This is a genomic window from Streptomyces sp. NPDC007856, from assembly GCF_042868225.1.
GTDB lineage: Bacteria > Actinomycetota > Actinomycetes > Streptomycetales > Streptomycetaceae > Streptomyces.
In genome coordinates this window covers 54,384-111,058 of record NZ_JBIAEC010000020.1, presented here as the reverse complement: position 1 = coordinate 111,058, position 56,675 = coordinate 54,384, and the positions used below count along the sequence as shown (strand labels likewise).

General features: G+C 72.1%; 51 protein-coding genes, 3 pseudogenes and 1 riboswitch (1 of these 55 only partly in view). Of the genes and pseudogenes, 23 read left to right on the top strand and 31 right to left on the bottom strand.

Annotation, left to right across the window (positions count from 1 at the left end; translation table 11 throughout):
* Positions 1-251 precede the first annotated feature (251 nt).
* The 7 genes and pseudogenes from ACFYOH_RS36740 (at position 252) to ACFYOH_RS36710 (ending at position 6,496) form a co-directional block, all read left to right on the top strand.
* Positions 252-1,004 (top strand): MBL fold metallo-hydrolase, encoded by a 753-nt coding sequence (locus tag ACFYOH_RS36740; RefSeq protein WP_388634968.1) that lies wholly within the window; start codon positions 252-254, stop codon positions 1,002-1,004.
* Positions 1,005-1,124: 120 nt separating this feature from the next.
* Positions 1,125-1,772 (top strand): GntR family transcriptional regulator, encoded by a 648-nt coding sequence (locus tag ACFYOH_RS36735; protein WP_388634966.1) that lies wholly within the window; start codon positions 1,125-1,127, stop codon positions 1,770-1,772.
* Positions 1,769-2,680, top strand: a complete 912-nt coding sequence (locus ACFYOH_RS36730; RefSeq protein ID WP_388634964.1) for a dihydrodipicolinate synthase family protein — start codon at positions 1,769-1,771, stop codon at positions 2,678-2,680. Before ACFYOH_RS36735 ends, ACFYOH_RS36730 begins: the two co-directional genes overlap by 4 nt.
* Entirely contained in the window at positions 2,677-4,410 is a 1,734-nt protein-coding gene (araD, locus tag ACFYOH_RS36725) for an L-arabinonate dehydratase (RefSeq protein ID WP_388634962.1), read from the top strand. Before ACFYOH_RS36730 ends, araD begins: the two co-directional genes overlap by 4 nt.
* Before the next feature lie 140 nt (positions 4,411-4,550).
* A pseudogene (locus ACFYOH_RS36720) lies at positions 4,551-5,179 on the top strand (carbohydrate ABC transporter permease); the annotation flags it as partial.
* A pseudogene (locus tag ACFYOH_RS36715) lies at positions 5,167-5,533 on the top strand (glycoside hydrolase); the annotation flags it as partial. The pseudogenes ACFYOH_RS36720 and ACFYOH_RS36715, both read left to right, overlap by 13 nt.
* A gap of 165 nt (positions 5,534-5,698) precedes the next feature.
* On the top strand, positions 5,699-6,496 hold the full coding sequence (locus ACFYOH_RS36710; protein ID WP_388634960.1) for an HAD family acid phosphatase: 798 nt from the start codon (positions 5,699-5,701) through the stop codon (positions 6,494-6,496).
* A gap of 106 nt (positions 6,497-6,602) precedes the next feature.
* Here the strand turns inward: ACFYOH_RS36710 and ACFYOH_RS36705 are convergent, their stop codons facing one another.
* Both ACFYOH_RS36705 and ACFYOH_RS36700 read right to left on the bottom strand, forming a co-directional pair.
* Entirely contained in the window at positions 6,603-7,433 is an 831-nt protein-coding gene (locus ACFYOH_RS36705; RefSeq protein WP_388634958.1) for a hypothetical protein, read from the bottom strand.
* Positions 7,430-7,999: a SigE family RNA polymerase sigma factor gene (locus ACFYOH_RS36700; protein WP_388634956.1), complete on the bottom strand. Its 570-nt coding sequence runs from the start codon at positions 7,997-7,999 to the stop codon at positions 7,430-7,432. The genes ACFYOH_RS36705 and ACFYOH_RS36700 overlap by 4 nt, the downstream gene beginning before the upstream one ends.
* A 169-nt stretch (positions 8,000-8,168) precedes the next feature.
* Here ACFYOH_RS36700 and ACFYOH_RS36695 point away from each other — a divergent pair, with 169 nt between their 5' ends.
* On the top strand, positions 8,169-9,566 hold the full coding sequence (locus ACFYOH_RS36695) for an NCS2 family permease (protein WP_388634954.1): 1,398 nt from the start codon (positions 8,169-8,171) through the stop codon (positions 9,564-9,566).
* Between the two features lie 22 nt (positions 9,567-9,588).
* Here the strand turns inward: ACFYOH_RS36695 and ACFYOH_RS36690 are convergent, their stop codons facing one another.
* The 6 genes from ACFYOH_RS36690 to ACFYOH_RS36665 form a co-directional block, all read right to left on the bottom strand.
* Positions 9,589-11,043, bottom strand: coding sequence for a peptidoglycan D,D-transpeptidase FtsI family protein (locus ACFYOH_RS36690; protein ID WP_388634952.1), 1,455 nt, complete (start codon positions 11,041-11,043; stop codon positions 9,589-9,591).
* Between the two features lie 54 nt (positions 11,044-11,097).
* Positions 11,098-11,757 carry a response regulator gene (locus ACFYOH_RS36685; RefSeq protein WP_388634950.1) on the bottom strand — a complete coding sequence of 220 codons (660 nt, stop codon included), beginning with the start codon at positions 11,755-11,757 and terminating at the stop codon, positions 11,098-11,100.
* Positions 11,758-11,787: 30 nt separating this feature from the next.
* Positions 11,788-13,026 carry a sensor histidine kinase gene (locus tag ACFYOH_RS36680; RefSeq protein ID WP_388634948.1) on the bottom strand — a complete coding sequence of 413 codons (1,239 nt, stop codon included), beginning with the start codon at positions 13,024-13,026 and terminating at the stop codon, positions 11,788-11,790.
* Positions 13,023-13,964, bottom strand: a complete 942-nt coding sequence (locus ACFYOH_RS36675) for a hypothetical protein (RefSeq protein WP_388634946.1) — start codon at positions 13,962-13,964, stop codon at positions 13,023-13,025. The genes ACFYOH_RS36680 and ACFYOH_RS36675 overlap by 4 nt, the downstream gene beginning before the upstream one ends.
* A 78-nt stretch (positions 13,965-14,042) precedes the next feature.
* Positions 14,043-14,513, bottom strand: coding sequence for a GNAT family N-acetyltransferase (locus ACFYOH_RS36670; protein ID WP_388634944.1), 471 nt, complete (start codon positions 14,511-14,513; stop codon positions 14,043-14,045).
* Positions 14,514-14,562: 49 nt separating this feature from the next.
* A complete protein-coding gene (locus ACFYOH_RS36665) occupies positions 14,563-15,333 on the bottom strand; it encodes an IclR family transcriptional regulator (protein ID WP_365722126.1) in 771 nt (256 codons plus the stop codon).
* Positions 15,334-15,464: 131 nt separating this feature from the next.
* Here ACFYOH_RS36665 and ACFYOH_RS36660 point away from each other — a divergent pair, with 131 nt between their 5' ends.
* The 5 genes from ACFYOH_RS36660 to ACFYOH_RS36640 all read left to right on the top strand — a co-directional run bounded on the left by ACFYOH_RS36660 (position 15,465) and on the right by ACFYOH_RS36640 (position 20,430).
* On the top strand, positions 15,465-16,994 hold the full coding sequence (locus ACFYOH_RS36660) for an aldehyde dehydrogenase (NADP(+)) (protein WP_388634942.1): 1,530 nt from the start codon (positions 15,465-15,467) through the stop codon (positions 16,992-16,994).
* 300 nt (positions 16,995-17,294) lie between these two features.
* Positions 17,295-17,903: a DUF1349 domain-containing protein gene (locus ACFYOH_RS36655; RefSeq protein ID WP_388634940.1), complete on the top strand. Its 609-nt coding sequence runs from the start codon at positions 17,295-17,297 to the stop codon at positions 17,901-17,903.
* Between the two features lie 62 nt (positions 17,904-17,965).
* A complete protein-coding gene (locus ACFYOH_RS36650) occupies positions 17,966-18,469 on the top strand; it encodes a GNAT family N-acetyltransferase (RefSeq protein ID WP_388634938.1) in 504 nt (167 codons plus the stop codon).
* Between the two features lie 75 nt (positions 18,470-18,544).
* Positions 18,545-19,273 (top strand): DsbA family oxidoreductase, encoded by a 729-nt coding sequence (locus ACFYOH_RS36645; RefSeq protein WP_388634936.1) that lies wholly within the window; start codon positions 18,545-18,547, stop codon positions 19,271-19,273.
* A gap of 95 nt (positions 19,274-19,368) precedes the next feature.
* Entirely contained in the window at positions 19,369-20,430 is a 1,062-nt protein-coding gene (locus ACFYOH_RS36640; protein WP_388634934.1) for an aminotransferase class V-fold PLP-dependent enzyme, read from the top strand.
* A gap of 228 nt (positions 20,431-20,658) precedes the next feature.
* On the opposite strand, the gene thpD is transcribed toward ACFYOH_RS36640, so the two are convergent.
* The 6 genes and pseudogenes from thpD to ACFYOH_RS36610 form a co-directional block, all read right to left on the bottom strand.
* Positions 20,659-21,552, bottom strand: coding sequence for an ectoine hydroxylase (thpD, locus tag ACFYOH_RS36635; protein WP_388634932.1), 894 nt, complete (start codon positions 21,550-21,552; stop codon positions 20,659-20,661).
* Between the two features lie 6 nt (positions 21,553-21,558).
* Positions 21,559-21,963 (bottom strand): ectoine synthase, encoded by a 405-nt coding sequence (locus ACFYOH_RS36630; protein WP_388634930.1) that lies wholly within the window; start codon positions 21,961-21,963, stop codon positions 21,559-21,561.
* 34 nt (positions 21,964-21,997) lie between these two features.
* Positions 21,998-23,269, bottom strand: coding sequence for a diaminobutyrate--2-oxoglutarate transaminase (gene ectB / locus ACFYOH_RS36625; protein WP_388634928.1), 1,272 nt, complete (start codon positions 23,267-23,269; stop codon positions 21,998-22,000).
* Positions 23,270-23,282: 13 nt separating this feature from the next.
* Positions 23,283-23,801 (bottom strand): diaminobutyrate acetyltransferase, encoded by a 519-nt coding sequence (gene ectA, locus ACFYOH_RS36620; RefSeq protein ID WP_388634926.1) that lies wholly within the window; start codon positions 23,799-23,801, stop codon positions 23,283-23,285.
* A gap of 255 nt (positions 23,802-24,056) precedes the next feature.
* Positions 24,057-24,596: a DinB family protein gene (locus ACFYOH_RS36615; protein ID WP_388634925.1), complete on the bottom strand. Its 540-nt coding sequence runs from the start codon at positions 24,594-24,596 to the stop codon at positions 24,057-24,059.
* Between the two features lie 78 nt (positions 24,597-24,674).
* Positions 24,675-25,360: pseudogene (locus ACFYOH_RS36610) on the bottom strand (aminotransferase class V-fold PLP-dependent enzyme); the annotation flags it as partial.
* 124 nt (positions 25,361-25,484) lie between these two features.
* Here ACFYOH_RS36610 and ACFYOH_RS36605 point away from each other — a divergent pair.
* From ACFYOH_RS36605 to ACFYOH_RS36585, 5 genes are all read left to right on the top strand, one after another.
* Positions 25,485-26,330 (top strand): transporter substrate-binding domain-containing protein, encoded by an 846-nt coding sequence (locus ACFYOH_RS36605; RefSeq protein ID WP_388634923.1) that lies wholly within the window; start codon positions 25,485-25,487, stop codon positions 26,328-26,330.
* Entirely contained in the window at positions 26,327-27,160 is an 834-nt protein-coding gene (locus tag ACFYOH_RS36600) for an amino acid ABC transporter permease (RefSeq protein ID WP_388634921.1), read from the top strand. Before ACFYOH_RS36605 ends, ACFYOH_RS36600 begins: the two co-directional genes overlap by 4 nt.
* Entirely contained in the window at positions 27,157-27,951 is a 795-nt protein-coding gene (locus ACFYOH_RS36595) for an amino acid ABC transporter ATP-binding protein (RefSeq protein ID WP_388634919.1), read from the top strand. Before ACFYOH_RS36600 ends, ACFYOH_RS36595 begins: the two co-directional genes overlap by 4 nt.
* 18 nt (positions 27,952-27,969) lie before the next feature.
* Positions 27,970-29,061, top strand: coding sequence for an amidohydrolase family protein (locus tag ACFYOH_RS36590; RefSeq protein WP_388634917.1), 1,092 nt, complete (start codon positions 27,970-27,972; stop codon positions 29,059-29,061).
* Positions 29,062-29,229: 168 nt separating this feature from the next.
* Positions 29,230-30,132 carry an SCO1860 family LAETG-anchored protein gene (locus ACFYOH_RS36585; RefSeq protein ID WP_388634915.1) on the top strand — a complete coding sequence of 301 codons (903 nt, stop codon included), beginning with the start codon at positions 29,230-29,232 and terminating at the stop codon, positions 30,130-30,132.
* A 100-nt stretch (positions 30,133-30,232) separates the two neighbouring features.
* Here ACFYOH_RS36585 and cobC read toward each other — a convergent pair whose 3' ends face one another.
* From cobC to cobM, 6 genes are read right to left on the bottom strand one after another with little or no spacing between them, the layout of a single operon-like run.
* Positions 30,233-31,294, bottom strand: a complete 1,062-nt coding sequence (gene cobC / locus ACFYOH_RS36580; protein WP_388634913.1) for an Rv2231c family pyridoxal phosphate-dependent protein CobC — start codon at positions 31,292-31,294, stop codon at positions 30,233-30,235.
* Entirely contained in the window at positions 31,284-32,222 is a 939-nt protein-coding gene (locus ACFYOH_RS36575; protein WP_388634911.1) for a sirohydrochlorin chelatase, read from the bottom strand. The genes cobC and ACFYOH_RS36575 overlap by 11 nt, the downstream gene beginning before the upstream one ends.
* Entirely contained in the window at positions 32,219-32,806 is a 588-nt protein-coding gene (locus ACFYOH_RS36570) for a precorrin-8X methylmutase (protein WP_388635002.1), read from the bottom strand. Before ACFYOH_RS36570 ends, ACFYOH_RS36575 begins: the two co-directional genes overlap by 4 nt.
* A gap of 5 nt (positions 32,807-32,811) precedes the next feature.
* Complete coding sequence (gene cobJ / locus ACFYOH_RS36565) at positions 32,812-34,506, bottom strand: precorrin-3B C(17)-methyltransferase (RefSeq protein ID WP_388634909.1); 1,695 nt, start codon at positions 34,504-34,506, stop codon at positions 32,812-32,814.
* Entirely contained in the window at positions 34,503-35,750 is a 1,248-nt protein-coding gene (gene cbiE, locus ACFYOH_RS36560) for a precorrin-6y C5,15-methyltransferase (decarboxylating) subunit CbiE (RefSeq protein ID WP_388634907.1), read from the bottom strand. Before cbiE ends, cobJ begins: the two co-directional genes overlap by 4 nt.
* Positions 35,747-36,565 (bottom strand): precorrin-4 C(11)-methyltransferase, encoded by an 819-nt coding sequence (gene cobM, locus ACFYOH_RS36555; protein ID WP_388634905.1) that lies wholly within the window; start codon positions 36,563-36,565, stop codon positions 35,747-35,749. Before cobM ends, cbiE begins: the two co-directional genes overlap by 4 nt.
* A 117-nt stretch (positions 36,566-36,682) precedes the next feature.
* On the opposite strand from cobM, the gene ACFYOH_RS36550 reads away from it, so the two are divergent.
* Positions 36,683-37,417: a ZIP family metal transporter gene (locus ACFYOH_RS36550; RefSeq protein WP_388634903.1), complete on the top strand. Its 735-nt coding sequence runs from the start codon at positions 36,683-36,685 to the stop codon at positions 37,415-37,417.
* Positions 37,418-37,467: 50 nt separating this feature from the next.
* Here ACFYOH_RS36550 and cobI read toward each other — a convergent pair whose 3' ends face one another.
* From cobI to ACFYOH_RS36500, 10 genes are all read right to left on the bottom strand, one after another.
* The gene (gene cobI, locus ACFYOH_RS36545) at positions 37,468-38,217 is read right to left on the bottom strand and encodes a precorrin-2 C(20)-methyltransferase (protein ID WP_388634901.1); all 750 of its coding nucleotides are present in this window, start codon (positions 38,215-38,217) and stop codon (positions 37,468-37,470) included.
* Positions 38,214-39,590, bottom strand: coding sequence for a cobyrinate a,c-diamide synthase (locus tag ACFYOH_RS36540; protein WP_388634899.1), 1,377 nt, complete (start codon positions 39,588-39,590; stop codon positions 38,214-38,216). The genes cobI and ACFYOH_RS36540 overlap by 4 nt, the downstream gene beginning before the upstream one ends.
* Positions 39,587-40,186, bottom strand: a complete 600-nt coding sequence (gene cobO / locus ACFYOH_RS36535) for a cob(I)yrinic acid a,c-diamide adenosyltransferase (protein WP_388634897.1) — start codon at positions 40,184-40,186, stop codon at positions 39,587-39,589. Before cobO ends, ACFYOH_RS36540 begins: the two co-directional genes overlap by 4 nt.
* The gene (locus ACFYOH_RS36530; protein ID WP_388634895.1) at positions 40,186-42,192 is read right to left on the bottom strand and encodes a putative cobaltochelatase; all 2,007 of its coding nucleotides are present in this window, start codon (positions 42,190-42,192) and stop codon (positions 40,186-40,188) included. The genes cobO and ACFYOH_RS36530 overlap by 1 nt, the downstream gene beginning before the upstream one ends.
* Positions 42,189-45,842, bottom strand: coding sequence for a cobaltochelatase subunit CobN (gene cobN / locus ACFYOH_RS36525; RefSeq protein WP_388634893.1), 3,654 nt, complete (start codon positions 45,840-45,842; stop codon positions 42,189-42,191). Before cobN ends, ACFYOH_RS36530 begins: the two co-directional genes overlap by 4 nt.
* A complete protein-coding gene (locus ACFYOH_RS36520) occupies positions 45,839-47,347 on the bottom strand; it encodes a cobyric acid synthase (protein ID WP_388634891.1) in 1,509 nt (502 codons plus the stop codon). The genes cobN and ACFYOH_RS36520 overlap by 4 nt, the downstream gene beginning before the upstream one ends.
* Positions 47,344-48,306: a cobalamin biosynthesis protein gene (locus ACFYOH_RS36515; protein ID WP_388634889.1), complete on the bottom strand. Its 963-nt coding sequence runs from the start codon at positions 48,304-48,306 to the stop codon at positions 47,344-47,346. The genes ACFYOH_RS36520 and ACFYOH_RS36515 overlap by 4 nt, the downstream gene beginning before the upstream one ends.
* Positions 48,307-48,405: 99 nt before the next feature.
* Positions 48,406-48,547, bottom strand: a riboswitch (cobalamin riboswitch).
* 141 nt (positions 48,548-48,688) lie between these two features.
* Positions 48,689-48,916, bottom strand: a complete 228-nt coding sequence (locus tag ACFYOH_RS36510) for a hypothetical protein (RefSeq protein ID WP_388634887.1) — start codon at positions 48,914-48,916, stop codon at positions 48,689-48,691.
* Positions 48,917-48,950: 34 nt separating this feature from the next.
* A complete protein-coding gene (locus ACFYOH_RS36505) occupies positions 48,951-50,201 on the bottom strand; it encodes an anion permease (RefSeq protein ID WP_388634885.1) in 1,251 nt (416 codons plus the stop codon).
* Positions 50,202-50,344: 143 nt separating this feature from the next.
* Entirely contained in the window at positions 50,345-51,103 is a 759-nt protein-coding gene (locus tag ACFYOH_RS36500; RefSeq protein WP_388634883.1) for a lysozyme, read from the bottom strand.
* Positions 51,104-51,293: 190 nt separating this feature from the next.
* Between ACFYOH_RS36500 and ACFYOH_RS36495 the strand changes: the two genes are divergently transcribed.
* From ACFYOH_RS36495 to ACFYOH_RS36485, 3 genes are all read left to right on the top strand, one after another.
* Positions 51,294-51,956 carry a class II aldolase/adducin family protein gene (locus ACFYOH_RS36495; protein WP_388634881.1) on the top strand — a complete coding sequence of 221 codons (663 nt, stop codon included), beginning with the start codon at positions 51,294-51,296 and terminating at the stop codon, positions 51,954-51,956.
* A 193-nt stretch (positions 51,957-52,149) separates the two neighbouring features.
* Positions 52,150-53,277 (top strand): alpha/beta hydrolase, encoded by a 1,128-nt coding sequence (locus ACFYOH_RS36490; RefSeq protein WP_388634879.1) that lies wholly within the window; start codon positions 52,150-52,152, stop codon positions 53,275-53,277.
* Positions 53,278-53,543: 266 nt separating this feature from the next.
* Entirely contained in the window at positions 53,544-55,034 is a 1,491-nt protein-coding gene (locus tag ACFYOH_RS36485) for a hypothetical protein (protein WP_388634877.1), read from the top strand.
* A gap of 16 nt (positions 55,035-55,050) precedes the next feature.
* Here the strand turns inward: ACFYOH_RS36485 and ACFYOH_RS36480 are convergent, their stop codons facing one another.
* A complete protein-coding gene (locus ACFYOH_RS36480; protein WP_388634875.1) occupies positions 55,051-55,464 on the bottom strand; it encodes a VOC family protein in 414 nt (137 codons plus the stop codon).
* 459 nt (positions 55,465-55,923) lie between these two features.
* On the opposite strand from ACFYOH_RS36480, the gene ACFYOH_RS36475 reads away from it, so the two are divergent.
* On the top strand, positions 55,924-56,675 hold the beginning of the coding sequence (locus tag ACFYOH_RS36475; RefSeq protein WP_388634873.1) for an ABC-F family ATP-binding cassette domain-containing protein. 847 nt of this gene lie beyond the right edge of the window; 752 of the gene's 1,599 nt are visible here — the first part of the coding sequence; its start codon is at positions 55,924-55,926; its stop codon lies off the right edge, out of view.

The following is a 56,675-nucleotide window of genomic DNA, read 5'->3' as shown; positions in this document are numbered from 1 at the left end:
ATCTTCGGCCTGATCTCCTACGGCGGACCGCTCTCCGCCGTGGCGCTGCTCATGGCCTGGGTGCTGCCCTGGAAGCGCCGCTGGTCGGTGCCGCAGACCTGGACGGCGGCCGTCGCGCTGATACCGCCCCTCACGGTGCTGTACCCGTGTTCACACTGCCCGCCCCGTAAGGGAGCACCATCACGAGAAGCCCGGGTTCCACTTGTCGAGGTGAGCCGGGGCAGGCGCACCCGCCGTCGTACTCTCCCCCCATGCCACTCACGCTCACCGTCCTCGGTACCGCCTCCCCGCACCCCGGCCCGGACCGGCCCTGTTCCGGATACCTGCTGTCCGGCGGGGGTGCCGAGGTGTGGGTGGACGCGGGGCCCGGCACGTTCGCCGCGTTGCAGCGGCACACGGACCCCGCGCGACTGACCGCGATCTGGATCTCCCATCTGCACGCCGACCACAGCGCCGATCTGCTGCCCGCCGCCTACGCGTTCGCCTTCGGCGGGATGACCCCGGCCGCGCCGATCCCGGTGTACGCCCCGCAGGACTGCGCCCGCCGGCTGGCCGGGTTCCTCGGGCGGGCGGACGTCGACTTCCTCAAGGGCGTCTTCGACTTCCGGGCCCTGTACGACGGCCATGACGTGCGGCACTGGAACCTCCGCCTCACCGCACGCGCCGTCGCCCACGACACCGAGGCGTACGGGCTGCGCGCCGAGTGCCAGGGGAGCGTGCTCGCCTACTCCGGGGACAGCGGACCCTGTGCCGCACTCGGTGAACTCGCGGCCCGGGCCGACCTGTTCCTGTGCGAGGCGGACATCGGTGAACGTCCCGACAGCGAACAGGTCCATCTGACGCCGGAGGACGCGGGCCGGATCGCCCTTGAGGCCCGGGTGCGCGAACTGCTCGTCACCCATGTCGGACCCACGCTCACCCGCGAGGAAGCCACCGCCCGCGCCGCCACGGTCTCCGGCCGGCCCACGCACACCGCCGTCGAGGGCGACACCCGCACCGTCTGAGGTCGCCACCCACCTGCTTTGTCATAGGCATTGACGAAACACGGCACCCCTCCTACCTTCAACGCGTCGTACTTCGTACGTCATATATGAGACGCGATATGTGAGATCCGAGAGGGCCGCATGACCTCTGTGCCCACCCCGATCCCGTCCCGCACGCAGTACGTGCTGGACGCGATCAAACACCGCATCCTGACCGGTCAGCTGACGCCAGGTCAGGCTCTGGTCGAGACGGAGCTGGCCGCGCAGTACGGGGTGTCGAAGACCCCGGTGCGGGAGGCGCTGAAGACGCTCGCCGGGACCGGGCTCGTCGTGATGAGCCAGTACAAGGGCGTCACGGTGCGCATGGTGGACGCGGACATGGCACGCGAGGTCTACGACGTGCGGCTGCTGCTGGAGCCGGAGGCGCTGCGCAGAGCCGTCCGGCGAGGTGCCTCCCTGGACGCCGCGCGCGACGCGCTGAACCGGGCCGACGCCGCCCACGACACCGCCGAACGGTCGCTCGCCAACCGGGAGTTCCACCGCGCCCTCTATCTGCCGTGCGGCAATCCGCTGCTCGGCCGGATGCTGGACGAGGTCCGCGACCAGGCCGCGCTGGTCTCCGCCGTCGCCTGGGCCGCCGACCCCTCCTGGGAGCGGGAGGCCGCCGAGCACCGGGAGATCCTCCGGATCGCGCTGGGCGGCGACGCCGACGGCGCGGCCGCCGCCCTGCACGCCCACATCGCCTCCTTCGTCCGGCGCGCGTTCCCCGCAGAGGAAGGTCGTTCATGAGCAGCGTGACGTTCGAGCCCCAACGGGCGGCCCTGGCCGACGTGGTGGCCATCCCGGTGACCCCCTTCGCCGCGGACGGCTCCGTCGACGCCGGCACCCACCGGGCCCTGCTGCGTCGCCTGCTCGACGGCGGGATCCGCACCCTCACCCCGAACGGCAACACCGGCGAGTTCTACGCCCTCACCCCCGAAGAGCGCCGCTTGGTCACCGAGTCGACCGTCGAGGAGACCGGCGACCGCGCTGCGGTCCTCGTCGGCGTCGGCCACGACCTGCCCACCGCCGTCGCCTCCGCCCGCCACGCCCGCGACCTCGGAGCCGGGATGGTCATGGTCCACCAGCCCGTCCACCCGTACGTCTCCGCGGCAGGCTGGGTCGACTACCACCGGGCCATCGCCGAGGCCGTGCCCGAGCTGGGCGTGGTGCCGTACATCCGCAACGCGCAGTTGCCCGGCGCCCGGCTCGCCGAACTCGCCGACCACTGCCCGAACGTCATCGGCGTGAAGTACGCCGTCCCGGACGCCGCCAAGTTCGCCGCCTTCGCCCGGGACGCGGGCCTCGACCGGTTCGTCTGGGTCGCCGGCCTCGCCGAGCCGTACGCCCCCTCCTACTTCTCCGCGGGCGCCACCGGCTTCACCTCCGGGCTCGTGAACGTCGCCCCGTCCGTTTCGCTGAACATGATGGAAGCGCTTCGATCCGGCGACTATCCGGCCGCCATGAAGATCTGGGAGCAGATCCGCCGTTTCGAGGAACTCCGCGCCGCCCACGCCTCCGCCAACAACGTCACGGTCGTCAAGGAAGCCCTCGCCGCGCTCGGCCTGTGCCGCCGCGACGTCCGCCCGCCGAGCAGGCCGCTGCCCGAGGACGAGCGCGCCGAGGTCGCCGCCATCGCCGAGGGGTGGTCCATGTGAACGCGCCCCGCAGGAAGCCCGAGGAACTGAGAAGCCATCAGTGGTACGGAACCGACGGACTGCGGTCGTTCAGTCATCGGGCCCGGACCCGGCAGCTCGGGTACCTGTCCGAGGAGCACCTGGGCAAGCCCGTGATCGCCGTGCTCAACACGTGGTCGGACATCAACCCGTGCCATGCGCATCTGCGGGACCGCGCCCAGGCGGTGAAGCGGGGGGTGTGGCAGGCCGGCGGGTTTCCGCTGGAGTTCCCGGTCTCGACGCTGAGCGAGACCTTCCAGAAGCCGACGCCGATGCTCTACCGGAACCTGCTGGCGATGGAGACCGAGGAACTGCTGCGGTCCTACCCGGTCGACGGGGCCGTCCTGATGGGCGGGTGCGACAAGTCCACGCCCGCGCTGCTGATGGGTGCGGCCAGCGCCGATCTGCCCGCCGTCTTCGTGCCCGCCGGGCCCATGCTGCCGGGGCACTGGCGGGGCGAGGTGCTCGGGTCCGGTACGGACATGTGGAAGTACTGGGACGACAAGCGGGCCGGCCTGATCGGCGACTGCGAGATGACCGAGCTGGAAAGCGGGCTCGCGCGCTCCCCGGGGCACTGCATGACCATGGGTACGGCGTCCACGCTGACCGCCGCCGCCGAGGCCCTCGGTGTGACCGTGCCGGGCGCGTCGAGCATTCCCGCCGTCGACTCCGGACACGAGCGGATGGCCGCCAAGGCCGGGATGACGGCCGTGGAGCTGGTACGCAACGACCGGAGGCTGTCGCGGATCCTCACACGTGAGGCGTTCGAGGACGCGGTCACGACGGTGCTCGGACTCGGCGGCTCCACCAACGCCGTGATCCATCTGATCGCCATGGCGGGCCGGGCCGGCGTGAAGCTCACCCTCGACGACTTCGACCGCATCGCCCGGACCGTGCCCGTCCTCGCCAACGTCCGCCCCGGCGGCCGGAAGTACCTGATGGAGGACTTCCACTTCGCGGGCGGCCTGCCCGGCTTCCTCTCCCGCATCACCGACCTGCTCCACCTGGACCGGCCGACGGTGTCGTACGACACCCTGCGCGAGCAGTTGCGGGGCGCCCAGGTGCACCACGACGACGTCATCCGCCCCCGCGACAACCCGGTCGCGAGCGAGGGCGGCGTCGCGGTCCTGCGCGGCAACCTCTGCCCGGACGGCGCGGTGATCAAGCACATCGCGGCCGAGCCCCGCCTGCTCAAGCACACCGGCCCTGCGGTCGTCTTCGACGACTACAGGACCATGCAGCGCACCATCAACGACCCGGCGCTCGGCATCACCGCCGACAGCGTGCTGGTGCTGCGGGGCGCAGGTCCCAAGGGCGGCCCGGGCATGCCCGAGTACGGCATGCTCCCCATCCCCGACCACCTGCTGAAGCAGGGCGTGCGGGACATGGTCCGGATCTCCGACGCCCGGATGAGCGGCACGAGTTACGGCGCCTGTGTGCTGCACGTGGCTCCGGAGTCGTACATCGGCGGCCCGCTGGCGCTCGTGCGGACCGGGGACCTCATCACCCTGGACGTCGAGGCCCGCAGCCTCCGTCTCCACGTGGACGACGCGGAACTGGAGCGCAGGCGCGCCGCGTGGACGCCGCCGCCCGCCCGTTACGAGCGCGGCTACGGCGTCCTCTACAACGGCCAGATCACCCAGGCCGACACCGGCTGCGACTTCGAGTTCCTGGCCCGGCCGGGCCAGGTGCCGGACCCGTACGCCGGCTGACCCACGCATCGAGAGAGGTGAAGCGCTTCACCCATGCGTATGCGGCAAGCGCTTCCTGTACGAGCTGTAACCGCCCCACTGCGAACGGAGAACAGTCATGGCCCAAGCCGCAGCCGTGGCGAAACCGGCGGCCCTGCTGAGGCTTCATCGCCTACCCGGTGCTCAGCGTCTTCTACTACAGCCTGCAGAACTACAACCCGACCAAGCCGTGGCGGAACGGTTTCGCGGGCCCAGGCAACTTCACGCAGATCTTCGCCCACGTCCCCCAGTTCCGGGACACGCTGACCTTCGGCGCCAAGTGGGTCGTGGCCGAGGTCGGCCTGCAGCTGCTGTTCGGTCTGGCGCTGAGCCGCGCCCTGGTCTTCTCCCCGTGGACCGTCTCCGGCGTGCTGACCTCCGCGATCTGGGTGCTGCTCTACAACTCCCAGACGGGCATCACCCGTTACACGCCGATGCGGGGATCGGGTCGTGCGGCACCAGCCGGCTCTCGGACGCCTCGGCCGTCTTCCCGGCGGCGGTCGTCGCCGATCTCTCGACGGGGCCGGCCGGGTCAAGCAGTTCTGGCACATCACTGCCCCATCTGAAGGACGCGATCGTCCTGTCCACAATGCTGCGGGCGGTGTAGGAGTTCAACAACGTCGACCTGCTCTACACCCTGACGGGCGGCGGCCCGGCAGGGCAGACCACGACCCTGCCCCTCTACATCGCCAACACCAGTGTCTACGCCCACAACTTCGGCTACGCCTCCGCCCTGACCACGGTGGCGTACCGGGGGCGTGGGACGGGCTCGTGGTGCTCGGGGACGCGTTCTGCTGGATCGGTCTGGAGCGGGCCGCCGACGGGACGGTCCGGCTCGTGCACCGGTTCGCGGAGGCGGTCGCCGACGGGTGTGCCCTGCCGCACGCCCGAGAGACGGGCCCGGCTGCGGATCGAGGTCGGCGCCGGGGCGCGCTGCCGGTTCTCGTACGACGTCGGGGACGGCCCGTAGCCGTCCGGGCCGGTCTTCACGGCCACCCCCTGGCGCTGGGTGGGCGCCCTGCTCGGCCTGTTCGCCGTCGCGTCCGATGGACCGGGACACGCGGGGGCGGCCGGCTTCACCCGGTTCCGGATCACACCCCTGTGACGGTGTAAAACCCGGGGAGCGCGACGATCGGCGCGACGACGAACTGATGTGTCCGCGACAACTGAACCTATCGATCGGATAACAGGCCTCGCACGCTGGGGTGTTATGCGCGTAGACATACTCCGACCTGGTACATCACTCTCATCCACCAGATCCGGAGAATCCATGCGGAAGTCCCACAGAGTCGTCGCCGCCGGTGCCGCCTGTGCGCTCGCCGGTGTCGCGCTGTACGGCGCGGGCGTGGCCACCGCCGGTCAGTCGACGGCGAACTCCACCCACGAGCCCTACAACATCGGGCAGTTGGTGAAGGACATCGACACCTACTACGGCACCCACGCCGACAGCAACGGCGTCTATCAGGCGTCCCCGGACAGCCCGTACGCCCAGGACCTGGCCGGCATCGACGCCGACGCCGAGCGCTACATCGACAAGGCGGCCCGCAAGGCGCACCGCCACGGCGAGAAGCCGGCCGTCATGTTCGACATCGACGACACGCTGCTGCTCAGCCTCGACTACGAGAAGCGCTACAACTACACGTACAACCCCGCCACGTGGAACGACTACGTGAACCGCGCCGACCGCCCGGCCGTCTTCGGCAGCCCCGAGCTGGTGCAGTACGCCGAGTCCAAGGGCGTCGAGGTCTTCTACAACTCCGGCCTGAGCGAGGCCCAGCGCGCCGCCGCGGTCGCGAACCTGAAGAAGGTCGGCGCCGATGTGAACCTCGACGCCGACCACATGTTCCTCAAGGACAAGGCCAACCCGCCCGCCTACCTGAGCGACTGCGCCACCCCGACCGCCTGGAACTGCACGACCGTGCAGTACAAGTCCGGGACGCGCAAGCACATCGAGGACGACCTGGGGTACGAGATCATCGCCAACTTCGGCGACCAGTACTCGGACCTCGACGGCGGCTACGCCGACCGCACGTACAAGCTGCCGAACCCGACGTACTTCGTCGGCTGAGCGTCAGCCGTACGTCCTGAGCAGCCGTTCGTACCCGGCCCCCGTCACCGGCAGCACCGTGCCGTGGCGGGGGCCGGCCGGAAGCGCGTAGTCCGTTCGGCTGTTTTCACGAGAGCGCGGCAAATCCACCGGTCACCGAGTACACACGCCCCTCGGCGGCACCCGTGATCGTGTAGCTGTCGCCCTTCGCGTCGCGCCCGCCCCGCGCATGGTCGTACTGCCCCGCGAACACCCACTGCCCCGCGGGCACCGTACGGCCCTCCTTGAGTCGCCACGTGTAGACGACGAGCCCGGCCTGCTCCTCGACCGTCTGCGTGAAGTCGCCCTCCGGCAGCGAGCGCCACGCCCCCGTCGAAAACACCCCACCGGTCTGTGCGACCTTCAACACCACCGTTAGCGAGCAGAGTTGCTTCGACGTCTTCAGCGTCAGATCGCTCTGCGCCCAGAAGTCGTTGCTGTGCGGGTCCACCGAGCCGTCCGACCGCAGGGGACCGCTCTGCTCGCCGTGCGCCACGGGCGGTTGCTGGGAGGCCGTCGGTGTCCGGGACGGCGTGATGCCCGGGGTGCGGGACGGGCGCGGGGTGCCCGGGCCCGGCACCGGACGGGCGGAATGCTCCGGTGGACGCCCGGTCACCTCCGGTGCGGAACCCGGCGTGGGGGAGACCGCGGCCGTCTGCCGGGCCGGCTGGTCGGTGCGGACCGCGGAGGCCACCGCATACCCGCCGACGGCGAGGACCCCGGCGACCGCCGCCGTCGCGCCGGCCACCCGCAGCCAGCCGAACACCGGCGGATGCGTGGCCCGGTGGCCGAAGGGGCGGGACTGCGCGGCCATGCCGCGCTCCACGCGGGCCAGGATGCGTGCGCGGTCGGGTGCGTGAGCCTCGGCCGCCTCGTGCAGCCGGGCGCGCAGCTCGTCGTGCACGTCCTGCCGCCTCATCGGTTCCTTCCTCCGCTCGCGGAGCCCCGGGCCGCCATCGCTGCGTGCACCCGCCGCGTATCGCCCTGCGGGCCGAGCAGTCGCTGGAGTTCGGCCATGCCCTTGGACGTCTGGCTCTTCACCGTACCCACCGAGACCCCGAGCGCCAGCGCGGTGTCCTTCTCCGAGAGGTCGAACGCGTGCCGGAGCACCACACACGCCCGTTTGCGGAACGGCAGTCTGCGCAGCGCCTCCTGCACGTCCACCACCCCGGCGACGTCCGGGTTCTGGGTCTTCTCCTCGCTGTGCGACCAGAACACCGCGATCCGCCGGCGCTCGCGCACCGCGCTGCGGATCCGGGTGCGGGCCAGGTTGGCGACCACGCCCCGCGCGTACGCCACCGGGTGGTCGGCCGCGCGCACCCGGTCCCAGCGGTGCCACAGCGCGAGCAGCGCGTCCGCCGCCAGATCGTCGGCGGCGTCCGGCTCACCGGTCAACAGGGAGGCGAGGCGGGAGAGTTCGGCGTAGTGCCGGTCGAAGAAGGCATGGAACTCCACGGAGGCGGCGTCGTCGACGACTGTGCCCACGGGTGACCTCTTCTCGGTGCGGCTCGGCGAGTGACCGTACGGGGAGTCGGACAACGTATGGTCCACCGAACCAGATTCCGTAACACAGGGAAAACCTGAAACAGGTTGAACGGGGGAACAATCCAGCCAGCATCCGCAAGCCGATCATCAGATGATGAGGAGTGGGACCATGTCAGTGGACCGGTACTTCAGGATCTCCGAGCGGGGATCCACCCTCAGCCGGGAGATACGCGGCGGTTTCGCCACGTTCTTCACCATGGCCTACATCCTTGTCCTGAATCCGATCATCCTGGGCAGCGCCAAGGACAAGTTCGGGCACACACTCGACACCGGGCAACTCGTCACCGCCACCGCGCTGGTGGCGTGTGTGATGACCATCGTCATGGGGGTCGGCGGCAACCTCCCGCTCGCCATCGCCGCCGGCCTCGGCCTGAACGCCGTCGTCGCCTTCCAACTGGCCCCGCTGATGAGCTGGCCGGACGCGATGGGCCTGGTGGTCCTGGAGGGCCTGATCATCTGTCTGCTGGTCCTCACCGGACTGCGGGAGGCCATCATGAACGCGATCCCGCAGCAGCTGAAGCAGGCCATCGGCGTCGGCATCGGCCTGTTCATCGCCTTCATCGGCCTCGTGGACGCCGGGTTCGTCAGCCGCATCCCGGACGCCGCGCACACCACCGTGCCCGTGCAACTGGGCGCCGTCGGACGCCTGACCGGCTGGCCCGTGCTCGTCTTCTGCCTCGGTGTGCTGCTGACCATCGCCCTGCTCGCCCGGAAGGTGAAGGGCGCGATCCTCATCAGCATCGTCACGATGACCGTCGTCGCGATCATCGTCAACGCCGTCGCCGACATCAAGAGCTGGGGCCTGACCACGCCCAAGGTCCCCGACAAGATCGTGGCCGCACCGGACTTCGGGCTCATCGGTCACTTCAGCCTGTTCGGCGGCTTCGCCAAGGCCGGCGTCCTCACCGCCGTCCTGCTGGTCTTCACCCTGATCCTGTCCGACTTCTTCGACGCCATGGGCACGATCGTCGGCATCAGCGCGGAGGCCGGACTGCTGGACGAGAAGGGGCAGGTGCCCGGCATCGGCCGGGTGCTGTTCATCGACGGCGCCGCGGCCGCCGTCGGCGGCATCGGCTCCGCCTCCTCCAACACCGCCTACATCGAGTCCGCGGCCGGCGTCGGCGAGGGCGCCCGCACCGGCCTCGCCAACCTCGTCACCGGGGGCCTGTTCGGCCTCGCCCTCTTCCTCACCCCGCTGCTCACCATCGTCCCGCTCCAGGCGGCGGCGCCCGCGCTGATCGCGGTGGGCTTCCTGATGATGACCCACGTCAAGCACATCGACTGGGACCGGTACGAGATCGCCATCCCGGCGTTCCTCACCATCGCGGCGATGCCGTTCACGTACTCCATCACCGACGGGATCGGCGCGGGGTTCGTGTCCTACGTGGTGATCAAGTCCGTGCTGGGCCGGGCGAGAGAGGTCAACTGGCTGTTGTGGGCCGTGTCGGCGCTGTTCCTCGTGTACTTCGCGATCGATCCGATCGAGCAGGTTCTCGGGGTGAAGTGAGGCACGCTCCTCACGGGGAGCCTCACTTCAACGCCGCCTGCATCATCGCCTTCGCCACCGGCGCCGCCAGACCGTTGCCGCTCACTTCCGACCGAGCCGCGTCCGACTGCTCCACCATCACGGCGACAGCCACTTCCTTGCCGTTGGTGTCGGACTTGGCGAAGGACGTGAACCAGGCGTACGGCGTCTTGCTGTTGTTCTCGCCGTGCTGGGCGGTGCCGGTCTTGCCGCCGACCGTGGCGCCGTCGATCAGGGCGTTCGTCCCGGTGCCGTCCTTGACCACCGTCTCCATCGCCGACTGGAGCTGCTCGGCGGTGGAGGAGCTGACGATCTGCTTGGTGTCCGCGCTGCCGTCGTAGTTCTGCAACACCTCACCGCCGCTGTCGGTGATCTGCGACACCATATGCGGCGACACCAGCTTGCCGCCGTTGGCTATGGCTGCGGACACCATGGCCATCTGCAGCGGGGTCGCGGTGACATCGAACTGGCCGATACCGGACAGCGCGGTCTGCGCCTGGTCCATGCCGGAGGGGTACCCGCTGGCGTAGGCCCGCACCGGCACGTCCTGCTTGTCGTCGTTGAAGCCGAACTTCTCGGCCATGGCCTTCACCTTGTCCTGGCCCAGCTGGACGGCCATGTGGCCGAAGACGTTGTTGCAGGAGTACTGCAGGGCGACGCGGATCGAGGCGTTCCCGCACGGCGCCGACTTGTTCTCGTTCTCCAGCACGTGCGTCGTGCCGGGCGGGGTGTACGGGGCGGGGCTGTCGGTCGGATCGTCCACGTTCTTGTACAGCCCGTCCTCCAATGCGGCCGCCGCCACGACCAGCTTGAACGTCGATCCCGGCGGCAGCGGCTGGCGCAGCGCGCGGTTGGTGAGCGGCTTGTCCTTGTCGGCGTTGAGCTGCTTCCAGGCGGTGCCGGCCGTGTTGGCGTCGGTGAGCGAGGAGGGGTCGTACGACGGCGTGGACACCGCCGCGAGGATCTTGCCGGTCTTCGGGTCGATCGCGACCGCGCCGCCCTTCGTGTCGCCGAGCGCGCGGTAGGCCGCCTTCTGCACGTCCGGGTCGAGCGTGGTGAGCACGTTGCCCGGGTCGGCGCGCTTGCCGGTGAGCGTGTCCAGCACGTTCTTCAGCCGGTCGTCCGTGCCGTTGAGCAGGTCCTTGTAGACGCCCTCCAGCTGGGTGGGGGCATAGGCCTGCGAGGCGTAGCCCGTCACCGCTGCGTAGAGCCTGCCGTCCGTGTACGTCCGCTTGTATACGAGGTCGCTCCCCTTGGTCCGGGTGGAGCCGGTGATCGCGTTTCCGGCCACGATGATGTTCCCGAGCGGCCGCGAGTACGTCCGGATCGCGTTCCGCCGGTTGTCGTTGTCGTCCGCGAGGGCCTTGCCGTCGTAGAACTGCACCCAGGTCGCCCTGACCAGCAGAACGAGCACGAGCAGCAGCGCGAAGACGGATGCCCGCCTGATCGTCTTGTTCATCCCGCTCCGAAGACGATCGAGAGGGGGCCGATCGTTCCCGTACGCCCCGTTTTCTCATCCTGTGCTCAGGAAACCGGCCTCGTACGCGGCGATCACCGCCTGGGTGCGGTCCCGGGTGCCCGTCTTCGCCAGCACCGCCGCGACGTGCGACTTCACGGTGGCGGGGCCGACGTCCATGCGCCGGGCGATCTCGGCGTTGGTCAGTCCGGCGGCCAGGTGCCGCAGCACCTCGCTCTCACGTCCGGTGAGCTTGCTCACCCACGCCGGCGGCGCGGGCGCCGTACGGGCGTGCTCGGCCGCGAGGGCCCGGACGGCCGACGGGAACAGCAGGCTGTCGGTGCGCGCGACCAGCCGTACCGCCTGCACCAGGGCGTCGGCGTCCGCCCGCTTGAGCAGGAACCCACAAGCTCCGGCGCGCAGCGCGTCGTACACGTAGGAGTCGTTCTCGAAGGTGGTGACGACCACGACCCGGGGCGGCTCGTCGAGCGTGGCGAGGATCTGTTCGGTGGCCCGGATGCCGTCGATCTGAGGCATGCGGACGTCCATGAGGACGACATCGGGCCGCAGCTCCCGGACGACGGACACGGCCTCGGCACCGGTCGCCGCCTCACCGACCACCTCCACATCGGGCTCGACGGAGAGGATGGCACGCAGGGCGGTGCGGACCATGCGCTCGTCGTCGGCGAGGACGATCCGGATCGCGGACTGGGGCATACGAGTCCTTTCAGCGGTCACGCCGCGGTATCAGGCAGCCTTCAACGGCAGTCGTACGGACAGGCGCCAGACGTCTCCCGACGGCCCCGCCTGAGCCGTGCCGCCGAGCAGCCGCACCCGGTCGGCGATGCCGCGCAGACCGTGGCCGCCGCCGGGGCGGGGAGCCGGGACGTCGCCCAGCGGGTTCTCGACGGTGATCTCCAGGTGCCCGGCGGCGGTGGCGATCCGGACGGCGACCGCCGTGCCGGCGTGCTTCAGCGCGTTGCTCAGGCCCTCCTGCACGATCCGGTACGCCTCGCGGGAGACCAGCGGCGGCAGTGCGGCGGGATCCGTGCCGACGGTGGCCGTCACGGGTTGCCCGGCGGCCCGGGTCCGGCGCAGCAGCCCGTCAAGGTCGGTCTCCAGGGTCGGCGCGGGCGCGGTGCCGGGCGCGTCGCCCTCACGCAACACGCCCAGTACGGCGTCCAGTTCGCCAACCGTGCGCCGGGTGGTCTCCTCGATGGCGGCGAGCGCCTCGCGGACGAACTCCGGGTCGGTGTCGAGGAGCCGGCGGGCCGCGCTCGCCTGGAGGGTGACGGCGCTCAGGGCGTGGCCGACGGAGTCGTGCAGCTCACGGGCCAGCCGGTTGCGTACGGCGAGGTCGGCGGCGCGGGCCTCGGCGGCGGCCAGCCGGTCCTGAGGGGTGGGCCCGAGCAGCGCGGGCGCCCAGCGGGCCAGCAGGGCCCCGCAGCCGGCGGCGCACGCGGCGAGCGTGAGCAGCATGGCCAGGCCGGCGACCGGTGACAGCGCCAAAGCCCAGGGGGTGCCGATGAGTTCGGGAGCGAGCGGGGAGTGGCCCAGCCCGGCGAGCACGGGTAGGACGATCAATGTCGCCGCGAACGGCGGGAAGGCCAGCGACATCCCGGCGATGATCCCGCCGAGGCCGAGGTGCAGCGTGAACCAGATGGCCGTGCGGCCCCGTTCGGCCCGCGTCCGGGCCGGGCCGTGGGCCAGCAGGTCCGCGTCGATCCCGCACAGGGCTCGTACCGCCGCCGATTCCAGCGGCCGGGTCAGCGGGAACGGCGAGGTGACGGCGGCGATCGGCAACCCGACCGCGAACGAGTCCAGTTGGAGGGGCAGGGACCGGAAGACGTCGTCCACACCGGTGAGCAGGCCGACGATCACCGAGCCGACGAGGACGTACGGCATGGCGAGCGCGCCGCCGAGGATCAGATGGATCCACCGGCGCCGCGCCCGGCCGCCGAACAGCGGCTGCAACACTCCTGTCACCGTGGCGCCTTGACGGGCCGGTCCCTGAGGAAGCGGGCGATGACGCTCGCCACGAGGAAGCCGCTGACCATCTGCCCAGCGTAGGTGAGATCGGTCAGCGCTGTCGGCCTGTCACCCGACACCAGCACCGCCAGCCACACCCATCCGGCCCAGCAGGCCACCGCCCCGGAACCGGTCCAGGCCAGCGTCAGGGGTACGGCGACCGGCAGCCCGCGGCCCCTGCGGAAGGCGAGCTGCCAGGCACCGGTGACGGCCGCGGTGAGGAAGAGGACGTAGACGCACTGCATGGACCGATGGCCGCCGCGGTCCAGGTCCGCCGCCCCACAGGCGCACAACAGCCGAACCGCGCCCGGGAACAGCGCGACGAGAGCCGCCGTCACGGCCGTCCGCCGCTGTGCCTTCGCCGGCCTGCTCCCGGCCGGCAGTTCCCCGACCCGCCCCCGCCACAGATGCCCCCAGCGCTCACGGGCGTACCCGGCGAACAGCGTGCCCAGAGCCAGTCCCTGCACGATGAACCCGCTGTAGACCACGCTGAAGACCCAGTCGGCCAGGAAGGGTCTACCGTCGCTGTGGCCGCCTTCGCCGCCGTGCAGGACCAGCTGCAGGGGGAAGCCCACCATGATGGGCGCGAGGAGTCCCACGGCGAGCCACATCGGCACCGCGAGCAGCCAGGCGGACACCCGCCGCCCCCACGGGCGTGTCAGCAGCAGCGCCAGCACGACCACGGTCGCGTCCATCAGCACCGTGAGGCCGTTGATGAGCGCCATGGTCAGCCGGTGCTCCAGCAGCGGACTGCCGTCCGGGATGCCGAGGTGACTCCCGGCGATCCAGGCGAGCTTGAGGGAGAGATACGGCAGGCAGGCGGCGATGGCGACGAGCCGGAGCGCGCGCCGCCGGGCGGAGACACCGGCGGGAACAGGGGCTGTTGAGATCGTCATGGCTCAACGCTCCCGCGCGGAGCGGGGAGTTCACCTCCTGCGGCCCGACGATCCGTCTCCGCCGCATGGGGGAGGCGCTCAGCCCTGCAGGACGAGCACGACCTCCTCGATCTCCTTCCCGCGCCCGTTCGCGTACCCCTGGGCCCGGGCCGTCTCGCGGAAGCCGCACTTCTCCAGCACGCGCAGCGACGCGGCGTTGTCGGCCGCCGCCCGCGCGTACAGCGGCCGTTCGGGCACCTCGGCGAGCAGGGCCCGCAGCGCGGCCGTCGCCACACCGCGGCCCCAGTGGGCGCGGTCGATCCAGTACGTCACCTCGCGCTCGCCGGCCACTCCGTAGACCGCCGCGTTACCGGCCACCTCGCCGTCGGCCAGGACCGTGCGCAGCACGTGGGCGGAGTCGCGCACGCGCTGCCAGTAGGCCGCGAAGGCCTCGTGGTCGTACGGGTTCTCCGGGCCGAACGCGGCCATCCGGACGGCCTCCGGGTCGGTCATCTGCCGGTGGAACACCGGCAGGTCACTGTCCTCGACGGGCCGCAGCGCGATCTCCATGGGAGCCGACCCTACGACAGCGGGGCAGCGGGCACACGACCGCCCGCGCTCAGAGCCTGCGGGTCGCCAGCGTCAGCCGGTCGCGGGCGTCGAACAGCGCGTCCCTGATCATCTGCTCGTGGGCGGGGGTCAGCCGGGCCACCGGCACCGAGCAGCTGATGGCGTCCCGGGCCGGGGTGCGGTAGGGGATCGCCACGCCGAAGCAGCGCAGGCCGAGGGTGTTCTCCTCGCGGTCGACCGCGAAGCCCTGCTCCCGCACCTGGTGCAGCTCCTCGATGAGCTTCTCCCGGTCGGTGATGGTGTTCTCGGTGAGCGCGGGCAGCGTCTCCGGCAGCAGCTTGCGCACCTGTTCGTCGGTGTACGTGGCGAGGATCGCCTTGCCGAGGGAGGTGGAGTGGGCCGGCAGCCGGCGTCCGACCCGGGTGAAGGGGCGCAGATAGTGCTGGGACTGGCGGGTGGCCAGATAGACGACGTTGGTGCCGTCGAGCCGCGCCAGGTGGATGGTCTCCGTGGTGTCGTCGGAGAGCCGGTCCAGGGTCGGCCGGGCGGCGGCCACCACCTCGTCGCCGTCGATGTACGACGTGCCGACCAGCAGCGCCCGCACTCCGATGCCGTACCGCGTGCCCGTCGCGTCGGTCTCCACCCAGCCCAGCTCCACGAGTGTGCGCAGCAGCATGTACAGGCTGGACTTGGGGTAACCCACGGCCTCCTGCACGGCCGCGAGGGAGTGCATGCCGGGCTTGCCGGCGAAGTACTCGAGCAATTCAACGGTCCGCACCGCGGACTTGACCTGGGCCCCGCCTGTCTCGCCAGCCGACATCGCCCTTGACCCCTTCAATCGCCGGGAAATAGTCTCCGAGCAGCACATTCATCATCAGAGACAGTGTTCAGTATATCGAACGCGGCTGATGGGTGACCCTAGTTCTTGCGGCCTTACTGGAGGGACCCGCGGTGGCAGCAGCACCAGTCTGGAGTGTCGACCCGCGTACCGGGAAGCAGCGTGAACAGGTTGCGGTGGAGGCCACAGCCCAGGAGGTGGACACGGCGGTCCGCGCGGCCCACGCCGCGCGCGGCGCCCTCGCCGACCGTGCGGTGCGCTCCGCCTTCCTGCGCTCGGCCGCCGCGGGTCTGGACGCGGCCAGGGACGGCCTGGTCGAGACCGCCGACGCCGAGACCGCGCTCGGCCCGGTCCGGCTGACCGGCGAACTCGCCCGCACCAGCTACCAGCTGCGGGCCTTCGCCGACATCGTCGACGAGGGCGCCTTCCTCGACGTCGTCATCAACCACCCCGACGACACCGCGACCCCACCCGTCCCGGACCTGCGCCGCTACAAGGTGTCGCTCGGTGTCGTCGCCGTCTACTCCGCCTCCAACTTCCCCTTCGCCTTCTCCGTCGCCGGCGGCGACACCGCGAGCGCGCTCGCCGCGGGCTGCCCGGTCGTGGTCAAGGCCCACCCCGACCACCCGGCCCTGTCCGAGCTGGTCGCCAAGGTGCTGCGCCGGGCCGCCGCCGAGCACGGCATCCCCGAGGGCGCCATCGGCCTGGTGCACGGCTTCGAGGCGGGCGTCGAACTGATCAAGCACCCCCTGGTCGCCGCGGCCGGCTTCACCGGCTCGGTGCGGGGCGGGCGCGCCCTCTTCGACGCGGCCGCCGCCCGGCCCGTGCCGATCCCGTTCCACGGTGAGCTGGGCTCGCTGAACCCGGTCCTGGTGACCGAGGCCGCCACGGCCGAGCGCGCCGAGGAGATCGGCACCGGGCTCGCCGGGTCGATGACGCTGGGGGTCGGGCAGTTCTGCGTCAAGCCCGGCCTGGTGCTCGTGCCGTCCGGCGCGGCGGGCGACGGCCTGGTCAAGGCCCTGACGGCAGCGGTGAGCAACACCGAGGCCGGCGTGCTGCTCGACCCCCGGATGCGGGACAACTTCATCGCCGGGGTGGCCGAGCGCGCCCAGCTCCCCGAGGTGGACTCCCCGGTCACCCCGGGCGCGGGCGGCGAGCACACGGTCAGCGCCGGGTTCCTCACGGTGCCGGCGAGCAGGCTGGTCGAGGAGGGGGCCTACGACCGGCTCCTGGAGGAGTGCTTCGGGCCGGTCACCGTGGTGGTCCGCTACGAGGACGAGGGGGAGGCGGCGGCGGTGCTGTCCCGGCTGCCGGGCAACCTGACGGCGACGGTGCAGCTGTCCGCCGAGGAGGCTGCCGGTCAGGGGCGGGGTGCGGAGCTCCTCGCCGAGCTGACCCCGCTGGCCGGGCGCGTCGTGGTCAACGCATGGCCGACGGGGGTCGCGGTGGCGCCGGCCCAGCATCACGGCGGGCCCTACCCCGCGACGACCTCCACCTCCACCTCCGTGGGCGGTACGGCCATCGAGCGGTGGCTGCGGCCGGTCGCCTACCAGAACGCGCCGTCGGCCCTGCTGCCCGCCGAGTTGCGGGACGAGAACCCGCTGGGGCTTCCCCGGCGGTTCAACGGGGTCCTGGAGCGCTAGGCCCTGTCGTCAAACTCCCTCCCCCAGCCTTCGGCCGGGCGGTGCCCCCAGCCCCGCGACGCCATGCACGCTCCCCCAAAGGGGGCACCCCCACTCGCCGCACCGGGCCCGGGCCCAAGTACGCCCAGTACGAGGGCCAGGGCCCGGCACTCCCCAAGCCTTCGGCCGGGGGGACCCCCAGAGCACGCACCTGACGCCGCGAGGCCCGCCCTCCGGGCGGACGGCGGGAGTTTGACGACAGGACCTAGCGCGGACCCGGGCCTTCGAAGCTTGCGTCGGGACGCCTGAGACAATCGGACCATGGACGTGGAACTCCCCGAACTCCCCTTCCTGCTGCGCACATACGGCCCCGACGGGCACTGGTCGTACGAGGACGGCGTGCTCACCGGCTGGGCCGGCCCCCGGCAGGACCGGTTCGTCACCCCCACCGGGGAAGCCCTGGACCCCGCTTCCGACGCGCCCCGGCTGCTGGGCGCACCGGAAGGCGACTTCCAGTTGATCGCGCGGGTCACGGTGGGGTTCAACGCGTCCTTCGACGCGGGCGTGCTCTACGTCCACGTGGGCGAACGGGCCTGGGCCAAGCTCTGCCTGGAGTACTCCCCGGACGTGCCCACCGTCTGCACGGTGGTCACCCGGGGACACTCGGACGACGCCAACTCCTTCACCGTGGAAGGGAGTTCGGTGTGGCTGCGGGTCAGCAGGACCGGGCGGGCCTTCGCCTTCCACGCCTCCCGGGACGGCGCGCACTGGACCTTCGTCCGGCTGTTCACCCTCGGCGACGAGAAGGAGACCGGTGACGCGCTGGTCGGCTTCATGACCCAGTCGCCGCTGGGGGAGGGCTGCGTGGTGACGTACGACCACCTGGAGTTCAGGAACTCCTGGCCGAGCGACCTGCGAGACGGCACCTGAACGGCCCGCTCACGTGCGGTGGGTCTCGGAACCGGGCAGCGGACGGCCGCGTCCTGTACTGCATGATCAGTGACCGTGTGACAGGGACCCGCGTCATCCGTACCGCTCTGCCCGCCGAGGCGGAGAAGATCGCCGCGCTGCACCACCGGGCCCGCGCGACGTACTACCCGGACGGCCTCCCGGACGACGGCATCGACTGGACCGCCGCCTGGCGCGGCGCCGTCGAGCGGCCCGACGGTCATGTGCTGTGCGTGGTGGAAGACGGAGCGATCATCGGCATCGCCTCCTTCCGCACCCCGGACGGCGCCCGCGCGGACACGGTCAAGCTGTTCCAGTTCCATGTCGACCCCGAGCACTGGCGCTCCGGCATCGGTACGGCCCTGCACGCGGCCTGCGTGGAGGAGTGGCAGGCGGACGGCAGGCGCACGGCCGTACTCGACGTGCACGCCGACAACCGGCGCGCCCAGGCCTTCTACGCCCGCCAGGGCTGGGTCCCGGACCCGGAGAACCCGCCGGCCGAGGGCGACCACCACCTCTTCCTGCGCCTCTCCGTGCCCCGGGAATGAACCGGGCTGCTTGAACGTTCACGTACCGGCGGGAGAGAGCCTCCGCGCCCGTACGACCTGGAGAGAGCCGAAGACATGCGCGTCGAGATCTGGAGCGACATCGCCTGCCCCTGGTGCTATGTGGGCAAGGCCCGCTTCGAGAAGGCGCTCGCTGCCTTCCCGCACCGCGAGGACGTCGAGGTCGTACACCGTTCCTTCGAGCTGGACCCGGGCCGCGCCAAGGGCGACGTCCAGCCGGTGATCACCATGCTGACCAGGAAGTACGGCATGACCGAGGCGCAGGCCCAGGCGGGCGAGGACAACCTCGGCGCCCAGGCCGCGGCCGAGGGCCTGGACTACCGCACCCGGGGCCGCGACCACGGCAACACCTTCGACATGCACCGTCTGCTGCACTTCGCCAAGGAGCAGGGCAGGCAGGACGAGCTGATCCAGATCCTCTACCGGGCGAACTTCGCCGAGGAGCGGTCCGTCTTCACCGAGGGCGACGAGCGGCTCGTCGAGCTGGCCGTGGAGTCCGGTCTCGACGCCGAGGCCGTCCGCGAGGTGCTCGCCGACCCGTCCCGCTACGCCGGCGAGGTCCGTGCCGACGAGCGCGAGGCCGCCGAGCTCGGCGCGACCGGCGTGCCCTTCTTCGTCCTGGACCGGAAGTACGGCGTCTCCGGCGCCCAGCCCGCCGAGGTCTTCACCCAGGCGCTCAGCCAGGCCTGGGGCGGGCGCTCCCCGCTGAAGCTGGTCGAGCAGGGAGACCAGGCGGACGGGGCAGCCTGTGGGCCGGACGGGTGCGCGGTGCCGCAGCGGGGCTGAAACCGCAGGTCGGGGCGGACGTATAAGAAGTCCTGAGGGGATCCACGCAAAAATTCGCAATGGACGGGGACTTCACGGGGCCACAGAGTGGACCCATGAAGAACAGGGAGACGTTCGACAGCCTCGTCCGCGCCGAGTTCGCCCCCAAGAACACCTACCTGAACACCGCGAGCAGCGGCCTGCTCCCGGCCCGCACGGTCGCCGCGCTGCACGAGGCGGTGGCCATCCGGGCCGAGGGCCGGCCGCTGGATCCGCTGTTCGACGACGTCGAGGTCGCCCGGGCCGCGTTCGCCCGGCTGGCCGCAGTGCCGGTCACCCGGGTGGCGGCGGGCCCTTCGGTCTCCGCCCAGACCGGCCTGATCGCCGCCTCGCTGCCCGCGGGCGCCGAAGTGCTCACCGCCGAGGACGACTTCACCTCCGTGCTGAACCCGTTCCACGCGCGCGGCGACCTCAAGGTGCGCGCGGTGCCGCTGGAACGGCTCGCCGAGTCGGTCCGTCCGGGCACCGCCCTGGTCGCGGTCAGCGCCGCCCAGTCCGCCGACGGCCGGATCGCCGACCTGCCCGCCCTGCGCGAGGCGACCCGGGCCCACGGTGCGCGCACCTACGTCGACTTCTCCCAGGCCGCCGGCTGGCTGTCGATGGACGCCGACGCCCACGACTTCACCGTCGCGACGACCTTCAAGTGGCTGCTGGGCCCGCACGGGGCGGCCTTCCTCGTCGTCCCCGAGGACTTCGGCGGGCTGTCCCCGCTGCTGGCGGGCTGGGTCGCGGCCGAGGAACCGTGGAACAGCTGCTACGGCCCGGTGACCGAACTCGCCCACTCCGCACGGCGCTTCGACGTCAGCCCGGCCCTGTTCACCTACACCGGGGTAGCGCGGTCGCTGGCCCTGATCGAGGAGCTGGGTGTGGCCGCCGTACAGGCGCACGACCTGGCGCTGGCCGACCGGTTCCGCACCGGACTCGCCTCGCTCGGCCACGAGCCGCTGCCCGCTCCGGGGTCGGCCATCGTCTCCGTGCCCGGACTGGGCGCCCGCCAGCCGGAGTTGAGTCGCGCGGGCATCGAGGTCTCCAACCGCGCCGGCAATCTGCGGGCGTCCTTCCACCTCTACAACACGGAAGCGGACGTGGACCGCCTGCTGGACGTGCTGTCCGGCTGACGGCATGACCGGGCCGGAGCCCCCCGTCCCACACGAGGAGGCCCCGGCCCGGAGCCGTACGTCCGGCGACTACTTCACCGGCGTGAAGTCCCGCGCCCCGATGCTGCATTCTCCGGGGGGCAACCCCCGGACCCCCGGGCGATCTCCGCTCACCGGACGGGAGTGAAATCCCTTGCTCCGATGCTGCATTCTCCGGGGGCAACCCCCGGACCCCCGGCCGATCTCCGCTCACCGGACGGGAGTGAAATCCCTTGCTCCGATGAACGTGGGCCGGCGCACCGGAGCCGCGAACGGCTCGACGGCCGCGTTGTCCACGCTGTTGAACACGATGAACACGTTGCTGCGCGGGAACGGGGTGATGTTGTCGCCCGAGCCGTGCATGCAGTTGCAGTCGAACCAGGTCGCCGAGCCGGCCTTGCCGGTGAACAGCCGGATGCCGTGCTCGCCGGCCAGCGCGGTCAGCGCCTCGTCCGAGGGCGTGCCCGCGTCCTGCATCTGCAGCGACTTCTTGTAGTTGTCCTCGGGCGTGGCGCCGGCGCAGCCCAGGAACGTCCGGTGCGAGCCCGGCATGATCATCAGGCCGCCGTTGGTGTCGAAGTTCTCGGTCAGCGCGATCGAGACGGACACCGTGCGCATGTTCGGCAGCCCGTCCTCGGCGTGCCAGGTCTCGAAGTCCGAGTGCCAGTAGAAGCCGCTCGCGCCGAAGCCGGGCTTGACGTTGATCCGGGACTGGTGGACGTACACGTCCGAGCCGAGGATCTGCCGGGCTCGCCCGACCACGCGCGGGTCGCGCACCAGGTTCGCGAACACCTCGCTGATCTTGTGCACCTCGAAGACCGAGCGGATCTCCTTGGACTTCGGCTCCACGATGGAGCGCTCGTCGGCGCGGATCGCCGGGTCGGTGACCAGCCGGTCCAGCTCGCGCTTGTAGACCTCGACCTCGTCCGGGCCGATCAGCTGGTCGATGGCGAGGAAGCCGTCACGCTCGTACCCCTGCAGCTCGGTCGCGGTGATCGGGCCGGGGGTGTCCGGGGAGCCCCAGACGACCGGGTCCTGACGCGGGACGGTCACCTCGGTGGCGCCACGGGTCGGGTAGAGATCCTTCACGGGGGCAGTGGTCATGGGTTCTCACACCTCCTCGGGCTCGGTGAGCAGCGGGTAGACGCCGTTCTCGTCGTGGTCCTCCCGTCCGGTCACCGGCGGATTGAACACGCAGATGCAGTGGAAGTCCTCCTTGACGCGCAGCGTGTGCCGCTCGTGCCCGTCGAGGAGGTACATGGTGCCGGGCGTGATGGTGTACGTCGTCCCGGCCTCGTGGTCGGTGAGTTCGGCCTCGCCCCGGGTGCAGACGACGGCCTCGATGTGGTTGGCGTACCACATCGACGTCTCGGTGCCGGCGTACAGAATGGTCTCGTGCAGGGAGAAGCCGACCCGCTCCTTGGCGAGGACGATCCGCTTGCTCTCCCAGGTGCCGGACTTCGACTTGACGTGCCGGTCGGTGCCTTCGATGTCCTTGAACGATCGGACGATCACGGTGGTGTTCTCTCTCGGTTGATCAGAGGGTGGGTCAGACGGTCTCGCGGACGGCGCGGGCCAGGATGCTCAGCCCCTCGTCCAGTTCGTCGGGGGTGATGGTGAGGGCGGGCAGCAGCTTGACGACCTCGCCCTGCGGGCCGGACGTCTCGATGAGCAGCCCGAGCTCGAAGGCCCGCCGCGCGATCCGCGAGGCCCGGTCCTTGTCGTGGAACTCCATGCCCCACACCAGCCCGCGCCCGCGGTACTCCTTCACGTCGGCGAGGTTCTCCTCGGTGATGGCGATCAGTGCCTGCTCGACCTGCTCGCCACGGGCGCGGGTCTGCTTCTCCATGGCCGAGCCGTCGGTCCAGTACGTCTCCAGCGCCGCGGTGGCGGTGACGAAAGCGGGGTTGTTGCCCCGGAAGGTGCCGTTGTGCTCGCCCGGCTCCCAGACGTCCAGCTCCGGCTTGAACAGGCACAGCGACATCGGCAGCCCGTAGCCGCTGATGGACTTGGAGACGGTGACGATGTCGGGCGTGATCCCCGCCTCCTCGAACGAGAAGAAGGCACCAGTCCGCCCGCACCCCATCTGGATGTCGTCGACGATCAGCAGCATGTCCTGCCGCTCGCACAACTCCTTGAGCGCGCGCAGCCATTCGGGCCGGGCCACATTGATGCCGCCCTCGCCCTGCACGGTCTCCACGATCACCGCGGCGGGCTTGTTGAGCCCGGAGCCCTGGTCCTCCAGCAGCCGCTCGAACCACAGGAAGTCCGGGACCGTGCCGTCGAAGTAGTTGTCGAACGGCATCGGCGTGCCGTGCACCAGCGGAATGCCCGCGCCGGCCCGCTTGAAGGCGTTGCCGGTGACCGCGAGCGAGCCCAGCGACATCCCGTGGAAGGCGTTGGTGAACGACACGATCGCCTCGCGCGACTTCACCTTGCGGGCCAGCTTCAGCGCCGACTCCACGGCGTTGGTGCCGGTCGGCCCCGGGAACATGACCTTGTACGGCAGATCGCGCGGGCGCAGCACCAGATCCTGGAAGGTCTGCAGGAAGGACCGCTTGGCCGTGGTCGACATGTCCAGCCCGTGGGTCACCCCGTCCCGGGACAGATAGTCGATCAACGCCCGTTTGAGCACGGGGTTGTTGTGGCCGTAGTTGAGTGAGCCGGCACCGGCGAAGAAGTCGAGGTAGGCATGACCGTCCTCGTCGAACATCCGGCTGCCCTGCGCGCGGTCGAAGACCGTGGGCCAGCCGCGGCAGTAGCTGCGCACCTCGGACTCGAGTGTCTCGAAGACGCTGAGGTCGGGCTGGGTGATGGTCACGGTGAATCGCTCCTCAGTGGGCGGTGATGTCGGTCAACGGGCGGATGCGGTAGAGGACTTCGGGGTCGTGCGGGCCGTCCGGGAAAAGCTCGGCGGGGAACAGCACCGCACGCTCCAGGCGCGCGCCGTGCCGGGCGGCGAACGAGGTGAACAGCCGCTCCGAGGCGGTGTTGCCCGGGGTGATGGTGGTCTCCACGTCGGTGACGCCGCGCTCGGCGACCAGGCGCGCGGTCAGCCCGTCCAGCAGTGCGGCCGCGATGCCGAGGCCCCGGTGGCCGGAGTCGACGGCCACCTGCCAGACGAGCAGGGTGCGGGGGTGCTCCGGCCGCACATAGCCGGTGACGAAACCGACCGGTTCCCCGTCCGCACCGCGCGCCACCGCCGAGGTGCCGGCGAAGTCCCGGCACCACAGCAGATAGCTGTACGACGAGTTCAGGTCGAGGGTTTTCGAGTCCTTGGCGAGACGCCAGAGCGCGGCTCCGTCAGTCACCGCCGGCTGGTCGATGAGCAGGTCTGCGGGTGCGGCAGTCATGCGGCACGAATTTAGCGAGGTGAATTAGGAAATGCACGGGCGTGGTTGCTGGGCCGCAGCGAGGGCATGGTGAAATGCCGGAATTGACCCGCATCAAATGGGGACAAAGTTACCGCACTGTGGAGTGTGTCACATGGTGGAAACCGTCAAATAATCGCTGGGAAACTTCCCTGTTTAGTCTTGCAAAAAGCGGGCAGAAGAAGACGGGAAGCTGCCACCCGGAAAAGTGGCGGGAATTGTGAAACTAAATTGAATTCAGGCTCCGGTGACCCCGTCGATTCGTTCACGCAGAATGTCGGCATGCCCGTTGTGTCGGGCGTACTCCTCGATGAGGTGGATCAGCACCCAGCGCACACTGACCTCGACGCCCGTCATCGGCTCGTCGACGATCCGCCCGGTGTCCGCCAGGTCCCGCCCGGCGAGCAGCTCCCGGCCGCGCGCGATCTCCCGCCGCCACACGCCCAGGGCCGCCTCCAGTCCCCGCCCCGGATCGAGGGCGTACCCCGTCTCCTCCCCGAACACCGGCGGCACGTCCAGCCCGGCCAGCACCCGCTGGAACCAGTTCCGTTCGACTTCGGCGAGGTGCTGCACGAGCCCGAGCAGCGTCAACGACGAAGGCTCGGCGGAGGCCTGCCGCACCTGCGCGTCGTCCAGCCCCCGGCACTTCAGCTCCAGCGTGGCCCGGTGAAAGTCCAGCCAGCCCTCCAGCATGGCGCGCTCGGACCCGGTCATCGGGGGGACGGGCCGGCCGTCGGGGAGGGTGTGCGGGGTCTGAGGCGTCTGCGGCATGGTCATACGGGGAGGATGGCACGGGCCACTGACATCGACGTGGGGGAGCGACACGCAGGGGGCCGGAGCTCCCAGGGCCCGGCGTCAGATTCCGAGCGCCGTCCCGAGCGCCGCCAGGCACCTCTGCACCGTCTCCGGCGAGGCATCCGCACCGTAATGGTCGACCCGGATCATCTCCTCGGCCAGCGCCCCACCGCCTGCGGCGATCGGCAGTGTCGGGTCGTCGGCCAGGGCGTGCGTCACCAACTCCGCGGCGAGCATGCCCGACGGCACCCGAAGCGTGGTGGCCACCGGCGCCGCGTCCTTCTCCTCGTACACATACGGCTCAAGGCCCCCGCCCAGGGCCACCGCACCGGCCCGCGTGGCCGGCGCGGCGCTCCGGTGCCGGCCATCACCGCATCGAGCCCCACCGACTCGATCCGCTCCAGGCATGCCTCCAGCGTCGGCATCTCCAACTGCGCCGGAGCGTGCGGCAGCACCTTGCGGCCCGCGTCGGTCCAGCGCTCCTTCCAGTCCAGCAGGGACAGACAGGAGCGCCGCGGCGCGTCCGGCAGCACCGGCTCCGCGCCCGCGGTGGCGACCGCGTCCAGGCAGAACAGCGCGCCCTGGGCCCGCATCGCCTCGCCGATCTCCGCGACCGGGTCGGTGTTCCCGGTCGCCGCCTCCGCGTGCACCAGCGACACGAAGTCGATCTCCGGGTGCACGGCGAACGCCTCCCGGATCCGGCCTGCGGTGACCGCCGTGTGGAAGGGAACGGAGAGGTCGTACACCGCCAGCGGGGGCAACTCCACCGATCTTAGGTCCAACCACCCCCTGACCATCGGTTTGGTTTGAGAGACTCAAACTCTTCCTTATAATCGGAACCCACAGTTCCCCCACAGAGAAGATTCCCCCATGAAAACGCTCCTCGGACGCCGGACCCGCCTCCTGGCTGCCACCACCGCGACCGCCGGGCTGGTCCTCGTCGTGGCCGGCTGCTCCTCGAGCGGGGGGAGCGGCGGTGCCACCGTCAAGGGCGTCCACGTCGTCAAGGCCGGTCAGCTGACCACCTGCACCCACCTGCCGTACCCGCCGTTCCAGTCGGAGATCAACGGCAAGGTGCAGGGCTTCGACGTCTCCCTCATCGACCTCGTCGCCAAGAACCTCGGCGTCAAGCAGCAGATCGTCGACACGCCGTTCGAGAACTTCAAGACCGGCGCCTTCCTGAACTCCGGCCAGTGCGACCTGGCCGCCGCCGGCATGACGATCACGCCCGAGCGCAAGAAGAACGTCGACTTCTCCGACCCGTACTTCGAGGCCACCCAGGCCGTCCTCGTCGCCAAGAACAGCGGCATCACCTCGCTCGCCGACGTCAAGACCAAGGGCAGGAAGCTCGGCGCCCAGGCGCAGACCACCGGCGAGGACTACGTCAAGGGCAAGGGCTACGACCCGATCTCCTTCGAATCGTCCGACGCGGTCCTCAACGGCCTGCGCACCGGCCAGGTCCAGGCCGTCGTCATCGACTACCCGGTCGTCCAGGGCTGGCTGAAGGACAAGGCCAACGCGGACAAGTTCAAGGTCGTCGACAACCTCAAGACCGGCGAGCAGTACGGCTTCACGGTCAAGAAGGGCAACACGGCGCTGCGCGAGGCCATCGACAAGGCACTGAAGGACGCCAAGGCCGACGGCACCTACAAGAAGCTCTACGAGCAGTGGATCGGCCCGTACCACGCCTCCGTGGCCTCTCCCGCCGCCTCATGACCGACGCGGACGTACAACTCCAGCCGAAGAAGCAGGGGCTGACGCGACGCCAGAAGCGCCGGCTGTCGCGCGGCGTCCAGTACGCCGTCTTCGTCGCCGCCGTGATCGCCATCGCGGTCACGGCGGACTGGGGCCGGCTGCAGAACCAGTTCGCGCAGGGCGGCATCGCGAAGCAGATGTGGCCGGACGTCATCACGCTGGCGCTGAAGAACACTGTCCTGTACACGGTGTCCGGCTTCGTCCTCGGACTGGTGCTCGGCCTGGTCATCGCGCTGATGCGGCTGTCCTCCGTGGGGCCGTACCGCTGGGTGGCCGGCATCTACATCGAGATCTTCCGCGGCCTGCCCGCCCTGCTGATCTTCGTCTTCATCGCGGTGGCCGTCCCGCTGGCCTTCCCGGGCACGGAGATCCCCGGCGGCACCTACGGCAAGGGCGCGCTCGGCCTCGGACTCATCGGTGCCGCCTACATCGCGGAGACGTTCCGCGCCGGCATCCAGGCGGTGCCCAAGGGGCAGACGGAGGCGGCGCGTTCGCTGGGCTTCTCGCCCGCCCGCGCGATGATCTCCATCATCATCCCGCAGGCTTTCCGGATCATCCTCCCGCCCCTCACCAACGAGCTGATCATGCTCTTCAAGGACTCCTCCCTGGTGCTGCTGCTGGGCGTGACCCTGGAGGAGCGCGAGCTGTCCAAGTACGGCCGGGACCTGGCGAGCACCACCGCCAACTCCACGCCGATCCTGGTCGCGGGCCTGTGCTATCTGCTGGTCACCATCCCGCTCGGCTTCGTCGCCCGCCGTCTGGAGGCCAAGGCCCAGAAGGAGATCAAGTGACCCGCCCCGAGATCCGCGTCCAGGACCTGCACAAGTCCTTCGGTGACAACCACGTCCTGCGCGGCATCGACCTGGAGATCGGCCGGGGCGAGGTCGTCTGCGTCATCGGCCCCTCCGGCTCCGGCAAGTCGACCCTCCTGCGCTGTGTGAACCTGCTGGAGGAGCCCACCAAGGGCCAGGTCTTCGTCGGCGGCACCGAACTCACCGACCCGGACGTCGACATCGACGCCGTACGCCGCCGCATCGGCATGGTCTTCCAGCAGTTCAACCTCTTCCCGCACCTCAGCGTCACCGAGAACCTCACGCTGCCCCAGCGCAGGGTCCTCAGGCGGGACAAGGCGACGGCCGTGAGGATCGCCGCCGAGAACCTCGCCCGGGTCGGCCTGGCCGAGAAGGCGGAGGCCTACCCCTCCTCCCTCTCCGGCGGCCAGCAGCAGCGCGTGGCGATCGCCCGGGCGCTGGCGATGGGCCCGGAGGTCATGCTCTTCGACGAGCCGACGTCCGCCCTCGACCCGGAACTGGTCGGCGATGTCCTCGCCGTCATGCGCATGCTCGCCCGCGAGGGCATGACGATGATGGTCGTCACCCACGAGATGAGCTTCGCCCGCGAGGTCGCCGACCGGGTCGTCTTCATGGACGGCGGCGTGATCGTCGAGGACGGCACCCCCGACCAGGTCATCGGCGACCCGCAGCACGAACGCACCCGCCACTTCCTGTCCCGGCTCCTGGACCCGGCGATGGCCGAGGTCGAGGAGGAGACCTCGGACCGGGTGGGTAAGGACCAGCCGTAGGTCGTTAAGGTGCAGAGCATGAGCGATGGCGCGGTGCTGCACGTGAAGGGGCGGGTCCTCGTCGGACCCGAGGACGTCCGCGACGAGCTGTGGGTGGTCGGGGGCCGGGTGACCTACGACCGCCCCGCCGGGGCCCGGGACGTCCGTACCGTCGAGGGCTGGGCGCTGCCCGGCCTGGCCGACGCGCACTGCCATGTGGGCCTCGGCCCGGACGGCCCGGTCGACGCGGGCACTGCCGAGAAGCAGGCGCTCACCGACCGCGATGCCGGCACCCTGCTGATCCGGGACGCCGGTTCGCCGTCCGACACACGCTGGATCGACGACCGCGAGGATCTGCCGAAGATCAAACGGGCTGGCCGGCACATCGCCCGCACCCGTCGCTACATCCGCAACTACGCCTGGGAGATCGAGCCGGACGACCTGGTCGCCTACGTCGCCCAGGAGGCCGAGCGCGGCGACGGCTGGGTGAAGCTGGTCGGCGACTGGCTCGACCGCGATCTCGGCGACCTCGCCCCCTGCTGGCCGCGCGAGGCGGTCGAGGCGGCCATCGCCGAGGCACACCGGCTCGGCGCCCGCGTCACCGCGCACTGCTTCGCGGAGAGCTCCCTGCGCGACCTGGTCGAGGCGGGCATCGACTGCGTCGAGCACGCCACCGGTCTCACGGACGACCTGATCCCGCTCTTCGCCGAGCGGGAGGTCGCGATCGTCCCCACCCTCGTGAACATCGCCACGTTCCCGCGGCTCGCGGACGGCGGCGAGAAGAAGTTCCCGCGCTGGTCGGCACACATGCGCCGGCTGCACGAGCGCCGCTACGACACCGTCCGCAACGCTTACGACGCCGGTATCCAGGTCTACGCCGGCACGGACGCCGGCGGCTCGCTGGCCCACGGACTGGTCGCGGCGGAGGTGGCGGAACTCGTCACCGCAGGCGTCCCCGCCGTGGACGCCGTCTCGGCGGCGTGCTGGGGCGCCCGCGCCTTTCTCGCCGCCCCCAACCTCGTGGAGGGCGCACCGGCCGACCTCGTGGTGTACGAGGCCGACCCGCGCGCGGACGTACGGGTGCTGGCGGCACCGCGCCGGGTGGTGCTGAACGGGATCGTGATCGAGTAGGCGCGCAGGGGCGCAAGGGACCGTCGGGAACACCTGTGCCCGCTGATTCGAATCGACGTGCGGGAGATTCACGTTTGAGTGAAGTGACGCAGGATTGCTGACCGTTCACCCACAGTGCGTACAAGGTTGACGGGTCCCAAGCATGTTCCCACTGGGGGTCCCACCGCCTTGAACAGCAACAACTTCCGCATGCCCGCACGCCGACTCGCCGCCGCGGCGACGGTCACCGCCCTCGCGGCGGCGCCCGCGGTCCTCGGCGCGGGCGCCGCGCACGCGACCGGTGACCACGGTCGCGCCTCCGCCGTCGTCCTGCGCACCGGGCTCGACGTGTCCCTGCTCAACAAGACCGTCGACGTGCCGCTCGCCGTCTCCCTCAACGAGGTCCAGGCACCGCAGAGCGCCGACCGGACCGCGCTGTCCGCCCGGCTCGACGGCGTGGCCGACGGCAGGCCGTTCACGGTCCTCGGCGCGGACGTCGCCTCGGCGAAGGCCACCGTGACCGCCCGGCGCGCCGAGGGCTCGGTCCGGCTCGTCGACGCCAAGCTGCACGTCCCCGGCCTGCCCCTGCTGTCCCTGATCGAGGTCGGCACGGTCACCGCCAGGGCGACCTGCGAGGCGGGCAAGGCGCCCGTGGCCGCCGCGAACGTCCTCGGCTCCGTCACCGTCCTCGGCAAGCGCGTCACCCTGACCGCCGGCGGCCCGAGCGAGGTCAAGGTGCCCGGCGTCGGCGAGGTCCGCCTCGACCTCGCCCAGCGGCGCACCACGACCCGCACGGCCGCCGCCACCGCCCTCGAACTCAAGGTCTCCGTCAACCCCTTGAAGCTCAACGTGGCCGACGTCGAAGGCACGGTCACTCTGGCGAAGGCCACCTGCGAGTCCCCGACGGTCTCGCCGAGCGGGCACCCGGTGCCGAGCCACGACCCGGCCGCCGGCGTGAAGCCCCAGGGAGCCCGACAGGACCTCGCGGAGACCGGCGGCAGCTCCGCGACCCCGTACATCGCGGGCGGCGCGCTGGCGCTGGTGCTGCTCGGCGGGGGAGCGGTGACGGTGGCCCGGCGCCGCAAGGGCTGAGCCACCTGCCGGTGCCGCTCCCCGCTCGGCGGGGGCTCGGCCGTCACGCCGGGTAGGGAGCGGCCTCCCGGCCCGAGCGGGTGGGCGAGGCGGAGCCCGGCTACCGGAGCGCGACGGACAGCGCCGACAGAAACCCGCTCACCGTGACCCGGTCCCGCACCGCCACCCGCACCCATTCCGCACCGAGCCCCGGAAACGTGTCCCCCCGCCGCACCGCATAGCCAAGCTCACGCAACCGGTGCCGTACCGCCGCGGCCCCCGGCATACGGACCAGCACGAACGGCCCCTCCGCAGGCCCCACCACCCGTACTCCCAGGGAGGCGAACTCCGACAGCCCCGCCACCAGATGGACCCGGTCCGCAGCGATGCGATGCGCCGCATGCCCCGCCTCCGCCAGCGCCCGCGGCGTCACACACGCCCGAGCGGCGGCCAGCGCGGGCGTGGACACCGGCCACAACGGCTGAGCCCGCTCCAGTTCGGCGATGATCTCCACAGGAGCCATCACATACCCGATCCGCAGCCCGGCCAGCCCCCAGGTCTTGGTCAGACTACGCAGCACGACCAGCCCCGGCACATCGGTCCGCCCGGCCAGTGCCTCCCGCTCACCCGGCACCGCGTCCATGAACGCCTCGTCGACCACCAGCACCCGCCCGGGCCGGGCGAGTCGGGCGATCGCCTCCGCCGGATGCAGCACCGACGTCGGGTTGGTCGGATTCCCGATGACCACCAGGTCCGCCTCCTCCGGCACCGCCGCCGGATCCAGCCGGAACCCGTCCTCCGCCCGCAGCAGCACCCGGTCCACGCTGTGCCCCGCGTCCCGGAGCGCCGCCTCCGGCTCGGTGAACTGCGGATGCACCACGACCGGTCGCCGTACCTTCAGCGCACGGGCGAGCAGCACGAACGCCTCTGCCGCGCCCGCCGTCAGCAGCACCCGCTCCACCGGCAGCCCGTGCCGCGCCGCCACCGCCGCCCGCGCGGCCCGCCCGTCCGGATAGGCCGCGAGGGACGACAGCGAGCCGGCGATCTCCTCCCGCAGCCACGGCGGGGGCGTGTCCGCACGGACGTTGACGGCGAGGTCGGTCAACGCCGCCCCGTCGTCGCGCACTTCGGCGTCCCCGTGATGCCGCAGATCGTGCCCGGACCCAGTCCCGTCAGTGCGCATGGCTGTGCGAGTGCCCCCCGTGATGGTGATGTCCGTGACCGTGCCCGGAGCCGTGGTGGCCGTGGTCGTCCGGGTGGAAGTGCGGCTGCTGCGGCAGCCCCACCTTGTCCTCGAAGCCCGGCAGCGCGATCCGGTAGACGCACGAGTCGCAGTTCATGCGCAGATCGCCCTTGACGGCCTCCTCGTACCGCTCCTTCACCAGGTCCAGCAGCTCCGGCTCGGGCCCGATGACATCCGCCGACCGCACCTCGATCTCCGGGTGCGCGGCCGCCCATCCCTCGGTCTGCTGCCGCACCCGGTCCGGCAGAATCCCGGTGAACAGGAAGTAGGGGAGTACGACGATCCGCCGTGCCCCCAGCGCCGCGCACCGGTCCAGCCCGCTGGGCACGTCCGGCGCCGCCAGCGACACGAACGCCGTCTCCACCCCGGCGTACCCGCGCCCCTCCCACAGCAGCCGCGCCGCCTTGTACACCTCGGCGTTGGCGTCGGGGTCGGTGGAGCCGCGCCCCACCAGCAGCACGGTCACATCGGCCCGGTCCTCGGGGCTCCTCGCGGCGGAGCCCAGCGCCTCGTCCAGCCGCCGCTCCAGCACGCTCAGCAGCGCCGGGTGCGGGCCCAGCGGACGGCCGTAGGTGTACGAGATGCCCGGGTGCCGTTCCTTCTCGCGGGCCAGCGCGGCCGGGATGTCGCCCTTGGCGTGCCCGGCGGACACCAGCATCAGCGGCACGGTGGCGAACCGGCGTACGCCCCGCGCCACCAGTCCGGCGACGACCTCGCCCAGCGGCGGCGCGGACAGCTCGATGAAGCCGCCCGCGACCGGCATGTCGGAGCGGAGCTGCAACTGCCGCACGAAGTCGCGGAACGCCTCGGCTCCGGCGTCGTCACGGGTGCCGTGTCCGGCGATGAGCAGGGCGGGCGGGGTGGTCACGAGGTCTCCTCAGGCGAAACGGGGTGGTACAGCAGGGCGTTGAGCGCGGCGGCGGCGACCGCCGACCCGCCCTTCTCGGACACGTTGCTCACGGCGGGCAGCCCGCTCGCGCGCAGCGCGGCCTTGGACTCGGCCGCGCCGACGAATCCGACGGGCAGGCCGATGACGAGCGCGGGGGAGGCGTCCAGGGTGAGCAGCTCCTCCAGGGCGGTCGGCGCGCAGCCGATCACCCACAGCGCGCCGGGTCCGACCTGCTCGTAGGCGAGCCGGACGGCATGGGCCGAACGGGTCAGCCCGGGGCCGGACGCGGCCTCCTTCAGCCGGCAGACCGTCTCCCGGCGGGTGATGCCGGCCGCGACCATCTCCACGTCCACGACGACCGGCGCCCCGGCGTGCAGCGCCGCGTGCGCCTTGACCAGGTCGTCCTCGGCCATGACGAGATCGGTCGCGTACTCCGGGTCGGCGGCGGAGTGGATGACCCGCTCCACCACCGCCCGGGTGAGCGGCGGGAAGTGCGAGGTGTCCAGGCGGGCGCGCAGCCGGCGGAAGGACTCCTGCTCGATGGGGTGGACCACACGGGCCACAGGGTTCACTGGGCGCCCTCCTGGGTGCGTTCCTGCCAGCGGTAGCCGCGCGGTGTCACCATGCGTCCCGCGATGATCCGGGTGGCCGTGTTGCCCACGGTGACGACCGTCATCATGTCGACCGACGCCGGATCCAGTTCGGCGAGGGTCGTGACCCGGCTCGACTCGTCCGGCCGGGACGCGTTGCGCACGACACCCACCGGCGTCGTCGGCTCCCGGTGCCCGGCGAGGATCGCGAGCGCCTTCGGCAGCTGCCAGTCGCGGCCCCGGGAGCGCGGGTTGTAGAAGGTGACGACGATGTCCGCCTCGGCCGCCGCCCGCACCCGCCGCTCGATGACCTCCCACGGCGTGTGCAGGTCGGACAGGCTGATGGACACGTGGTCGTGGCCCAGCGGCGCGCCCAGGACCGCCGCGGCGGCCAGCGCGGCCGTCACCCCGGGCACCCCGACCACGTCGATGTCGTCGGAGGCCTCGGCGAGCGCCGGGGACGCCATGGCGTACACGCCCGCGTCCCCGCTGCCGATCAGCGCGACCGCATGCCCCTCGCGGGCCTCGGCGACCGCCGTGCGCGCCCGCTCCTCCTCGGCGCCGAGCCCCGACTTCAGCACCCGGGTGCCGGGACGCAGCAGGTCGCGGATCTGGTCCACGTACTGGTCGAGCCCGACCAGCACCGAGGCCCGGCGCAACTCGGCCGCCGCGCGCGGGGTCAGCAGGTCCCGGGCGCCGGGCCCGAGCCCGACCACCGCGAGCCGCCCGCGCCCCGGACGCCGTACGACGGCACAGGTCGTCATGGCGGGGCGGCCGTGCGACTTCTTCTTGGGCACGAGGAGTTCGCCGCCGCGCACCAGAGCCGCCGCCTCCGCCACCGACGGCGTGCCGACGGCCGTGAGCGGCGCGTCCGACGGATTGGGCACCTCGACGGCGGCCAGCTCCTCGGCGGAGTACGTCACCAGCGGCACCCCCAGCCGCGCTGCGGCGGCCACGATGCCCGGCTCCTCGGACTTGGCGTCCACGGTGGCGAGTTCGGCCACGGACCGCGGCGAGAGCCCCGCCTCCCGCAGCGCGCCCTCGACCAGACCCAGCACCTCCTCCACCGGCGCGCCCGTTGAGGCGCCGACCCCGACCACCAGCGAGGGCGGCCTCAGCAGCACCTCGCGCTCGCCGGGCTCGACGGCCCGGTCGGTGAGCCGGATCGTGTACGCCGCCTGAGCCGAGGTCGGCAGCGGCGGCAGGGGCCAGGCCAACTCGGCCTCCAGCGCGACCGGTTCACCGTCCAGCAGGGCGCGGGACACGGCCGCGACCGAGCCCTCGTAGGGCAGTCCCAGCGTATCCAGACCCGCGAGCCCCACCGAGTCCGTCGCGGTCGTCACCACCGGCTCGGCACCGAGCAACTCACCGACTGCGCGGGCGAGTTCGTTGGCCCCGCCGCCGTGCCCGCCGACCAGCGACACCGCGAACCGGCCGCCCTCGTCCACGCAGACCACACCCGGATCGGCCGTCTTGTCGCCGAGGAGCGGTGCGAGCAGCCGTACCACCGCGCCCGTCGCCAGGAAGCACACCAGCTGCTCGCACTCGGCGAACGCGGACCGCACCGCCTCTTTGACGGGTCCCTCGTACACCCGCGTCCGGTCCGGCCAGGCCGCGGCCAGCCGGTCCCGTGCCGCCGCTCCCGCCGCGGTGGCGGAAATCAGGCCGATCACTGGAGAACTCCTTCACTAGGCACCGGGGTTCTGACGCCCCACAGCAGAAACACAGGATTGGTCGCCGCGAGCCGGGTCACGTCCCCGGGGAGCGGCGCCAGGCGCGAGGACTGCAGCAGCACCCCGTCGCAGGTGAACCCGGCGGCCGTGAGCGCCTCGCGGGCCGCCGGCACCCGGTCGACGGCGGCCATGGCGACGACGACCGCACGCCGGGCCCGCCGCGCGCACGCGCCCACGACGGCGGGCAGTTCACGCCCTCCGCCGCCGACGAACACGGCGTCGGGATCGCCGGCGAGCCCGGCAAGGACGTCCGGCGCCGCGCCGTGCACCACGTCCACGTCCACGCCGTGCGCGCGGGCGTTGGCGCGGATCCGCTCCACCCCGTCCGCCGCCTTCTCCACGGCGACGACGGCCGCGCCGAGCCGCGCGCACTCGACGGCCACGGAGCCGGAACCCGAGCCCACGTCCCACACCAGGTCGCCGAGGCGCGGCCCCAGCCGGGCCAGGGCGAGCGCCCGCACCTCGAACTTGGTGATCATGGAGTCACGGTGCGTGAACTCGTCCTCGTCCAGGGCCCACCGGGAAGGCCGCGCGGGAACCCCGGCAACCGTGCGCACCGGCCCGAGCGCCCGTGCCTCGTCCAGACACAGCACCACGCTCACCGCCGTTCCCCAGTCCCGGGCGGCGGCCTCGGCCGGAGTGAGCCGTTCGACGCGCTCCTGCGCGGAGCCGAGCGCGGAGGCGACGACGAGGACCCGCCCGGGCACACCCGGGCCGTGCAGCAGCGCCGCGCCCAGTTCCGCCGGCCCCGCGCCCGGCCCCGTCAGCACCGCCACCTTCGGGCGCGCCCGGCACACATTGACCGCCGTACGCAGCTCCCGGCCATGCGCGCTGACCACCACGGCGTCGTCCCACGGCAGCCCCACCCGCGCGAACGCGGCGGCGACGGACGAGACCCCGGGCCGCACCTCCAGCCGCCGCGGCCCGAACCGCTCGGCCAGCGCCCGCACGATCCCGAAGAACCCCGGGTCGCCGGAGGCCAGCACCACCACGGGAAGCTCTTTGTCGACATATTCGGCGATCGTGTCCAGGGCGGGCGCCAGCGGCCCGAGCACGATGCGCTCGGCGCCCTCCGGCAGCCGTACCGCGTCCAGGTGCCGGCGGCCGCCGACGACGAGGGCGGCCCCGGCGGGGAGATCCTCCGGAACCGGCGCCCCCGTCCCCGTGCCGACGACCGTGATCAACTGCTCGCTCCCCGCTCGCGCAGGGCCCGCCGGGCCTCGGGGTCGGCCTTGCGGTACCCGTGGAAGTGGCCGGGGTGGTACAGGTGCGAGCGGGTGCCGTGCGCGTCCAGCGCCGAGCCGACCAGGAAGAGCGTGTGCTTCCAGAGCCTGTGCTCCTTGACCGTCTCCTCCAGCGTGCCGACCGTGCACCTCACCACCAGCTCCTCCGGCCAGGTCGCCTGGTAGGCGACGACCACCGGGGTGTCCGTCGGATAGCCGCCCTCCAGCAGCTCGCGCACCAGCTGCCCGCTGCGTGCGGCGGAGAGGAAGATCGCCATCGTCGTACCGTGCCGGGCGAACTCCCGCACCTCTTCCCCGGGCGGCATCGGCGTCTTGCCGCCGCCCAGCCGGGTGAGGACGACGGACTGCGCGACCTCGGGGATGGTCAGCTCGCGGCGTGCGAGTGCGGCGACGGCGGAGAAGGCGGACACCCCGGGTACGACCTCGGTCTCGATCCCGATCTCGGCGCACCGGTCCAGCTGCTCCTGCGTGCCGCCCCACAGCGCCGGGTCGCCGGAGTGGATCCGCGCCACCTTCAGACCCTCGGCGTGGGCGCGCCGGTAGACGGCGACGACCTCCTCCAGGGGCATGGTCGCCGAGTCCAGGACCTCCGCGTCCGCACGCGCGTGTTCGAGGACCTCCGCCTGGACCAGGCTCGCCGCCCAGATCACCACGTCCGCCTCCGCGATGGCGCGCGCGGCGCGGAACGTCAGCAGATCGGCGGCGCCGGGGCCGGCGCCGACGAACGTCACCTTGCCGGTGGGGGCATCGGCCATGGGAAGGGTCCTCTCGTACGGGAACACACATCAAAAGCGGGTGAAATGTCAGGGTCTGGCGGGATGCGGTCGGCGCCGGATGTGCGCGAAGGCGCCTCCATCGGATAGCAAGGGCCCATGGCGGTCTTCGTCGCGCTCGGCGCGTTCCTGATGACGCTGGCCGGCGGCTGGACGGCACAGCGCGTGACCGACCGTCGCCATCTCGTCCTGGGACTGGCCGGCGGCCTGATGCTGGGCGTGGTCGGCCTGGACCTGCTGCCGGAGGCACTGCGCGCCGCCGACCGCGAGATCTTCGGCGTACCCGCCGCCCTGCTGCTGTTCGTGGCCGGCTTTCTCCTGGCCCACCTGGTGGAACGCACCCTGGCCGCCCGCCAGGCCGCGCACGGCGGCGCCGAGGGGCTGGGCCACCGGGCGCCCGAGGTGGGCCTCGTGGCGGCCGCCGCGATGGTCGGCCACAGCGCGATGGACGGCGTGGCCATCGGCGCGGCCTTCCAGGTGGGCGGCGGTATGGGTGCCGCCGTGGCGCTCGCCGTGATCGCGCACGACTTCGCCGACGGCTTCAACACCTTCACCATCACGAGCCTGTACGGCAACGCCCGCCGCCGGGCGATCGCGATGCTGGTGGCCGACGCCTGCGCACCCGTGCTGGGCGCGCTGTCGACCGCTTTCTTCCACATCCCCGAGGCGGCGCTCGGCGGCTACCTGGGCCTGTTCGGCGGCGTCCTGCTGTACCTCGCCGCCGCCGAGATCCTGCCCGAGGCCCACCACGAGCACCCGGCGCGCTCCACCCTGCTGTGCACGGTGGCGGGCGTGGCCTTCATCTGGTTGGTGGTGGGTCTGTCCGGCGGCTGACCCGTCCGGCCGGCGGCACGCGTCCCGGGGGGCCGGCCGGCTCGTCCGCCTCACAGCTTCCCGCCCCGTCCGCCGTCCCGCCGCGGGGGCGCGATCAGCGTCGACAGATACGGCAGCGGCGCCCCGTCCAGCTCGGCCGCCGGCCGCACCGACTCCTCCGGCAGCCCCAGCGCCGAACCCCACACGGCACCGGCCAGCCGCCCGGTCTCCACAAGCGCCTCGGCGACCTCGGCGGCCTGCCGCCCGAACTTGTACGCGACGACGGTCCCCGGCCCGGCCAGCGCCTCCTTGAGCGCGGCGGACCCGGCGGTCACCGGCACCAGCGTCAGCGGCTCGGTGCCCTCGGTCAGCACGGCACCGGACCGGGCCGCCAGATCCTGCATGGCGGTGATCCCCGGCACGGTCTCCACGACGACACCGGGCACCAGCCCGGCGATCGTCTGCGCGAGATACGTGAACGTCGAGTACACGTTGGGATCGCCGATGGTGGCGAAGGCGACCGACCCGTGCCGCTCCAGCAGCCCGGCGACCGCGGCACCCGCCGCGTCCCAGGCGGCCTCCCGGCGCGCCCGGTCGGTCCGCTCGTTCAGCGCGAACACCACCCGGACGACCTTGGCCTCGGGCACGTAGTGCAACACGGTCGCCTCGGCCCGCCCGCGCTCCCCGCCATCTGTGCCATCGAATGCGGCCATCACCGGCACGACGACCACCTCGGCGGCCCGCAGCGCGTTGACCCCCTTGACGGTCACCAGCTCCGGATCACCGGGACCGACCCCGACTCCGACCAGCCTGCTGCTCATGACGTCCGGCACCTCTCCACGAACCGACGGGCGACACCGGGCTCGGACGCCCAGTGCGTGTGCAGATAACTCGCGTGCACGCCCTGCTGTACGAAACCTTCGACCCGCCGGACGGGGGCCCGCACACCCCACGCCGGAGCGGCCCCGGCGCCGGGCTCGACCACGGTCCGATGGAACTCATGCCCCCGCATCCGCGTCCCGGCGACGGCCAGCACACTGTCCCCGACGGCCACGGCGTCCCGGTAGCCGAGCGTCAGCCGTTCCGTCATCCGCGCGGTGGCGTCCAGCACGCCGCACATCGGTCGCCCGTCCAGCTCCTTGCACAGGTACAGCAGTCCGGCGCATTCGGCGGCCACCGGGGCACCGCTCAGCGCCAGCTCGGCGACGGCCTTGCGCAGCGGCTCGTTGGCGGACAGCTCGGCCGCGTACACCTCGGGGAAGCCGCCGCCGATGACCAACCCGGCGGTGCCGTCGGGGAGTCGCTCATCCCTCAGGGGGTCGAAGGTGACGACCTCGGCACCGGCGGCGGTGAGCAACTCGGCGTGCTCGGCGTAGGAGAAGGTGAACGCGGACCCACCGGCTACGGCGACGACGGGCGCTCGCCTTTCAACGGACGGTTTCCGGTGGACGGGTGGGCAGACGGGGGTCCAGAGGGCGGAGCCCCCTGGGAGGGCACCTGCACTACGGGCAAGTCCTTCCAGCGCGGCCAAGTCGCAACCATGGGCCACCTGCGCCGCCATCGCCGCCACAGCCCCCGCCGCCGCAGCGCCCCGCTCGGCGACCGGCACCAACCCCAGATGCCGAGAGGGCGTCGACACCTGCTCGGCCCGCCGCAAGGCACCCAGCACCGGCACCCCCGCCGAGTCCAACGCGTCCCGCAGCAGCTCTTCGTGCCGGTCGGACGCGACCTTGTTGAGGATCACGCCCCCGACCCGCACCTCCGGATCCCAGGAGGCGAACCCGTGCACCAGCGCCGCCACCGACCGAGACTGCGACGACGCGTCGACGACCAGCACCACCGGCGCCCGCAGCAGCTTGGCGACATGCGCGGTGGACGCGAGTTCACCCTCGCCCGCCGCCCCGTCGTACAGCCCCATCACACCCTCGACGACGGCGATGTCACACCCCCGCGCCCCGTGCAGGAACAGCGGAGCGACCAGCTCCGGCCCGCACAGGTACGCGTCGAGGTTGCGCCCCACCCGACCGGTCGCGAGGGCGTGGTACCCGGGGTCGATGTAGTCCGGCCCGACCTTGTGCGGGGACACGGCGAGCCCCCGCGCGGTGAACGCGGCCATCAGCCCCGTGGCGACGGTGGTCTTGCCGCTGCCCGAGGAGGGCGCGGCGATGACCAGCCGAGGCACCGACGTCGTCACCACTCGATGCCCTTCTGGCCCTTCTGCCCCACGTCCATGGGGTGCTTGACCTTGGACATGTCGGTGACGAGGTCGGCGAAGTCCACCAGCTTCTCCGGCGCGTTCCGCCCGGTGATCACCACATGCTGGGTACCGGGCCGGTTCCGCAGCACGTCCACGACCTCGTCGGTGTCCACCCACCCCCAGTGCATGGGGTAGGCGAACTCGTCCAGCACGTACAGCCGATAGGTCTCGGCGGCCAGGTCCCGCTTGACCTGCTCCCAGCCCTCCCGGGCCTTCTCCTCGTTGTCCATCTGGGCGTCCCGCTGCACCCAGGACCAGCCCTCACCCATCTTGTGCCAGGCGACGGTCCCGCCCTCGCCGGAGGCGCCGAGCACGCGCAGCGCGTTCTCCTCGCCGACCTTCCACTTCGCCGACTTGACGAACTGGAACACCCCGATGGGCCACCCCTGGTTCCAGGCGCGCAGCGCGAGCCCGAACGCGGCGGTGGACTTCCCCTTGCCGACACCGGTGTGCACGACGACCAGCGGACGGTTGCGTCGCTGGCGGGTCGTCAGACCGTCATCGGGTACGACACTCGGCTGTCCCTGCGGCATTACGCGGCCCTCCTCGACGTCCCCTGCACATCCCTGACCAGCCCGGCGATCGAGTCGGCCCGCAGCTCGTCCAGCGTGACGGCCGTACCGCCCAGCTCACCGGCGAGCTGCCCGGCGAGCCCGAGCCGCACCGGCCCCGACTCGCAGTCCACGACCACCGACGCGACCCCCTCGGCCGCGAACAGCCGGGCCGCACGCCCGGCGAGGGCGACGGGCTCCGGGCCGCCGGTGGCCCGCCCGTCCGTCACCAGGACCACCAGCGCCCGGCGCGCCGGATCCCGCAGCCGCTCCACGCGCAGCACCTCGTGCGCCTTGAGCAGCCCTGCGGCCAGCGGCGTACGGCCACCGGTGGGGAGCCGCTCCAGCCGGGCCGCCGCCGCGTCCACGGAGGACGTGGGCGGCAGGGTGACGTCCGCCGAGGCACCCCGGAAGGTCACCAGACCCACCTTGTCCCGCCGCTGGTAGGCGTCCAGCAGCAGGGACAGCACGGCACCCTTCACGGCGCTCATCCGCTGCCGGGCCGCCATCGAACCGGAGGCGTCCACCACGAAGAGAACGAGGTTCCCCTCGCGGCCTTCCCGCGTCGCCTGGCGCAGATCGTCCCGCCGGATCACCAGCCCCGGCCCCGACCGCCCGCGCGCCCGCTGATGCGGGGCGGCGGCCTGCACGGTCGCCGTCAGGTGCAGCTTGGACAGCACCCCTTGGGGCCGCCGGGCCCCGGTGGTCCGCCCGTGCTCGGTGCGGGCGCGGGAACGCCGCCCCGCCGCCCCCTCACCGATGCCGGGCACGCTCAGCGCCTTCGTACGGAACGGCTCCGCGGCCCGCACCGGCGACTGCTCCTGTCCGCCGGAGGCCTGCGGCTGCCCGCCCTCACCGGTCTCGGGCTGCGCGGCGCTTTTGCCGTCGCCCTGGGGACCGCTCTCGGGCGCCGGCTGCCCACCGCCGCCACCGGGCCCGTCGGGGCCAGGATCGTCGTCCGGGTCCTCGTCCTCGGCACCGCCGAACTGCTCCAGCGTCTCGTCCAGCTTGTCCTCGTCGAGACCCGGCGCGTCGAACGGGTTCCGCCGCCGTCGGTGCGGCAGCGCGAGCAGCGCGGCCTGCCGGACGTCCTCGGCGAGCACGTCCGTCCGCCCGGCCCACGCGGCGAGCGCGGTCGCCGTACGCGCCATCACGATGTCGGCCCGCATGCCGTCCACCTCGAAGGCGGCACAGGTCGCCGCGATCTGCCGCAGCGCCCCGTCGCCCAGCCGCACCTGCGGCAGCAGCTTCCGCGCCGCGACGATCCGTTGCCGTACGGCGGCCTCCTCCTCGGCCCACCGCGCGGCGAAGGCGGCCGGATCGTCGTCGTACGCCAGTCGGCGCCGCACCACCTCGACCCGCTGGTCCGGCTCCCGCGAGGCGGCGACTTCGACCGTCAGCCCGAACCGGTCCAGCAACTGAGGCCGCAGCTCGCCCTCTTCGGGGTTCATCGTGCCGACGAGCAGGAACTTCGATGCATGCCGTACCGAGACACCCTCCCGCTCGACGTACGAGGCGCCCATCGCCGCCGCGTCGAGCAGCAGGTCGACCAGGTGGTCGTGGAGGAGGTTGACCTCGTCCACGTACAGGATCCCGCGGTGCGCGTCGGCCAGCAGGCCCGGCTCGAACGCCTTCACGCCCTCGGCCAGCGCCCGCTCGATGTCGAGCGCGCCGACGAGGCGGTCCTCGGAGGCGCCGACGGGGAGTTCGACCATGCGCGAAGGCCTCTGAGCGCCCGCCCCCGGCTCGTGCGGACCGTCCGGGCAGGAGGGGTCCGGCGCCGCCGGGTCACAGGAGAAACGGCACCCGGCGACGACGGCCACCTCCGGCAACAGCGCCGCAAGGGCCCGTACGGCCGTCGACTTGGCGGTGCCCTTCTCGCCGCGCACCAGCACGCCGCCGACCGCCGGCGAGACGGCGTTCAGCAGCAGCGCGAGCCGCAGATCGTCCTGGCCGACAACAGCCGTGAAAGGAAAGGGGGTTGTCACTGGTCGTCGCCCTCCAAGTCGCCTTCCAGTTCCAGATAGGTGGCGCGCAGCCGCTCCAGCGTGTCCGCGTCCGGCTCCGCCCACAGCCCCCGGTCCGCCGCCTCCAGCAGGCGCTCGGTGATGCCGCGCAGCGCCCAAGGATTGGACCTCTTCATGAAGTCCCGGTTCTCCGGGTCGAAGACGTACTCCGCGCTCAACTTCTCGTACATCCAGTCGTCGACCACGCCCGCCGTGGCGTCGTAGCCGAACAGGTAGTCCACGGTCGCCGCCATCTCGAAGGCGCCCTTGTAGCCGTGCCGGCGCATGGCCGCCATCCAGCGCGGGTTGACCACCCGGGCCCGGAACACGCGGTGCGTCTCCTCGCCGAGCGTCCGCGTCCTCACCTGGTCCGGTACGGCCGAATCGCCCACGTACGCCTCGGGGTTGGCGCCGGTGAGGTGCCGGACCATGGCGACCATGCCGCCGTGGTACTGGAAGTAGTCGTCGGCGTCGACCAGGTCGTGCTCGCGGGTGTCGACGTTCTTCGCGGCGACCGCGATGCGCCGGAACGCCGTCTCCATGTCCCCGCGCGCCGCCCGCCCGTCGAGCCCGCGACCGTACGCGTAGCCGCCCCAGACGGCGTACACCTCGGCGAGGTCGGCGTCGGAGCGCCAGTTGCGGGCGTCGATCAGCGGCAGCAGGCCGGCGCCGTACGCCCCCGGCTTGGAGCCGAAGACACGGGCCGTCGCGCGCCGCCGGTCACCGTGCTCGGCGGTGTCGTCGTCGGCATGCGCCTTTACGAAGTTGCTCTCGGCGGGCTCGGCCAGCTCGGCCACGGCCCGCACCGCGTCGTCGATCAGCCCGACCACATGCGGGAACGCGTCCCGGAAGAAGCCGGAGATGCGGACCGTGACGTCGATGCGCGGTCGCCCCAGCTCCTCCAGCGGGACCACCTCGAAGCCCGTCACCCGGCGCGAGGCGTCGTCCCACACCGGACGGCAGCCCAGCAGCGCCAGGATCTCGGCGATGTCGTCGCCCTGGGTGCGCATCGCCGACGTGCCCCACACCGTCAGGCCGACGGACTTCGGGTACTCGCCCGTGTCCTGCAGATACCTCTGCACCAGGGAGTCGGCGAGCGACTGGCCGACCTCCCAGCTCAGCCGCGAGGGAATGGCCTTGGGGTCCACCGAGTAGAAGTTCCGGCCGGTCGGCAGCACGTTGACCAGACCGCGGGTCGGGGAGCCGGAGGGTCCGGCCGGGACGTAACCGCCGTCCAGGGCCCGCAGGATGTGCCCGAGCTCGTCGGTGGTGCGGGCGAGCCGCGGCACGACCTCGTCGCAGGCGAACTCCAACACCGCGATGCCATCGGGAAGTTCGCCACCGAGCACGCCCCGCAGGACGGCGGGAACGACCGCACGGTCCCAGGCCCGCGCCTCCATCCCCTCCGCGATCCGTCGGCACAGCTGCTCCAGCAGATCGATCGCGTCGGAGGCGGTACGAGCCGGCCCGTCCACCAGGTCCGTCAGCTCCACCGGCACCTTCACCGGGGCACCGGGTTCGGCCAGCAGCTCCTTCTCGACGAGCCCGAAATGGGTGGCCAGACACGCACGCAGACCCGGCAGGGCGTTGGCCTGCCCGCCCCACACCTGGGACGCCCGCAGCACCGCCAGCACCAGGTTCACCCGCGGTTCGCCGACCGGGCCGCCGCCCAGGATGTGCAGGCCGTCGCGGATCTGTACGTCCTTGATCTCGCACAGATAGCCGTCGATGTGCATGACGAACTCGTCGAACGCCTCGTCGTCCGGCTGCTCGTCCACATGCAGGTCGTGGTGCAGCTCGGCCGCCTTGACCAGCGTCCAGATCTGGGCGCGGACCGCCGGGGCCTTCGTCGGGTCCAGGTCGGAGACGAGCGCGTACTCGTCCAGCAGCTGCTCCAGCTTGGCCAGGTCGCCGTAGGTGTCGGCGCGGGCCATCGGCGGCACCAGGTGGTCGACCACCGTGGCGTGCCCGCGCCGCTTGGCCTGGGTGCCCTCGCCGGGGTCGTTGACGATGAACGGGTAGATCAGCGGCAGCTCGCCGAGGACCGCGTCCGGCGCGCAGCCGCGCGACAGTCCCAGCCCCTTGCCCGGCAGCCACTCCATCGTGCCGTGCTTGCCCATGTGCACGATCGCGTCGGCGCCGAAGCTGTTCTCCAGCCAGCGGTAGGCCGCCATGTAGTGGTGCGAGGGCGGCATGTCGGGGTCGTGGTAGATCGCGATCGGGTTCTCCCCGAATCCGCGCGGCGGCTGGATCATCACCACGACGTTCCCGAACTGCAGGGACGCCAGCACGATGTCCTCGCCGTCGACGTACAGGCTGCCCGGCGGCTCGCCCCACGCCTCCACCATGGCGTCCCTGAGCTCCGGGTCCAGCCTCTCGAACCACGCCCGGTAGTCGGCCAGCGGGACCCGCGCGGGCGCCGTCGCCAGCTGCTCCTCGGTCAGCCACTCCACGTCGTGGCCGCCGGCCTCGATCAGCCGGTGGATCAACTCGTCGCCACCCGAGGGGTATTCGGTGAGGCCGTAGCCGGCTTCCCGCAGGGCGTCCAGGACCCGGACCGCCGACGCGGGCGTGTCCAGGCCGACCGCGTTGCCGACCCGGGAGTGCTTGGTCGGGTACGCGGTGAAGACCAGCGCGATCTTCTTCTCCGCGTTCGGCTTGTGTTTCAACCGCGCGTGCCGCAGGGCGATTCCGGCCACCCGCGCGGCCCGCTCCGGATCGGCGACGTACACCGGGACCTCGTCCGGGCCCTGCTCCTTGAAGGAGAACGGCACGGTGATCAGCCGGCCGTCGAACTCCGGGATCGCGACCTGCATCGCCGCGTCCATGGGGGAGAGGGCGGCGTCCGACTCCTGCCACGCGGACCGCGAGGAGGTGAGGCAGAGGCCCTGGAGCACCGGGATGTTCAGCTCCGCGAGCGCGCCGATGTCCCAGGACTCCTCGTCACCGCCCGCCGAGGCCTGCGAGGCGTGGGTGCCGCCGGCCGCGAGCACGGTCGCGATCAGCGCGTCGGCCCGCCCCAGCAGCTCGTACAGCCCGGCGTCCGCGCCGCGCAGCGAACCACAGTAGACGGGGAGGGCGTTGGCGCCCTGCGCCTCGATCGCCGCGCACAGGGTGTCCACGAAGGCGGTGTTGCCGCTGAGTTCGTGCGCCCGGTAGAAGAGCACGCCCACCGTCGGCCGGCCGTCGACGAGAGGGCGGTCGCCGTGGACGCCGTACTCCGGCATCCTTCGCGGCTCCTCGAAGCCCTCACCGGTCAGCAGCACGGTGTCCGACAGGAACCGGGACAGCTCCAGCAGGTTCGCGGGCCCGCCCTCGACCAGGTACTTCAGCGCCTCCGCCACCACACCGGCCGGCACCGACGACTCGGCCATCAACTCGGCGTCCGGTACGGCCTCGCCGCCCAGCAGCACGGTCGGGACGCCGGACGCCCGCAGCACGGCCAGCCCCTCCTCCCAGGCGCGCTTGCCGCCCAGCAGCCGTACGACGGCGAGGTCCGCGCCCTGGACGAGGCCCGGGAGTTCACCGGCGACATCCACCCGCGTCGGGTTGCCGATGCGGTAGTCCGCGCCGGAGGCCCGGGCCGCCAGCAGATCCGTGTCGGCGGTCGACAACAACAACACTGTGCTCATGCGGGCGCTCCCGGTGGAATGAAAGGCAGTCCTTGCGGCGCGCCCGACTCGATGAGCCGCCAGAGCGCGTCCGTGTCCGCGTGCTGTTCGATCAGGTCGCCGAGCCGGTCGAGCTGCTCCTCGCGCAGCGCGGCGAAGGAGGTGTCCGGCGCGGGCACGAAGCGGCGGCCCGCGGCGGCGGCCACCTCGCGCAGAAAGGCCCGGCGGAAGCCGTCCGACTCCAGCGAGCCGTGCCAGTGCGTGCCCCAGGTCTGGCCGACCCGGCAGCCGTCGAGGAAGGGATCGCCGCCGTCGATCGTGGCGACCCCGTGGTGGATCTCGTACCCCTCGACCCGCTCGCCGAGGGCCTCCCCGGACGGCCGGGTCAGGGTCTTCTCGCGGGCGAACCGCACCCGCAGGGGCAGCACACCGAGCCCCGGGACCTCACCGGCCCGCGACTCGACCTCGTCCTCGATGCGCTCGCCGAGGATCTGGAAGCCGCCACAGATGCCGAGGACCGGCCGCTGCTCGGCGGCCCGCCGGACGACGGCGTCCGCGAGGCCCCGCTCCCGCAGCCACTCCAGCGCCCGGACCGTGCCCCGGGTCCCCGGAATCACCACCAGGTCCGCGTCCGCCAGCTCCTCCGGCCGGTCCACGAACCGCACCACGACCCCGGGTTCGGCGGCCAGCGCATCGACGTCCGTGAAGTTGGACATCAGCGGGATCGCGCACACGGCGACCCGCAGCACGTCCTCGCCGACGGGCGGGGTCACGGCGGACTCGCGGACCGTGCCCCGCAGCGAGACCCGCAGCCCGTCCTCCTCGTCGATGCCGAGCCCGTGCCGGAACGGCAGCACGCCGTACGTACGCCGCCCGGTGAGGCCGTACAGCATCTCCAAACCGGGCTCCAGCAGCGAGACGTCGCCGCGGAACTTGTTCACCAGGAAGCCGGCGACCAGTTCCTGGTCCTCCGGCGAGAGCAGGGCGACGGTCCCGAAGAAGGAGGCGAACACGCCTCCGCGGTCGATGTCCCCGACCACCAGCACGGGCAGCCGCGCGTTCCGCGCGATCCCCATGTTCACGATGTCCGTCCGCCGCAGATTGATCTCCGCAGGCGAGCCCGCGCCCTCACAGATCACCGCGTCATACGTGCCCCGCAACTCGGCCAGGCAGTCCAGCACCGTGCCGAGGAGCCTCTGCTGCCGCCCGCCGTGATAACCGCGTGCGCTCAACTCGCCCACCGGCCTGCCCAGCAGCACCACCTGGCTGCTCTGCTCGCCGCCCGGCTTGAGCAGCACCGGGTTCATCAGCGCGGTCGCCTCGATCCGGCACGCCTGGGCCTGCATGGCCTGGGCCCGCCCGATCTCCGCGCCCTCGCGGGTGACGAAGGAGTTGAGCGACATGTTCTGCGCCTTGAACGGCGCGACCTTCACGCCCTGTCGCACCAGCCACCGGCAGATCCCGGCCGTCACGACGCTCTTTCCGGCGTCGGAGGTGGTGCCGGCGACGAGGAGTCCCCCGTTCACTTCCCACGTCCCTTCAGACCCTTGACGTTCTTGGCGAGGAGGCGCGCGGCGACCGTGCCGCCGAGCGCGAGCAGGCCGACGCGGCGGGAGAGCCGTACGGCCCGGTCGATGTCGGTGCCCCGGACGGCCCGGCCGGTGTCCCCGTTCAGCACGGGCCGGTGCTCGACCCGGCCGCCGTAGGAGAGCGTTCCGCCCAGCCGGACGCCGAGAGCGCCCGCGAACGATGCCTCCACGGGCCCGGCGTTGGGGCTCGGATGCCGGTGGGCGTCGGCCTTCCAGGCGCGCAGGGCACCGCGCGGGTCGGGTCCGGCCGCGGCGGCGAGTACGGCGGTCAGCCGGGCCCCCGGCCAGCCGGCCAGGTCGTCGAGCCGGGCGGAGGCCCAGCCGTAGCGCCGGTAGCGGGGGGACCTGTGACCGACCATCGCGTCCAGGGTGTTGACGGCCCGGAAGCCCAGCAGCCCGGGCACCCCGGCCAGGGCGCCCCACACCAGGGCGCCCACGACGGCGTCGGAGGTGTTCTCGGCGACCGACTCGACCACGGCCCGGGCGATCCCGTCGGCGTCCAGCGCCTGCGGGTCCCGGCCGCACAGATGCGGCAGCCGCGCCCGCGCCGCCTCGACGTCCCCGGACTCCAGGGCGCGCCCGATCGTGCGGGCCTCCCGGGCGAGCGAAGTACCGCCCACGACCGCCCAGGTGGCGGCGGCGGTCAGTGCGACGGAGGCGGCAGGGGAGGGGCGTACGGCGCGTGCGGCCAGCGTGCCGAGTGCGACGGCGCCACCGGCGCACACGACGGTGTGCACGGCGCCCCAGCCGCGGTGGTCGTGCCACAACGCGCGGTCCACGGCAGCGGCCGCACGCCCGAACGCGGCGACCGGATGTCCGCGGCGCGGATCGCCGAGGAGCAGGTCACCGAGAAGGCCGGCGGCGGCGCCGTACGCGTAAGTGCGATCGGCACCCATCGGCTCAGCCGGCCGTGGGTACAGGAGCGGGCCTGGTACTGGTCCTTCGGCAGCCGGGCATGGCGATCTGTGTCCTCACTCAGGGTGTCCGCGCCCTGGTTCGACGAGATTCGGCGGTGAGAGTTCCTGGCTCCCGGGGGTTCTTCCCCGGTGACAGTGGCGGGACCGCGCCGGATTCGCACCGGCTTCCTCTCCTGCCGCCGTACATGGCCTGGGCAGTCCACCACGCGCTCCGAACGGCCGTCAACTTGCCGTTGACCTGCGCGGGGAGAGTGTGCCGATCCCCACATCGTGGGGCACCCGTGACCCCTGGGCATGGCGAAGGCTCCTCTCCGTCAGGGACGGAGAGGAGCCTTCGGACTGCCCGGTTCGTGCCGCTCGGTCAGGACTTGGAGACGATGAGGTAGATGCCGTACGACACCGCCGCGGCACAGGCGGCGAAGCAGAGGTAGGCGCCGGTGACGGCGAGGGCGGCGGAGTTGCCCTGGGCCGCGGCCTTCTCGCGCCGGGCCAGACCGTTGACGCCGAGGGTGAACAGGGCCACCAGGCCCACCGTGAACACGAGGCTGACGCCGAAGACGGAGCCGAGGGCCGACCAGTCGATCTTCATGGGGTTGCTTCCTTGGTTACCGGTGTGGCCGGGGTCAGACGGTGGCGGCCGGCGGGGCGGCCTCGGGCGCGGCCTCAGCGGCGGCCGGGGAGAGGATCGTGGCCGTCAGGTCCTCGGTGATCGTGCCCGCCGGGGGCGGGGTCACCGCGGCGATGGCGGCGGTCACCACGCCGGCCGGCTCCTCGGGCACGTCGACGACGTTGGTGTGGTCGACGACCTCGCGGCGGGAGATCTTCCAGATCGTGGCGCTCGCGGCGACCAGGAAGACGGCGACGACTGCGGTGCCCCAGTCACCCAGGTCCGTGACGGACTCGGCGCCCGCGCCGACCAGCGCGGCGGCCGGGAGGGTGAGCACCCAGGCGACGACCATGCGGGTCGCGGTGGACCACCGGACCACCCCGCCCTTGCGGCCGAGGCCCGCGCCCATCACCGAGCCGGAGACGACATGCGTGGTGGAGAGGGAGAAGCCCAGGTGCGAGGAGGCCAGGATGGCGGTCGCGGCGCTGGTCTGGGCGGCGAAGCCCTGGCGCGGCTCCAGGTCGGTCAGGCCCTTGCCCATGGTGCGGATGATCCGCCAGCCGCCGATGTAGGTGCCGAGCGCGATGGCCAGGCCCGCGGAGAGGATGACCCAGGTGGGAGGGTTCGAGCCCGGGGCGATGGCGCCGCCCGCGATCAGCGCCAGGGTGATGATGCCCATCGTCTTCTGGGCGTCGTTGGTGCCGTGGGCGAGGGAGACCAGGCCGGCGGAGGCGATCTGGCCGGCGCGGTAGCCCTTGCGGGTGGCCTCGCCCTCGGCCTTGCCGCCGATGCCGTAGGAGAAGCGGGTGGCCAGCATCGAGGCGACGCCCGCCACGATCGGGGCGGCGACCGCGGGGAGCAGCACCTTGGTGACCAGGACGTCACCGTGCACCGCGCCGAAGCCGGCCGAGGCGACGGTGGCGCCGATCAGACCGCCCATCAGGGCGTGCGAGGAGCTGGAGGGCAGGCCCACCAGCCAGGTCAGCAGGTTCCAGAGGATCGCGCCGACCAGGGCGGCGAAGATGACCTCGGGACGGATGCCGGTCTCGTCGACGAGACCCTTGGAGATCGTGTTGGCGACCTCCACGGAGAGGAAGGCGCCCACCAGATTGAGGGCGGCGGACATGGCCACCGCGATCTTGGGCTTCAGGGCGCCTGTCGAGATGGCGGTCGCCATCGCGTTGGCGGTGTCGTGGAAACCGTTCGTGAAATCGAACGCGAGAGCGGTTACTACCACTATCGCGAGGATCAGCGAGAAGCTTTCCATTTACCCAGGCAATCGTTCGAGGTCATTGGCTGGACGACCGTAGGCAACCTGAGTGAACGGAAGGTGAACTGCGGCGGGCGCCAGGGTGTCTGAAGAGGGGGTTCGAGGTTCCGCTCGGCTCCGGCGGCCCAGGCGCCCCTTGACTACCAGCCCCGGGCGAAGGCCCGCAGTCGGCTCGTGGACCCGTTGAAGAGATTCTGGTCACCCGGCAGTCGGCCGTCCGCGTCGAACTGCCAGAACATCCAGTGCTGCCAACCACCCGGCAGCGGCCCCGGCCGCGAGGTGCCGTGCCGGGCGATCCACAGGGCGTGGCTCCCGGCGAAGGCGTGGCTGTTGCCGGTGCAGAGCCGCCACCACTCGGTCGTCGTGTAGATCACCGGGCGGCGGCCGGTCTCCAGCTCGATCTCGTCGCTGAAGGACTGGATCCAGCGGACCATCTGCGTCCCGTCCAGTCCGTAGCACTCGTCCTTCCTGCTGTACGGGTTGTCCTCGATGTCCAGCGCGGGCGGCAGGGTCCGGCCGTCCGCCACCCAGGCCCCGCCGTTCCGCACGAAGTACGCGGCCTGCCGGGCGCCGGAGGACCTGTCCGGCCGGGCGAAGTGGTACGCGCCCCGGTACAGGCCCGCCTCGTGCGCGCCCTCGTACTGCTGGGAGAAGTACGGGTTGCGGTAGTCCGTGGACTCGGTCGCCTTGACGTAGACGAACCGCGCGCCCGTCGACCGGGCGGTCGCCCAGTCGACGGGCTTCTGGTGGGACGAGACGTCGTGTCCCCGGGGCAGGCCCGAGGCGGCCGGTGCCGAAGGTCCGGCAGCCGCGGACGCGGTGCCCGTGAGGGCGAGCGCCGCCATGGTCGCCGCGAGGGCACCGGCGCTGTGACGGAGAAGGGTGCGTTTGCTGGCCATGTGTCTCCCCGGGTCGGCGGACGAGAGAACCTCCGGTGGGCAAGGGGGACCATTGAAGGTCCGCTGATCGCCGAATCAGCGCCTCCCCGCGGCGATTCACCAGGACTTTCGCCCGATCGGGGGCATGCGCTTCCGGCCGGAGGCGACCGTCCGTGCCCCTCTCCGTGGGCCAGGCTGGCAGGATCGCGGCATGGCTGAACAGCGGCGGGACGCGGAACAGCAACGGATCTGGACGGAACTGGTCGCGACGGCGCGGCGGACGGTGGCCGACGGGCTGGTGGTCGGCACCTCCGGGAACGTCTCGGCGCGCGTGGGCGACCTCGTCCTGGTCACCCCGTCGGGCGTGCCGTACGACCGGCTCACCCCGGACGACATCACCGGCGTCGACCTCACCGGACGCCAGGTGCTCGGCACGCTGGTGCCGACCAGCGAACTGCCCATGCACCTCGCCGTCTACCGCACCACCGACGCCCGCGCGATCGTCCACACCCACGCCGTGCACGCGACGGCGCTCTCCACGCTCGTGCCGGAGCTCCCGCTCGTCCACTACATGGCGGCAGCCCTGGGCGGCCCCGTCCGGGTCGCCCCCTACGCCACCTACGGCACCGACGAACTCGCCGACAACATGCTCCGCGCCCTGACCGACCGCTCCGGCTGCCTCCTGCAGAACCACGGCACGATCACCTACGGCACCACCCTCGACCAGGCCTACGACCGCACCGCCCAACTGGAGTGGATGTGCCGCCTGTGGCTGACGGCGTCCTCGGTACCGGGCCTGACCCCGTCCCTGCTGACGGAGGCACAACTGGCGGAGGTCGGGGAACGCTTGAAGGGGTACGGCCAACGGAGGTGACCCCGTGCTGCCCAGCCCTTCGCTCCGGCGCTTTCTCGTCCCTGGTGTCCGCCGCGGCGCTCAGCCACCACGCAGGTGCTGGGCGTGCGCCCTCAAGGCAGTGGGGGAGGTGCCGAACCCACCGCACCCCGGCGCTCCTCGCCGCCCCGCCTTTCCACTGGCCGGCAGGTCCAACCCCCACGACACTGGACGCGTGCGCCCAGTCAAAGCGACCGCCACCGCACTGACCGCGGTCCTCGCCGCCGGCGCGGCGTCCGTCGCCGCCGGCCGGATCGCCAGCGACGCCGCTCTGAAGGCGCCCGCGGGCCGCCCCCTGCCCACCGAACCCCGCCTCACCGTGCACAGCACCGCCGCCGGCCAGATCACCCTCACCCGCGACCTGGCCTCGCTGCGCCCCGGCACCTACGGCCTCGCCGGCGACGGCTCGCACGCGGTAGTCGGCCCCGTCCTGGAGGCGGCCCCGCACGCGGCCGACACCGTCGTACGCCGCCTGGAACGCGTCACCCACGGCACCCTCGCCCCCGGCGACCCGGTGTGGCTCACCCCGAACCTGTACGTCGGCGATCCCGGCACCGCCCTCGGCCTCGACCACACCGACATCGACGTGCCCGGCGAACTCGGCGAGCTGCCCGCCTGGTTCGTGCCCGGGGCCCGGGACACCTGGGTGATCGCCGTGCACGGCCTCGGCACCACGCGGGAACAGGCCATGAACCTCATGGCCCCCCTGCACGCCAGCCGGGTGCCGGTCCTCGCGCTCGCCTACCGGGGCGACCTCGGCGCTCCCCGCCCGCCGGACGGCCTGAGCCACCTCGGCGAGACCGAGTGGCGCGACCTGGACGCGGCGATCCGCCACGCCGTCCGCCGCGGCGCCCGCCGGGTCGTCCTGCTCGGCTGGTCCACCGGCGCCACGATGGCCCTGCGCGCCGCCGAGCACTCCCCGGTGCGCGAGCGCATCGCCGGACTGGTCCTCGACTCGCCGGTGCTCAGCTGGGAGGCCACGCTGCGCGCCCTCGCCCGGGCCCGCCGCATCCCGCAGCCGCTGCTGCCGCTCGCGGTGCGCGCCGCCCAGGGCCGGGCCGGCCTGTACGTCGACCGGGTCCCCGAGATCACCGACTCCGACGTGCTCACCGTACCGACCCTGATCTTCCACGGGCCCGACGACCAGGTGGCCCCCTGGGAGTTCTCCCGCCGGCTCGCCCGCCGCCGTCCGGATCTGGTCGCCCTGCACACCGTCCCGCAGGCCCCGCACGCGGCGATGTGGAACGCCGACCCGAAGGAGTACGAGGAGCGGCTGCGCCGCTTCCTGACCTCGCTGGTATGAGGGCGCTCCCCGGCCCTCACGCAGGTGCCCGAAGTCCCGGCGCCGGGCATTCCGTTTCATGCGTACCGAGGCCGCACGACTGGCCTGATCACCCTCCTCGCCCCGGTCCGAACCCCGTGCCTTGGCCAGCCCCGTCGCCCGCCGTGACATTCCGTTTGGGTTTTCGGACCGTCAACCGGAAGACTGCACCCGTGACGTCCCGTATCCCGCGCGACTCCAGGCTCCGACTCGTCCGACCGCGACCCCTGGCCGCCGCCCCCAGAGCTGTGAACCAGCGGCGCCCGCGCCGCCCCGCACCCCGGCCGCCGGAGGGCACCCCCGCCCCCGCGGAACTGGCCGGAATCGCCCGCACCGGACTGGCCGGCCCGGTCCGGGTCGCCCGCTGGGCCGACGCCGCACTCGGCCCCGGCAGCGACGCTGCCACCGCCGACGGCAAGGCCACCCTGTCCGACGCCACCGCCCGGCGCGCCGCCGCCGACCTGGGCCTGAGCGTCACGCAGATCCGCACCGACTGGGACACCGCACGCCTCGCCGGACTCGTAGAGGTGCACGGCGACAGCGCGCGCCCCGGCTGGCGGCTGCGCGCCTGGGACCGTGACGACAGCGCCGTACTGCGCGGCTGGGTCGCCCTCTTCGACGCCTGGTCGCTCGCCTCCCCGGAACCCGAGGGGCACGAGCCGGCCGCCGTCGCCGAGGTCGTCTCGGCCATGCCTCAAGTGCTCTCCTTCCTCCAGCTGTCCGCCGGGCCCGTCCCGGTCGAGCAGCTCCTCGACCTGCTCCAGCAGCGGGTCACCGAACTGCGCACCGAGCGCTGCGAGGTGCCCTACGAGCCCGGCACCCAGCAGCCGGCCGGGCCCGGGCCCGCGCGGCCGACCGTGCCGGCGGCCAGGCCGCCGTCCGAGCCCCGGTCCGCACAGCCCGCCCCGCCGGGGGCGCAGCGGCCGTCCGAGCCCAGACACGCGCGCCCGGCCGCCGATTCCCCGAGCCCGGCGGAACTCGCGGCCGCCGTCCCGGAAGACGCCGCGCCCACCGGCGACACCCCGCTCGAACCCCTCCTCGACTGGGCGCTGCGGGCCCTCGCCTCGGTCGGCGCGCTGACCTACGGCGACGGCCAGGCCACCCTCACCCCGCTGGGCAGCTGGGCGGTGTGGGTCAAGCTGGAGCAGATCTGCGTGGCCGCGCAGAGCCCGGCCGGCAATATCGAGCAGTCCGCCGAGGACATGCTCCGCGGCTGCGCCCAGCTCCGCCCCAACGCCGCCCGCGCCGAATACCGCGCCTGGCTCGCCGCCCGCACCGTCGGCGATGCCATCACCGAGCTGATCCACGCCGCGCGCGGCGATGACGCGCTGCTGCGCGGCCTGGCCTTCGAGGCGCTGCGCGTCGTCGGCGCCCCCGCCGAGCCCGACGTACGCGCCGTCGTGGAGGAGTCGGCCCTGCGGCCCTACGCCCTGCTGTGGCTCGCCGAGCACGACGGGATCGACCCGGAGGACGCCCACGAGGTCCTCACCAGGGAGGAGGCGACCTGGCTGTGGGTGGACACGGCCGCCGCCGTCGCCGACCACGGCGAGTCGCCGATGCTGGTCCGGCACCTGGAGTCCGCGGTGCAGCCCACCGTCCCCCAGCTGCTCGACGAGGTCCGCGCCGTCGGGCACCCACGCACCGTGCAGGTCCTGGTCGCGCTCGCCGCCGCGCATCCCGACCCGGCCCTGGCCAAGGCCGTGCGCCGGGCCGCCTTCCAGGTGCACACCGGAGGATGAGCGGCGCGGGGGTCGCTCAGGCGCCGATCTCGGGGGCGTACGTCCCGAAGCTCCAGATGTTGCCCTCGATGTCCCGGGCCATGTAGTCCCGCGAGCCGTAGTCCTGGTCCGTCGGGGGCATCAGGATCTCCACGCCGTGCTCCAGGGCCCGCTGGTGGTGGGCGTCCACGTCGTCCACGACGACGTACACCCCGGCGGGCCCGGCGTCCTTCATCGCCGCGTCGAAGAGGCCGCCCCGGCCCTTGGAGCCGATCATCACCGCGCCGTTGCCCTGGACCAGCTCGGCGTGCATCACCTTGCCGCCCTCCGTCTCGTACACCGACAGCTCGGTGAAGCCGAGGGCCTCCGTGAGCTGTCTCATCGCCGCCTTCGCGTCCCCGTACAGCAGCGTGGGGTAGAGGCTCGGCCGTCCGCCGCCGGTGCCTGCCATGCCGATCACTCCTTCGTGCGTCGGTTCTGTGGCGTCTCGTTCAGTCTTGCAGCCACCACTGACAACGCCTCAGCGAAACGTGCCCCTCGGCCCTCTGCCGTCGGCCCGGCCCCACCGCCGACGCACTGCGGGCGGTCCGCCGAGCCTGCCCGGCGGGGAGTGGCGTACCCGCACGCGTTCTGCGGATCCTCGGCGATGGCCTCCTCGCCATCGGCCTGCCCGCCGGCGAGAGCTGCGCCCGCTCCCAAACGGCCTCGGGCGGATCGTCCCGGTCAGCACACCGCTCGGCAACGATCTTCCGCGACGATCTCCGCAGCGCGGACCGAACGCGCGGACGTAGAAAAACCGCTTGCATGGCCCCGTTAGACTTTCCCCCATGGCCATTCTCCTCGCGCATTAGACGGCGGGAACGTCCTCAGCCGCCCACCCGCCAACCCCTGTACGCCCTGGAGTCTGTCCTTGATCTCCGCCTCCGGTATCGAGCTGCGCGCCGGTGCGCGCGTCCTCATCGAGAACGCCACCTTCCGTGTCGCCAAGGGCGACCGCATCGGCCTCGTCGGCCGCAACGGCGCCGGCAAGACCACCCTCACCAAGTGCCTCGCGGGCGAGGGCATCCCGGCCGCCGGCCAGATCACCCGCTCCGGCGAGGTCGGCTACCTCCCGCAGGACCCCCGCACCGGCGACCTGGACGTCCTCGCCCGCGACCGCGTCCTGTCCGCGCGCGGCCTCGACGTACTGATCCGCAAGATGCGCGAGAACGAGGAGCGCATCGCCACCGGCAAGGGCGCCACCCGCGAGAAGGCCCTCAAGCAGTACGAGCGCCAGGAGACCGAGTTCCTCACCAAGGGCGGGTACGCCGCCGAGGCCGAGGCCGCCACCATCGCCGCCGCGCTGAACCTGCCCGACCGCGTCCTCGGCCAGCCGCTGCACACCCTCTCCGGCGGTCAGCGCCGCCGTATCGAGCTGGCCCGCATCCTCTTCTCGGACGCGGACACCCTGCTCCTCGACGAGCCGACCAACCACCTCGACGCGGACTCGATCATCTGGCTGCGGGACTACCTGAAGACCTACCGCGGCGGCTTCATCGTGATCTCCCACGACGTCGATCTGGTCGACACCGTGGTCAACAAGGTGTTCTACCTGGACGCCAACCGGTCCACGATCGACATCTACAACATGGGCTGGAAGCTCTACCAGCAGCAGCGCGAGGC

Excerpts from the sequence above, each read along its gene's own strand:
- ACFYOH_RS36740 (WP_388634968.1), top strand. The coding sequence starts at position 252 with ATGCCACTCACGCTCACCGTCCTCGGTACCGCCTCCCCGCACCCCGGC.
- ACFYOH_RS36735 (WP_388634966.1), top strand. The coding sequence starts at position 1,125 with ATGACCTCTGTGCCCACCCCGATCCCGTCCCGCACGCAGTACGTGCTG.
- ACFYOH_RS36730 (WP_388634964.1), top strand. The coding sequence starts at position 1,769 with ATGAGCAGCGTGACGTTCGAGCCCCAACGGGCGGCCCTGGCCGACGTG.
- ACFYOH_RS36710 (WP_388634960.1), top strand. The coding sequence starts at position 5,699 with ATGCGGAAGTCCCACAGAGTCGTCGCCGCCGGTGCCGCCTGTGCGCTC.
- ACFYOH_RS36705 (WP_388634958.1), bottom strand. The coding sequence starts at position 7,433 with ATGAGGCGGCAGGACGTGCACGACGAGCTGCGCGCCCGGCTGCACGAG.
- ACFYOH_RS36695 (WP_388634954.1), top strand. The coding sequence starts at position 8,169 with ATGTCAGTGGACCGGTACTTCAGGATCTCCGAGCGGGGATCCACCCTC.
- ACFYOH_RS36690 (WP_388634952.1), bottom strand. The coding sequence starts at position 11,043 with ATGAACAAGACGATCAGGCGGGCATCCGTCTTCGCGCTGCTGCTCGTG.
- ACFYOH_RS36685 (WP_388634950.1), bottom strand. The coding sequence starts at position 11,757 with ATGCCCCAGTCCGCGATCCGGATCGTCCTCGCCGACGACGAGCGCATG.
- ACFYOH_RS36675 (WP_388634946.1), bottom strand. The coding sequence starts at position 13,964 with ATGACGATCTCAACAGCCCCTGTTCCCGCCGGTGTCTCCGCCCGGCGG.
- ACFYOH_RS36670 (WP_388634944.1), bottom strand. The coding sequence starts at position 14,513 with ATGGAGATCGCGCTGCGGCCCGTCGAGGACAGTGACCTGCCGGTGTTC.
- ACFYOH_RS36665 (WP_365722126.1), bottom strand. The coding sequence starts at position 15,333 with ATGTCGGCTGGCGAGACAGGCGGGGCCCAGGTCAAGTCCGCGGTGCGG.
- ACFYOH_RS36655 (WP_388634940.1), top strand. The coding sequence starts at position 17,295 with ATGGACGTGGAACTCCCCGAACTCCCCTTCCTGCTGCGCACATACGGC.
- ACFYOH_RS36650 (WP_388634938.1), top strand. The coding sequence starts at position 17,966 with ATGATCAGTGACCGTGTGACAGGGACCCGCGTCATCCGTACCGCTCTG.
- ACFYOH_RS36645 (WP_388634936.1), top strand. The coding sequence starts at position 18,545 with ATGCGCGTCGAGATCTGGAGCGACATCGCCTGCCCCTGGTGCTATGTG.
- ACFYOH_RS36640 (WP_388634934.1), top strand. The coding sequence starts at position 19,369 with ATGAAGAACAGGGAGACGTTCGACAGCCTCGTCCGCGCCGAGTTCGCC.
- thpD (WP_388634932.1), bottom strand. The coding sequence starts at position 21,552 with ATGACCACTGCCCCCGTGAAGGATCTCTACCCGACCCGTGGCGCCACC.
- ectA (WP_388634926.1), bottom strand. The coding sequence starts at position 23,801 with ATGACTGCCGCACCCGCAGACCTGCTCATCGACCAGCCGGCGGTGACT.
- ACFYOH_RS36615 (WP_388634925.1), bottom strand. The coding sequence starts at position 24,596 with ATGACCATGCCGCAGACGCCTCAGACCCCGCACACCCTCCCCGACGGC.
- ACFYOH_RS36605 (WP_388634923.1), top strand. The coding sequence starts at position 25,485 with ATGAAAACGCTCCTCGGACGCCGGACCCGCCTCCTGGCTGCCACCACC.
- ACFYOH_RS36600 (WP_388634921.1), top strand. The coding sequence starts at position 26,327 with ATGACCGACGCGGACGTACAACTCCAGCCGAAGAAGCAGGGGCTGACG.
- ACFYOH_RS36590 (WP_388634917.1), top strand. The coding sequence starts at position 27,970 with ATGAGCGATGGCGCGGTGCTGCACGTGAAGGGGCGGGTCCTCGTCGGA.
- cobC (WP_388634913.1), bottom strand. The coding sequence starts at position 31,294 with ATGCGCACTGACGGGACTGGGTCCGGGCACGATCTGCGGCATCACGGG.
- cobM (WP_388634905.1), bottom strand. The coding sequence starts at position 36,565 with ATGGCCGATGCCCCCACCGGCAAGGTGACGTTCGTCGGCGCCGGCCCC.
- ACFYOH_RS36550 (WP_388634903.1), top strand. The coding sequence starts at position 36,683 with ATGGCGGTCTTCGTCGCGCTCGGCGCGTTCCTGATGACGCTGGCCGGC.
- cobI (WP_388634901.1), bottom strand. The coding sequence starts at position 38,217 with ATGAGCAGCAGGCTGGTCGGAGTCGGGGTCGGTCCCGGTGATCCGGAG.
- cobO (WP_388634897.1), bottom strand. The coding sequence starts at position 40,186 with ATGCCGCAGGGACAGCCGAGTGTCGTACCCGATGACGGTCTGACGACC.
- cobN (WP_388634893.1), bottom strand. The coding sequence starts at position 45,842 with ATGAGCACAGTGTTGTTGTTGTCGACCGCCGACACGGATCTGCTGGCG.
- ACFYOH_RS36515 (WP_388634889.1), bottom strand. The coding sequence starts at position 48,306 with ATGGGTGCCGATCGCACTTACGCGTACGGCGCCGCCGCCGGCCTTCTC.
- ACFYOH_RS36510 (WP_388634887.1), bottom strand. The coding sequence starts at position 48,916 with ATGAAGATCGACTGGTCGGCCCTCGGCTCCGTCTTCGGCGTCAGCCTC.
- ACFYOH_RS36505 (WP_388634885.1), bottom strand. The coding sequence starts at position 50,201 with ATGGAAAGCTTCTCGCTGATCCTCGCGATAGTGGTAGTAACCGCTCTC.
- ACFYOH_RS36500 (WP_388634883.1), bottom strand. The coding sequence starts at position 51,103 with ATGGCCAGCAAACGCACCCTTCTCCGTCACAGCGCCGGTGCCCTCGCG.
- ACFYOH_RS36495 (WP_388634881.1), top strand. The coding sequence starts at position 51,294 with ATGGCTGAACAGCGGCGGGACGCGGAACAGCAACGGATCTGGACGGAA.
- ACFYOH_RS36480 (WP_388634875.1), bottom strand. The coding sequence starts at position 55,464 with ATGGCAGGCACCGGCGGCGGACGGCCGAGCCTCTACCCCACGCTGCTG.